This window comes from Streptomyces sp. CAU 1734 (assembly GCF_039888735.1).
GTDB lineage: Bacteria > Actinomycetota > Actinomycetes > Streptomycetales > Streptomycetaceae > Streptomyces.
On sequence record NZ_JBDQQP010000003.1, the window covers coordinates 403701 to 461371 of the forward strand.

A 57671-nucleotide genomic window follows, 5' to 3' on the forward strand; every position below is an offset into this window, starting at 1 on the left:
GCTGCTCTACACCGACGGCCTGGTCGAGCAGCCCGGCTCCGACCTGGACGAGGGCATGCAGCTGCTCACCGGACTGGTGGAGCACGGACCGCGCGATCTGGGCCGCCTCGCCGACCACCTCTGCGATGTGGTGGACGAGCGCGGCGGCGAGGACGATGTCGCGGTGCTGCTGCTCCGCCGCTGGGGCGCCTTCATCCCGCAGACCGGCGGCCGGCTCCAGCAGGAGGTGGCCCAGAACGACCCGGAGGCGCTGCGCTCCGCCCGGCACATGGTCCGTTCGGCGGTACGCGCCTGGGGCGCGGGGCAGCGGGCCGACGAGATCGAGCTCGCCGCCGACGAGCTGATCACCAACGCGCTGATGCACACGGAGGGCGGCGCGATCGTGACGGCCCGGGTGCTCACCGGCCCCGAGCGGCGGCTGCGGGTCGAGGTTGAGGACGGCTCCAGCGCACTGCCCCGGCGGCGGGAGGCGGGCGAATCCGGGGTCTCGGGCCGCGGGCTGCTCCTGGTGGACCTGCTCGCCGACACCTGGGGCGTGGAGGCGCGCGGCAGCGGCAAATGTGTCTGGTGCGAGTTCCGGGTACCGAACCGGCCAGGTGCGTGAAAGACATGCGATGTTAACTATCCGTGCACTATCACCACTTGACCGTAACCGAACGTAGGCGATTGACTGATGGTGCTTCTGTCCCGCCGCCCGGCCGTTCCGGCCCCGCCGGCCGCCCCTCCCCGGCGCCACCCGAGAAGCGAGACCGCGCCACCCGAGACCGCGCCACCCGAGACCGTTCAGACCGAAACCATGCAGACCGAAACCATGCAGGCCGAAACCGTGCAGACCCGGATCGTGAGGACCGAGATCGTGAGCCCACCGTGAGCACTGAGCTTCTCGCCCCCCTCGACCTGGCCTTCTGGCATCTGGAGTCCACCGGGCACCCCATGCACCTCGGCGCCCTCGCCCACTTCGCCCCCGCCCCGGACGGCACGGGGCACGACGACATCCCCGGCCTGCTGGCCGCCCGGGCGGGCGCCATCCGGCGGCTGCGGATGCGCGTGCGGGACGTACTGCTGCCGGTCGGCGGGGCCGCCTGGTCCGTCGACAAGGACTTCGACGTCGGCCACCACATCCGGCACATCCGGGGGGTGGGGGGTGCGCTGCCCGCCGCGGACTTCGACCGGGCCGTCGCGGAGATCGCCGGCGAACTCATGGAGCGTCCGATCGAACGCGGCCGTCCGCCCTGGGAGATGTATCTGCTCACCCGGGAGCCCGGCGGCCCCTTCGCCGTCCTGGTCAAGCTCCACCACGCGCTCGCCGACGGGATGCGCGCCGTCGCGATCGGCGCGGGCATCTTCGACGAGGTCGCCGGCCCGCGCGGTCTCCGCGGCCGGCCGGCCCGCCTCGCCCCGGCGGGTATGTCACTCCGCGACCCGCTCGGGCTGCTCGGCTTCGCCCGTGACCGGATCGACGATCTGGGCAGGGCCGTCGGGGTGGGCGCGTCGGTGGTACGGGCGAGCCGGCTCGACCCGTCCGGGCTGCCCGCCCTCACCGCCGCCCCCAGCGGCACCCGCAGAATCGGTACCGCCGCATTCGAACTCGCCGATGTGCACCGGGTGCGCAGGGAGTCCGGCGGCACCGTCAACGACATCCTGCTCGCGGTCGTCGCGGGCGGCCTGCGCCGCTGGGCGGTGGAGCGCGGCGAACCGCTGCCCGCCACCGGGCCGCGCGCCCTGGTCCCCGTCTCCCGCCGCCGCCCCGGCGGCCCGCCCCGCTCGGGCAATGAACTCTCCGCCTATCTGCTGGAGCTGCCGGTCGGCGAACCGGACGCGCGAGCCCGGCTGGCCGCGGTGCGCACCGCGATGGACCGCAACAAGGCGGCGGGACCGCTGCGGGGCGCGGGCGCCCTCGCCGTCCTCGCCGACCAGCTGCCGCCGCTGGCCCACCGCTTCGGCGCCCCGCTGGCCGGGGGCGCCGCCCGGATGCTCTTCGACATCCTGGTCACGAGTGTGCCGCTGCCCCGCTCGGCGCTCTCGCTCGGCGGCTGCCCGCTGCGCGCGATCTGCCCGATGGCCCCGCTGGCGCGCGGCCAGGCCCTCGCGGTGGCCCTCACCACCTACGGCGGACGGGTCCATGTGGGCCTGGTCGCCGACGGAAAGGCGATCCCGGACGTGGACCGCCTGGCCCGGAGCCTCCACGACGAACTGAACGCCCTGACCGGCCCGGCCCCGGAGCGCCCGCCGGGGGAGTGACCCGCCCGGACCGCCGGCCGGTGGCGGCTCCGGCCTGCGGCCGGGCCGGCTCTGCGGCACCCTGGAGACATGCCCGAGCTGCCCGAGGTGGAATCGCTGCGCGAGTTCCTCGACAGCCATCTCACGGGACAGGAAATCGTCCGGGTCCTGCCCCTGGCGGTCAGTGTGCTCAAGACCTGGGCCCCGCCGCTCTCCGCGATCGAGGGCACCTCCGTCACCTCCGTCGGCCGGCACGGCAAATGGCTCGACATCGGCGCGGGCGGTCTCCATCTGGTCATCCACCTCGCCCGCGCCGGCTGGCTCCGCTGGCTGGACGAGATCCCCGCGGCCCCGCCGCGCCCCGGGAAGGGCCCGCTCGCCCTGCGCACCCGCCTCGCCTCCGGCAGCGGCTTCGACCTCACCGAGGCCGGGACCGCCAAAAGACTCGCCGTCCATCTCGTCCGCGACCCCGCCGAGGTCCCCGCGATCTCCCGTCTCGGCCCCGACCCGCTGGCCGCGGAGTTCGACCGGGACGCCCTCGCCGCGCTGCTCGCCGGGGAACGGCGCCGGATCAAGGGCGCGCTCCGGGACCAGAGCCTGATCGCCGGCATCGGCAACGCGTACAGCGACGAGATCCTGCATGCCGCGAGGATGTCCCCGTTCAAGCCCGTGGGGCACCTCGGCGACGACGAGATCACCACCCTGTACGAGGTGCTGCGCACCACACTCGGCGCCGCCGTGGAACGCTCCCGGGGGGTGGCGGCGGGCCGGCTGAAGGCCGAGAAGAAGAGCGGCCTGCGGGTCCACGGCCGTACCGGGGAGCCCTGTCCGGTCTGCGGCGACACCATTCGCGAGGTCTCCTTCAGCGACTCCTCGCTCCAGTACTGCCCCACCTGCCAGACCGGCGGCAAACCGCTCGCCGACCGCCGGATGTCCCGGCTGCTGAAGTAACCCGCCCCGGCACCGGCGGTGCCGCCCCCCTGCGGGGACCGCCGCGGCCTGCGGGCAGTCTCCCGCGGATCCCGCGGTTCTCGCCGGCCTCGCGTGCCCTGGCACGCACGCTTGCCGCGTTGCCGCGTTGCCGTCGGCCGCCGGTGCTCCGCGCGGACTCCGTCGTCCGCCGTGCGACCGCGCATTCCCCCGCTCACCACCCCGGCCCGATCCGTGAGAGACGGCCTAGACTCCGCACCATGCTGCGCGCACTGGCTGTCGACGACGAGAAGCCGGCTCTCGGGGAACTCCTCTATCTGCTGCGCTCGGACCCCAGGATCACCAGCGCGGAGGGCGCCGGCGACGCCACCGGCGCCCTCCGCCGGATCAGTCGGGCGCTGGACGCGGGAGCCGACGGCGACGACGGCATCGATGTCGTCTTCCTCGACATCCACATGGCCGGACTGACCGGGCTCGACGTGGCGCGGCTGCTCGCCCGGTTCGCCCACCCGCCGCTGATAGTCTTCGTCACCGCCCATGAGGGCTTCGCCGTGCAGGCGTTCGACCTCAAGGCCGTCGACTACGTCCTCAAACCCGTCCGCCGGGAACGCCTCGCCGAGGCCGTGCGCCGGGTCCGCGACCAGGTGCGGGCGGCCCGCGAACCGAGGCCGGCGGACGACCGCCCCGGAGCGGTCGCCGGCGGGTACGACGGGCTGCCGCGGCCACCGGTCCGGAGCGGCTCCGAGCAGATCCCCGTGGAACTCGGCGGTGTCACCCGCTTCGTGTCCGTCGACGACATCGCCCATGTCGAGGCCCAGGGCGACTACGCGCGGCTGCACACCGCGGACGGCAGCCACCTCGTCCGCATCCCGCTCTCCACCCTGGAGGAGCGCTGGGCGGCCCGCGGATTCGTCCGTATCCACCGCAGCCACCTCGTCTCCCTCGCCCGGATCGACGAACTCCGGCTGGACGCGGGGACCACCACCGTGCGGGTCGGCGACGCCGAACTCGCCGTCAGCCGGCGCCATGCCCGGCAGCTCCGAGAGCTCCTGCTGCGGCGCGCCGGAGGCTGACCGGGCGGCCGGGAGTACTCCCGCCCGCTCGCGTTCCGCCCGCTCCACGAGATCCGGGAATCGGCACGGGGACCGCTGGGCCCGCGCGCCGAGGCCGCACTCGGCATCGCGTTCCGCGGGGCCGAGGAGTCCTGTGCCGAGCTGGAGACGGCCCTGAGCGACTGCCCCGGGCCCGGCGGGCATCCGCACCGGCCGCACCCGCGCATCACCGCCGTACCGCCGGAGTCCGGAAACCCACCGCCGGCCATCGCTCCTGGTTAGACTCCACCATTCCCGAGAGGTTCACCGACAGACGCGGGGGCGGACGACGATGCCAGGCGACCAGCGACCCCGCCGCGAGGTGGTCACCGGAGTGCCCCGCAGCGCCCGGCGGGCACCCGGCCACGCCCCCGCCCGGTCCGAGATCACCGAACAGACCACACTCGGCGCCACCTATGTACGCTCTCTGATGCGCAGTCAGCTGCGGGCCGCGGTCTCCGCGCTCGGCGCTCTCGCGCTCCTGGTGGGCGTGTTGCCGCTGGCCTTCGTCGCGGGCGGCCCGCTCACCCCCGACCTCGTGGTCTGGGCGGTGCTCGGCGTCGCGGTGTACCCGGTGATGTGGCTGATCGCCCGCTGGTACGTGCGCCGGGCCGAACGCAATGAGCGGGACTTCCTCAGGCTCGTCGAAGGGCGCTGACCGGTGCCGTACCACCGGGTCCGCCGCTCCGGCGCGCCGCGCCCGGCGGGCGGTGCCGGCCGGTGAGCCGGGCCCACGCCGTGGCCGCGGTGACCGCCGTCGTCCTCGCCACCGTCCTCATCGGCGGCCTCGGGCTGCGGATATCCCGTACCACCTCCGACTTCTATGTCGCCTCCCGCACCGTCAAACCGGGCCTCAACGCGGCCGCCATCAGCGGTGAGTACCTCTCCGCCGCCTCCTTCCTCGGCATCGCCGGACTTGTTCTGCTCCAGGGCCCGGACATGCTCTGGTACCCCGTCGGCTACACGGCCGGGTATCTGGTGCTGCTGGTGCTGGTCGCCGCCCCGCTGCGCCGCTCGGGGGCGTACACCCTCTCCGACTTCGCCGAGGCACGGCTGGAATCCGTCACCGTGCGCCGCATCTCCACCCTCTTCGTCGTCGGCATAGGGTGGCTCTACCTCCTGCCCCAGCTCCAGGGCGCGGGACTGACCCTGGAGATACTCACCGGCGCCCCCGGCTGGGTCGGGGGAGTGGTGGTCGCCGTGGTGGTCGCGGGAGCGGTCGCCGCGGGCGGGATGCGGAGCATCACCTTCGTCCAGGCGTTCCAGTACTGGCTCAAACTCACCGCGCTCCTGGTCCCCGCGGTCTTCCTCATCGCCGCCTGGACCGGCGACGGCGCCCCGCGTGCCCGCTTCGACGCGCCCGGCGCGCTGCGGGACCACACCGTCGTACGGATCGAGGACACCGTACGGATCGAACTGGATCGACCGCTCACCCTCACCGTCACCGGCACGGTCGACGGCACCGTCCGCCACCGGGACCGGATCACCCTCGGCGCGGGTGAGCACCGCATCGAAGCGGGCACCGCTCTCGGTTTGCCCGAGGGGGCCGAGGTGCCCGCCGGGGCCGGCTCCGGCGACGACCCGGCCGGCTGGTCCCAGCCCCTCTCCGGCGGCCGGGACGGCACCGGTCTGTACGCCACCTACGGACTCATCCTCGCCACCTTCCTCGGCACGATGGGTCTTCCGCACGTCGCCGTCCGCTTCTACACCAGTCCGCACGGCCGGGCCGCCCGCCGCACCACCCTGATCGTTCTCGGACTGGTCGGCGTCTTCTATCTGCTGCCGTCCGTCTACGGCGCGCTGGGCCGGATCTACGCACCCGAACTGGCCCTCACCGGCGAGGCGGACGCGGCTGTGCTCGTCCTCCCCGAACGGGTCATCGGGGGTGTCGCGGGCGATCTGCTCGGCGCGCTCCTGGCCGGCGGGGCGTTCGCCGCCTTTCTCTCCACCGCCTCCGGGCTGACCATGTCCGTCGCCGGTGTCATCACCCAGGACCTGCTGCCCTCGCTCGGAGTGCGCGGCTTCCGGTTCGCCACCGCGGTCGCGATGGCCGTACCGCTCGGCCTCAGTGTGGTCGCCACCGATGTGCCGGTCGCCGACGCGGTGGGGCTGGCGTTCGCCGTCGCCGCCTCGTCCTTCTGCCCGCTGCTGGTCCTCGGCATCTGGTGGCGGCGGCTCACCCCGCCCGGCGCCGCCGCGGGGCTGCTCACCGGCGGCGGCTGCGCCCTCACCGCGGTGATGGCCACCCGGGCCGGAGCGGCCCCCGAGGGGTGGGCGCACACGCTGATGGCCTGGCCCGCCGTCTGGTCGGTGCCGCTCGGCTTTCTCACCATGGTGGTGGTCTCGCTGGCCACCCCCCGTCACATACCGCCCGGGGCCGCCGCCATCCTCGCCCGGCTCCATCTCCCGGAGGATCTCGTGGGGCCCGGCCGGCCGGGAGAAGCGGAAGGAGCGGACCGATGAGCGGTACGGAGCCGGCGGTGCTCATCGCGGCGGCGCTGGCGCTGCTGGCCGCCGGGATGGCCCTCGGCCGGCTGGCCGAACGCCGGGCCTCCAGGCCGGATCTCGACCTCGGCACCCCGGTCGAGCGGGCGACCTTCCACACCCTGCACACCGCCTCCCTCGCGGCGCCCCCGCTGCGGGCCGGGCTCACCGAGGACACCGCGCGCAAGGCCGCCAGGCGGCTGCGCTCCCTGCTCGGCACCGAGGCCCTCTGCCTCACCGACCGGGAGTCCGTTCTGGCCTGGGACGGACCCGGGCTCGACCATCACCGGCCGCGGGTGATGCTCCGGGTCGCCGAGATGCTGGACTCCGGGCGCAGCCAGAGCGTCGAGACCCACTGCGAGCGGCTGGACTGCCCGCTGCGGTGGGCCGTGATCGCCCCGCTGACCGGTGAGGAGGGGGTGCTGGGGGCGCTGGTCGCCTACGGTTCACGGGAGTCGGCGGTGCTGGTGCGGGCGGCGACCGAGGTCGCGCGCTGGGTCTCGGTCCAGCTGGAGCTGGCGGAGCTCGACCGGTCCCGCACCCGGCTCATCGAGGCGGAGATCCGGGCGCTGCGGGCGCAGATATCACCGCACTTCATCTACAACTCGCTGGCGTCGATCGCCTCGTTCGTCCGCACCGATCCGGAGCGGGCGCGGGAGCTGCTGCTGGAGTTCGCCGACTTCACCCGGTACTCCTTCCGCAGGCACGGCGAGTTCACCACCCTCGCCGATGAACTGCGCTCGATCGAGCAGTATCTGGCGCTCGCCGGGGCGCGCTTCGGCGACCGGCTGAAGGTGACCCTCCGGATCGCCCCGGAGGTGCTGCCGGTGGCACTGCCCTTCCTCTGCCTCCAGCCGCTGGTGGAGAACGCGGTCAAGCACGGTCTGGAGGACTCGCCGGACCAGTGCCGTGTCACCATCGCCGCGCGGGACGCCGGGGCCGAGGCCGTGGTGACCATCGAGGACGACGGGGTGGGGATGGATCCGGCGGAGCTGCGCCGGATCCTGGCGGGGGAGCGGAGCGGCTCGGCGGGCATCGGGCTCTCCAATGTGGACGACCGGCTGCGCCAGGTGTACGGGGACGACCACGGCCTGGTGATCGAGACGGCGGTCGGCGCGGGGATGAAGATCACCGTCCGGATTCCCAAGTACCGGGCGGGGGTGCACTCCTCACCGGGCCGCCGCGACCCCGGCCCGCGCTGACCCCGCCGCCCCGGCCCGCGCTCACCCGGCCCCGTTCCCCGCCTCCGCCGTCGCGGCGCCGTCCGTCAGAAGAGATGGATCGCGAGATGGCTCAGCGGCAGCCCCAGCCGCCAGGCCGGTGTCCAGCTCTGCTCGCACTCGTCCACGAGCGGGGTCGGCGGACCGGCCTGATGCCAGGGCTCGGGCTCCCCGAGGTCGGGGGCGAGGAGTTCGGTCTGCCGCAGCCACCGCCAGGACTTGCGGGCGAGCGCCAGATCCGGATCGGTCCCGCCGCCGAGGCCGCGTTCGTGTTCCTCGCGTGCGGCCATCCGCTCCTGGACCCACTCGGACCAGGGATGGCCGTAGGCGGTGAGACTCAGCCACTCCTCGATTCCGGACATCGCCTCGACACCGCCGAGTTCCGCCGAGCCGTCGCAGAGATGGATGGTCAGGGCGAGGGTCTCCCGGCCCGCCCGGTACTCCAGTGAGCCGCACTCCACGAGAGCGCCGGTGCGGAGCATCTCGTCCGCCACATATTCGGCGCAGAGCCATGCCATGGGGATCGCCGGCGCGCCTCCGCTGGTGCCGTTCGTACTCTCGGGGTGCACCCTTGCCACCTTCTTCCGGACGACGTCATATGCCGACTCGGAGACGAGCCTCCACCGTTTGACACGCTTCGCGGCGCATCTTTACTCAACTTCACCGTGACGTTTCGCATATCGCACGACTCTCGCCGTGGCCCCAGGGGGAGAGGAGGATCGGTGGGATTGCGGGGGCTCGCGGGACGGTGCGGAGTCCCGGCTCCGCGCATGAGGGAGCCGCCCGCTCGTGGGGAGCGGACGGCTCGGAGGGGCGGAGCCGGGCTCATGCCCGGCTCCGCCGGTGTGCCCCGCGCGGCCCGGTGTAGCCGGGGAGGCAGCGGGCGAGGGCGCGCAGGGCGTAGTGGGTCCGCGACTTGACCGTCCCCGGCGGGATGCCGAGGGATTCGGCGGCCTCGTTCACGCTCAGCCCCTGGAAGTAGATCCGCCCGAGCACCGCCCGGTGCTCGGGGCTGAGCGATCCGACCGCCGCGCGGACGTCGAGGGCGGTCACGGCGGATTCGGTGATGTCCAGCGGGTCGGCGGTGCCGGCGAGTACCCCGTCGCCGATCTCGGTGGGGCGGGCCAGCCGTGAGCGGCGGGCGTCGATCGCGAGCCGCCGGCCCACGGTGAAGAGCCAGGGCCGCATCGACTCGTACGGACCGCGGAACGCCTCCGGATGCTGCCAGGCGCGTACCAGCGTCTCCTGGAGCAGATCCTCGGCACGCTGCCGGTCCCCGTAGGTCAGCCCCTGGAGGAACGTCAGCAGCGCGCGGCCGTGCTCGCGCTGGAGTTCCACGATGGCCCGCTCGTCGGTGGTCGCGGAAGCCGTCACGGTCGCCGTCGCCATTGCCGACACCCTTTCGCCCGGTGGTCGCTGTCACGTGGCTCGCTTGTGTGTGGCGTATCCGAACGCATCCCGGGCCCCGGGGACAGCAGGCCCCGGCCGGTCTTCGGCGAGCGGTCGCACGGAGCGGCGAATGGTGCGGTGAGCGGGCGGCCGGATCCGGACGGCGGGGGAGCCGGGGCGGCGAACGGCGCAATACGGATGGAAAGGGTCCGTTTCGGTGACCTCCTGGCGCGGCTGCTTGACGGGCACTCATGGCGACCTGTCCAGTCGGATTGTCATATTTAAGGTAATTGTCCTGGTTGGAGTCGCCCATGCCCCGGAGCCCGCGGCGGGCAGCCGCCGTTACCGCCGTACTCCTGGGGGCCGCCGCGGCGGCCTGCGCCGGTCCGCCCCCGGCCGGGGACCGGCCGGTCCCCGGCCCGGCGGGCTCCTCCCCCGCCGCGGCCGGCCCGCCGGCGCTGGTGCTCGCTCCCGCCGCCCCCGTCGCGCCGCCCGCGGGGCGCCCGGCGGCGAAGCGCGCCTTCACCCTGGTCGCCAGCGGCGACGTGCTCCCGCACGACTCCGTCATCCGCCGGGCGCGGCTGGACTCGGAGGACGGCGGATACGACTTCGCCCCGATGCTCGCCGGGGTCCGGCCCGTGGTCTCCGCAGCCGATCTGGCCATCTGCCACATGGAGACCGTCTACGGCGCGGACGGCGACTACCGCGGCTACCCCGCCTTCACCTCCCCGCCGCAGGTCGCCCGGGGACTCGCCGACACCGGGTACGACTCCTGCTCCACCGCCTCCAACCACTCCCTCGACGACGGCGCCGAGGGCATCCGGCGCACCCTGGACGCCCTCGACGCGGCGGGCGTCGGGCACACGGGATCGGCCCGCACGGAGTCCGAGGCCCGCACTCCCGCCTGGCTCGCGGCGCGCGGCGCGCGAGTCGCCCAGCTCGCCTACACCTACGGCACCAACGGCTATCCGCTCCCCGAAGGGCAGCCCTGGGCGGTCGCCCCGATGGAGCGGGACCGGATCCTCGCCGACGCCCGCGCCGCCCGGCGGGCGGGCGCCGATGTGGTCGTCGTCAGCCTGCACTGGGGCACCGAATGGCAGACCGAACCCGACGAGATCCAGCGCGAGCTGGCCCGCGGCCTCACCGCCGCCGGCCCGGCGGACCGGCCCGACATCGATCTGATCATCGGCACCCATGCGCATGTCCCCCAGGCGTACGAGAAGGTCAACGGAACCTGGGTGGTCTACGGCATGGGCGACCAGATCGCCGGCCCGATGTTCAACCACTCGGGCGGCTTCGACGCCCGCGGCAACCAGGGCTCCATCGCCCGCTTCACCTTCGCCCCGCCCCTCCCGCCGCTCCGGCCGGACGCGCGATGGGAGGTGCGCAGGGCGGAGTTCATCCCGCAGCTGATGGACATCGGGGCCGGACGCGTGATCAATGTCGCGGACGCGCTGGACCGGGGCGCGGACCGGGACGACTACCGGGAGGCCCTGGAATCGGTCCGTACGGCGGTGCTGAGCAGGGGAGCGTCGGCGGACGGCCTGACGATGTCCAGCCGCTGAGCCGCTGAGCCGCTGAGCCGCTGAGCCGCTGAGCCGCTGAGCCGGTGTCCGCTCGCGCGCCGGAGCGCCCGCGAACAGTCGCGACGGCAGGACCGGCCGCCCCGTGTCGGGTACACATGTGCCTTTGGGGCCGAACCGGCCCCGGAACGCCCCGCACACCACCGCCCCGACCGGAGTCACGATGACCGACCACGACGACACACACATCTGCGACCCCGGTGCCACCACCTACCACTGCCCCACCAGCGGCGAAACGGAATCCACCTGCCACGGCGGCTTCGACACCTGCTGCGACCGCCCCGACCTCCACCGGCCCACCGCCGACGCCCCGCCCGCCTGACCGCACGCCCCCGTCGGCACCGCGTCCGGTCCGGGGGCGGCTGCCGCCTGTCGTATTCCGTCGCCGGCCGGCCGAGGGCTGGCCCGAGCCCGCCGCCGGTCGCCGGAGTGCTGAACGCCGGGGCGGGGTTCGACGGCTCACGCGGGGAGGGTGACTGCCGGCTCGCGCGCCGCCGTCGGCACTGCTCGCGCTCCGGGGGTGGCGGGCTGTCGTATTCCGTCGCCGGCCGGACCAGGGTTGGCCCGAGTCCGTCGCCCGTCGCCCATCGCCCGTCGCCGGTCCCCGGAGCTCTGAGCTCCGGGGCGGCGTTGGACGGCCCGCGCGGGAAGGGTGGCCGCCCACCGGCTGCCGGGAAGGCCCTGGTCACGGGAGCCCGTCACGAGGACAGCCGCCCCCCCGGAGGGGATTTCGCACGATTGCTCCCATCGGGTGCATTCGTCCGCCGAGGCGTGTTGATCATGAGTCCGGCGCGGGCGGCGTGCGAGCAGTTGGTCATGAAGAAGGATCAGACACCGCAGGACCGTCGGTCGGTGCTCCGGATCGCCGCGTACCTCGGTGCGGCGGCCACGGCAGGGCTGTTGTTGACCGAGGGCACGGGAAGCCCGCGGCCCGGCCGGCCCGCGGCTCCGCCCGCGCCGGCCGCCGGGCAGAATCCGGCGGGCGGGGCCCCCGGCTCCGCCGCGCGGACCGCGGGGGCGTCGGCGTACCGCCTCCAGCCCATGACGGCGTACCAGCCCATGCGCCGGGCCCTGCCCCCGGTGCGCCGCCGGCCCTTCCACCGGCTCCCCGAAGCCGGGCGGACCATGGTGCTGACCTTCGACGACGGTCCGGACCCCCGCTACACGCCCGCGATTCTGCGCACCCTGCGCGAGTACGAGGTGCGCGCCATGTTCTTCGTCTGCGGCGAGATGGCCACCGAACACCGCGACCTGCTGCGGGAAATGGCCGACGACGGCCATGTGATCGGCAATCACTCCTGGTCCCACCCGCTGATCCCACGGCTCGCGCCCTCCGGAATCCGCAGCGAACTGGGCCGCACCAGCGAGGTCATCGAGCAGGTCACCGGCGCGCCGCCGCTCTGGTACCGGGCCCCCTTCGGGGCCTGGAACAGACACTCCTTCGAAATCGGCGCGGAGCTCGGGATGGAGCCGCTGGCCTGGTCGGTCGACACCCTCGACTGGACAGAGCCGGGCACCGGCACGATCGTCAGCCGGGTGCGGGACGGCGCGGCACCCGGGGTGGTGGTGCTCTCCCACGACGCGGGCGGCGACCGCTCGCAGAGTGTGGCGGCGCTCCGCCACTATCTGCCCGATCTGCTGGCCGACGACTACCGCATCACCGTCCCGCGCCGCTGACCGCACACCCGTGGCCCGGCCGTACCCGTGGCCCGGCCGGGCCCGCGGCGTCCGCGCGGGCCCGGGGGGCCATGTCAGACGGCCGCCCCCGCGCCGGCACCGCCCGCGGGCTCGATGAGATCCCAGCGGTTGCCGTACAGATCCCGGAAGACCGCCACCGTCCCGTAGGGCTCATGGCGGGGCTCCTCCTCGAACACCACCCCGGCCGCCAGCATCCGCGCGTGGTCCCGCCCGAAGTCGTCGGTGTTCAGGAAGTGGCCGACCCGGCCGCCCAGCTGGTCACCCACCCGCGCCTCCTGGGCGGGGCCGTCGGCGCGGGCGAGGAGCAGTGCCGTCTCCCGCGAGCCCCGGGGCGCGACCACCACCCAGCGCGACCCCGCGCCCCTGGCGGTGTCCTCCACGAGGTCGAAGCCGACACGGTTCACATAAAAGTCGATGGCCTCGTCGTAATCACGCACGACGAGGGCCACGAGTCCGAGATGATTCATCCGGCGCATCATGCCGCATCGTCCGCGCGGGCCGGGCGGCACGCCCGCCCCGCCGCCTCAGAGGGTCTTCACCATCCGGGCGAACACCACGACATTGCCGTCGTAGCCGTGCGCCTTCGAGTAGCCGCCGCCGCAGGTGATCACGCGCAGCTCGGCGAAGCCGGTGTCCCCGTAGACCTGGGCCGCCGGGAAGTTCTCCTTGCCGAACACCTCCACCCCGTACACCTCGAAGACCGCCGTCTTCCCGTCGAGCCGGGGCACCTCGATCCGGCGGCCCTTGCGGAGGGAGCCGAGCGCGTAGAACACGGCCGGCCCGGAGAGATTGTCGACATGGCCGACCAGGACCGAGGTGCCGCGCTGACCCGGGGAGATGCCGTTCTGGTACCAGCCGGCGATATTGGGATCCGCCGCGGGCGGCGCCTCGATCCAGCCGTCCGGATCCAGGCCGACATTCATGATCGGGGCGTCCACGTCGATCCCGGGGATGCGCACCCGCTCCGGCGGGGTGGAGTCCAGCGTCCTCGGGGTGCTGAGCGGGGCGAAGCTCTCCCCGGGCCGGACGAGCGCGGCGGCCGAGGCCGGCTGCGGAGGGCCCAGGGCGACATCGACGCCGTTCTTCATCAGGGCGATCCCGGTGAGCATCACCAGGGCGAGGACCCCCCAGGGCGAGGGCTTGCGCCACTGTGAGCCGTTGCACTCCTCGCCGTACCGCTCGCCCATGATTCTCCTTCGCCGTGTTGTCCCGGGGCTTGTGCGCACGCTAAGTGAGCGAGCCGGGGTCGGCGAGGAGGGAAGGGCGAACGGGTGGCGGCGGCCACTCGGGGTGACCCATCCGTGTCATCCGGTCCGACAATCCTGCTGATCGTCTGTGACCTGCGGCTCCATCAGCTCCCGGCGGCGTGTCGCCGGTGTGTCGCGGAGCCGCCCGCTCACTGGGGTGGACCATCGCCGAAATGCGATGAATGGTGCTCCCGGTGAGGGTTCGTCATGGAAGGCGTACTCGTCGAATCCCCCGGAGCGCCGCTTCGGTGCGTCTTCCGCTGGAGGTTCACGATGCGTGCTTCACGCGCTCTCGCAGTGGCCGCTGTCACCTGCGCGGCCGTCGGACTCTCGGCCCCGGTGGCCACCGCGGGCGGCGACAGACAGGACACCGGACCGATCCATGTCTCGGTCCATCCGCACTCCGTCCACCAGGGAGGCACCCTGACGATCACCGTCCACGGGTGCAGCCGCGGGGGCACGGTCACATCCAACGCCTTCCCCAGGACCAGCCTCCACCGGGGTGACAGCCGCGGCGACGACCGGGGCGACGACCGGGGCGATGCCCGCGGGGACGACCGCGGGGACGGACGCGGCGAGAACCGGGAGAACACCTCGACCGCCACCGCGCGGATCCACGACCACGCCTCGCCGGGGCACTACAACCTCGCGGCCCGCTGCAACAACAACCCGGGCATCGCCACCGCGCAGTTCACCGTGGTCTCGGGCCGGGGCGCGCTCGGTGGGCTCGGCGGCTCGATGGGCCCCAGCTCCACCGAGATGGCGGTGGGTGCCGGGCTCGTGGGCACCGCGGCCATCGGCGGCTCGCTCTTCATCGCCCGCCGCCGCCGGACCATCGGCGGCAGGGCCTGACCGGCCGGGACTCCCGCCCGGCCGGAAACGCCCGTCGCCCCGCGTCCCGGAGAGGGACGCGGGGCGACGGGCGTGCACCGCGGGTGCGATGGCGGCGGCGGGGGACCGGTTGCCGGAGAACGGGGACATGTGCGGGGCCGCGGCGCGGGCTCAGTGCCTGCGGTCATCCGCCGGCGTCCGCCTGCGCACCGCGAACGCGGTCGCGGCGGCGGCCGTCACCACCAGCGCGGCGCCTATGGTGATCTCTCCGGCGTTCATCTCGCCCACACTGCCGCCGAGCCCGCCGCGCACCCCCTGCGGGGAAGCCGCGGGACTGCTCACCGCGGCGGTGGCGGCGATGGTGGGCGTGGAGAGGCCGCCGGCGATGTTCAGATTGAACGTCCCCCGCCGGCTTCCGCAGGTGAACTGCACCGAGTACTGCGTACCGGGCCGGGCATCCGCCCGTACGGTGGTCACGGTCGAGGTGCCGGACCGGATGGTCACACCGTTGAAGGCACCGGACGACGCGGTCGCCGTGGTGGCACATCCGCTGGCGGAGAGCGCGACCCGCCCGCCCGGCGCGACCGTGGACGGGCTGGCGGTGAAGAGAACGGCGCCGCTGTCGACGCCGGGGGTACCGGGCGCCGAACCGGTCACCGTGGCGGCGGCCGCGAGGGGGGCGGTCAGGCAGAGGGCGGCGGCGCCCAGCAGAGCGGCGGATGCGGCAGATATCGCACGCATGGTGAATCCTCCGGGTCCCCGAGGAGCAGCCGCGGAACCATTTTCCACAGAAGGAGGAGATTGCCCCTCGACAACCGGAACGCTAAGAGTGCGGTACTCCGTCCGCGATCTCTGTCGGGCGAATGGGTCATCGGTGTAGGCCGGGCGGTGTACGCGACGGCGTGTCGCGCCTCTCCGGCTCCCCGGGCCGCACGCGCCGCCGGCCGGCTCGCGATGCGGCACGGCACCTGCCGCACGCCCCGCCGCCGGGCCCGGGGGAAACCTCACCGGGCCCGGCCCCGCCTCCGCGCGCGGGAGACCCCACCCGCGAAGACCGCGAACCGGGTGAGACCGTCATCGAAGGAATGGAATGACCCTTCACGGGGTCATGGAGGGCCCGGTCCGGCCGATGAGCACGCTCCGCGCCGGCGAATGCCCGGAGAAATGGCCGGTTGTCGCTCCTGCCGGAGAGTGCGGCACCAGGGAAATCGTGCTCAAGCGGTACGTCACCCTCACCCGCCCCGCCGGCATCACGCGGCGGAGCCCCGACCGCCGGCCCCTCCGCGCCCTCGCCGGTGAAAGCGGCCCGGATGCCGTCAACGGACAACACCCGGGCGGCACTTGGTGTTCACCGGAGGCCGGGGAAAGCCGGCCGGAGGGCCCGGGGGGTCGCCGCGAGGCGCCCTCGGCCCCGTCCGGCCCGCCTCACATGCCCCGCGTGACGGCGGACCGGCCGCCCCGCACGGCGGGCCCGGCCGGTATCGGACGGCGGATCGCCGGCGCGATCCTGGCGGCGATCCGTGTGACCAAGAACGGACCGTGAATTTCCGTTTGGACTCGCCCAATTGGCGGGCGATCAGTAGCCTCGGCTCGAACACCGGCCGTGCACATGGCCGGACTTCCCCGCGCGACTTGGTTGGAGACATCGATGGAGCGTCCCGCCTGGGCCCCGCCCGGCATCGATACATCGATGCCGAGCGTGTCCCGCATGCACGACTACTACCTGGGCGGCTCGCACAATTTCGAGATCGACCGGGAAGCCGCGCGCCGGGCCCTGGAATTCCTTCCCGGTCTGCCGAGAATCATGCAGGCGGGCCGGGCGTTCATGCGCCGGGCCGTGCGGTACGCGATCGGCCGGGGCGTCACCCAGTTCCTCGACATCGGCTCCGGAATCCCCACCTTCGGCAGCGTTCACGAAGTCGCGCGCGCGGCACACCCCGGCGCCCGGATCGTCTGCGCCGACCACGACCCGATCGCCGTCGCACACGGACGCTCACTCACCGAGAGCGACCCGCTGACCGCCTTCACCGCCGGGGATCTGCGCAAGCCCCGGCAGATTCTGGACAGCCCGGAGGTGACCGGAGTGCTCGATCTCGAACAGCCGGTGGCGCTCCTGCTGGTCTCTGTGCTCCACTTCACCGAGGACGCGGACGACCCCTATGGCGCGGTCGCCGAAGTGAGCGGTCCGCTCGCGCCGGGCAGTCTGATCGTCATCAACCACATGGCCCATGACGGTCTCCCCGTCTCCGAGGCGGAGGCGGCCCCCGCGATCGACGTCTACCAGGACATCCGCAATCCGCTGATCATGCGTTCACATGCACAGACAGCCAGGTTCTTCGAGGGGTACGAGATGGTCGAGCCCGGACTGGTGTCCCCGCCGCGATGGCGGCCCGACACCCCCGCCGAGCAGGAGGACGCATATGCCTCCACAGGTTTCGCCGGGGTGGGACACAAGGCGTGATGGCGCCCTCGCAAACGGCGGGTTCCGCGGTGGACCCGGACGACCTCGATGACAGACTCCGCCGCTTCGCCACCATCTGGAGCCGCGCCGTCTATCCCGTGACGGCGACCTCGCTCACCAGAGCCGAGGTCGAGGAGCACCTGCTCCCGCTGGCCAGACAGCTCAGCGAATCGCTGCACGCCCGCACCTTCGACCCCCGCACCGCACAGCGGATCGGAGCCGCGCTGATCGACGCGCACTGCACCGACCCCGAGGCGCTCGCCGGCACCCTCGGCGTCATCGACGCCTATCTGGTGCTCTACTGCGGGCCCGGAACCGGCACCGCGCCGGACCGCGCGCCCGAGACGGAAACCGCCGCCGAGGAGAGCCGCGCCCGCTGTGCCCGGCTCCAGCATGCGCTGGCCGCCGGATTCGCCCAGGGCCTGCGCGAACGCACCCTCGCCGAACAGGAAGCCATCGCCCGCTCCTCGCTCCGCGCCCGCTCGGACGCCGTCAGCGCGCTGCACGCCACCGAGGCCCGGCTCCGCGCCGTCTTCGAGGGCGCGGCGATCGGCATCTGGATCGCCGACCTCGAAGGAAACGTCCTGGAGGTCAACGAAACCCTGACCCGGATGTTCGGCGGACTGGAACAGCACGTCCGCAGCAAGAAGGTCTCCGAATGGTCCCACCCCGAGGACCGGCCCCACATCTGGCAGCTCTACCGCGAGCTCATCCGCGGGGAACGCGAGCACTTCCGGGCGGAGAAACCGTTCTTCCGCCAGGACGGCACGGTCCTGTGGACCAACCTCACCGTCTCCCTGCTCCGCGACCCCGAGGGCAGACCCCAGTACCAGCTCGCCCTGCTGGAGGACACCACCGAACGGCGGCTGCTCAATCTGCGGCTGCGGTACGAGGCCACCCATGACGCGCTCACCGGGCTGCCCAACCGGACGCTCTTCTTCGAACGCCTGGAGAAGGCGCTCTCCAGCGGCGACGACTCCCGCTTCGGCCTCTGCTATCTCGACCTCGACGGCTTCAAGGCCATCAACGACAGCCTGGGCCACGCCACCGGTGACCGGCTGCTGGTCGAAGTCGCGGACCGGCTCCAGAGCTGCGCCACCGCGCCCGGCGAGATGGTGGCCCGCCTCGGCGGCGACGAGTTCGTCGCCCTGACCACCGGGCCGGAGACCGAACACGAGGTCGGCGAACTCGCGGCCCGCATCCTCGGCGCGCTCGCCGCGCCGATCCGGGTGGACGGACGCGAATTCTCCGTCCGCGGCTCCATCGGCATCGTCGAGGGCCCCGCCGCCGAACGCACCACCGCGGAGGTGCTGCGCAGCGCCGACATCACCATGTACCGGGCCAAATCGGCCGGCGGCAACCGCTATGAGATCGCCGATCCGGAACTGGACGCCCGCGCGATCACCCGGCACGGTCTCACCACCGCGCTGCCCGCCGCACTGGAACGCGGTGAGTTCTTCATCGAGTACCAGCCCCTGGTGCACATGGACGACGGCAGTGTCCACGGCGCGGAGGCGCTGGTCCGCTGGTCCCATCCGCAGCACGGCGTCCTCGGGCCGGACCAGTTCATCCCCCTCGCCGAGCACACCGGCCTGATCGTCCCGCTCGGCCGCTGGGTGCTCCAGGAAGCCGTCCGCCAGGCCCGGTTCTGGCAGGAGCACCACGCGGACGGCGGCCCCCTGCGGATCAATGTGAACCTCTCGCCCACCCAGCTCCACCACCCCGGCCTGGTCCGGGACACGGTCGCGGTCCTGGAGCGCTCCGGCCTGGAACCGGGCGCGCTCTGCCTCGAGGTCACCGAATCGGCGCTGATCGGCGCGGACGAGGGACTGCTCAGACCGCTGCGGCAACTCGCCGACCTGGGCGTCGACATCGCCCTCGACGACTTCGGCACCGGGTACTCCAACCTGGCGAACCTGCGCCGGCTGCCGGTCAGCGTCCTCAAACTGGACCGCTCCTTCACCAAGGGCATGCAGCATCTGCCGGTGGACCCGGTCGACCTGAAGATCGTGGAGGGAATCGTTTCGCTGGCGCACAGCCTGGAGCTGGCGGTCACCGTCGAGGGAGTGGAGACGGGAGCGCAGGCGGATCAGCTCCGTGAGCTGGGCTGTGACACGGCTCAGGGCTGGTACTACGCCCGCCCGGGGCCGCCGGATCAGCTCCACGCGCTCTCCCTGGCGGACGCGGTCTGAGCGCCTGCCGGGGGTGCGTTGTCCGGGGCTCCGCCCTGGGCCCGGCGCGTCTGCCTCCGGCGGGGCTCTTGTTGGTGCGGGTTGCCCGTTTGCTCGGGCGGGGGTCTTGTTGGTGCGGGTTGGGTGCCGCTCCGGTTCGGTACTGGGGCTGCATGATTTACGGCGCGGTGACCCGGTCTTGTTTTGATCACCCGGGTTTGCGCCACAAATCACGCTTGATGCCCCAGTACCGCTCCTGCGCGTCCCCCCTTCCGCGAGTAAGCCCAGTGCGTGATGACAGTGCTCTGCCCGTCCGCGCGTTCCGAGACGGTTTCACAAGGCGGGGAGCCCGGGTCCGGAAGGTCACCCGGGGGTGGGTGGGTGATGGGCGTCAGAGTGGGCGGGTGCTTCTGGGCGGGCGCTCCCGAACCAAAAACAAGCGGTTCCGGGCCCGGGGGCCGTTTATCGGGCGATGCTCGTGGAGGGGGTGTGCAGGGTCGTCCCCGGAAGAGCCGGCGGCAATACCCGGGTACGCGAGACAAGCGGGCCGGTTTCCGCCGGCTCTGAGGAGTCGAGCCCGGAGGACCCCCGGGCCGCCATGGAACAAGGCGCCCCGCTCCGTACCAACAGCACCAAAACCAAGCCCCGCCGGCGTTTGAGGCGCCGGGCTCGGGGCGGAGCCCCGGAAAAGCACCCGCACCACGGGCGACCCGAACAACACAAGGCGGACGCGACACGGCACCTCACGCCAGCCCGCACCCGCGAACGAGGGCGAGCAAATTCAGCCTCGCCGGCGTTTGAGGCGCCGGGCCCGGGGCGGAGCCCCGGGAAAGCACCCGCACCACGGGCACGGGCGCACAGGACTGGGCCCCGCCGGAGGTGAAGGGTCAGGATCGTGAGCCCAGCAGCACGCGCTGGAACTCCCGCGCCGCCCGCGGCGGCGCCACGTCACTGCGGTGCGCCAGCGCAATCGTCCGTGCCAGCCCCGGCGGCGCGAGCGGTGTCACCCGGAATCCCGGCCCCGCACGCCCCGCGACCATGCTGGGGACCACCGCCATGCCCAGGCCCGCCCGTACGAATCCGAGCACCGCGTCCATCTCGCCGCCCTCCACCGTGAACGCCGGCTCGAAGCCCGCCGCCCGGCACGCCGCCACCGTCAGCTCACGCAGGTCGTAACCGTGGCGGAACATCACCAGCGGCTGATCCCGGAGATCGGCGATCCGCAGCGGCCCGCGCGGCGCCCGGGACGAGGCGGCGGAGACCACCACCAGGTCCTCCCGCAGCAGCTCCACCGTGGTCAGCGCGGGCGACCCGGGAGGCAGCGGGAGCACCACCAGCGCCAGATCGAGCGCGCCGCGCGCCAGCTCGCGGACGAGGTCGTGGGATCCGCCCTCCTCGATCAGGAGCCGGATGCCGGGATGGCGGTCGTGGAAGACCCGCAGCACCTCGGGCAGCAGTCCGGTGCACAGGCTCGGTGTCGCCCCCAGCCGTACCCGGCCCCGGCGCAGCTGGACCAGCTCCTGCACCTCGTGCCGGGCCGTGTCCGCGTCGGCCAGGATGCGGCGGGCGAGCGGCAGCAGGGCCTCACCGGCGTCGGTGAGGGTGATATTGCCCCGTGCCCGGCTGAAGAGCTCCGCCCCGAGCTCCGTCTCCAGCGCGCGGATCTGCTGTGAGAGCGAGGGCTGGGAGACATGCACCTGCTCGGCGGCATGGGTGAAGTGCCTGGCCTCGGCGACCGCCACGAAGTAGAGAAGCTGCTGGAACTGCATGGTGCCACGATAGGCCATGCCTATCGAGATGAGCGGAATCATGTCTTGGACCTCTTGACGGTTCCGGCTCTACCGTTCCCCCATGGCTCTGGCATCGCGGACCGAACAGCGGCGGCCGGGGGATCGGCAATCCCCGCCCGCGCGCTCCTTCTGGGGATCCACCCTGGGCAAGAAGACCGTCATGGCCGTCAGCGGCCTGATCATGCTCGGCTATCTCGCCGCCCATGTGCTGGGCAATCTGAAGGTCTTCTCCGGACCGCGCGAGTTCAATGAGTACGCCCACTGGCTGCGCACCGTGGGCGCACCCGTGCTCCACGAGGAGTGGGCGCTCTGGCTCGTCCGTATCGTGCTGCTCGCCGCCGTCGTGGCGCACGCGGTCTCCGCGTACCAGCTGAGCCGGCGCGACATCAGGGCCAGGCCCACCGCCTATGTCCACAAGCGGAAGCGCGCGAGCTATGCCACCCGCACCATGCGGTGGGGCGGTGTCATCCTCGGTCTCTTCATCGTGTGGCACATCCTCGATCTGACGACCCTGACCGTCAACGAGAACGCCCAGCCGGGCCGCCCGTACGAGAACCTCGTGGCCACCTTCTCCACCTGGTACGGCAATGTCATCTACCTCACCGCCATGGTCGCCCTCGGTCTGCACATCCGGCACGGCTTCTGGAGCGCCGCCCAGACCCTCGGCGCCGGAAACGCCCGCCGCGACCGTGCCCTCAAGGCCGCCGCCAACGGCTGCGCGGTGCTGCTGACCGCCGGTTTCATCGCCGTACCCGTCGCCGTCATGACCGGAGTCGTGAGCTGAGATGACCTATTCGCAGTACGAGACCGGCAACCCGATCGCCGACACCCGGGCCCCCGAGGGGCCGATCGCCGAGCGGTGGGACCGCCGCCGATTCGGGGCGAAGCTGGTGAATCCGGCCAACCGCCGCAAGTACACCGTGATCGTCGTCGGCACCGGACTGGCGGGCGGCGCCGCCGGGGCGACCCTGGGCGAGCAGGGCTACCACGTGGAGCAGTTCTGCTACCAGGACTCCCCGCGCCGGGCCCACTCCATCGCCGCCCAGGGCGGCATCAACGCGGCGAAGAACTACCGCAACGACGGCGACTCGGTCCACCGCCTCTTCTACGACACCGTCAAGGGCGGCGACTTCCGGGCCCGCGAGTCCAATGTGCACCGGCTCGCCCAGATCTCCGTGGAGATCATCGACCAGTGCGTGGCCCAGGGGGTTCCCTTCGCCCGGGAGTACGGCGGGCTCCTCGACACCCGTTCCTTCGGCGGGGTCCAGGTCTCCCGCACCTTCTACGCCCGGGGCCAGACCGGCCAGCAGCTTCTCCTGGGGGCGTACCAGGCGCTCTCCCGGCAGGTGGCCGCCGGCAATGTCACGCTGCACCCGCGCACCGAGATGCTCGATCTGATCGTGGTCAAGGGCCGGGTGCGGGGCATCGTCGCCCGCGATCTGGTCACCGGGGAGATCACTCCTCACTTCGCCGACGCGGTGGTCCTGGCCACCGGCGGATACGGCAATGTCTTCTACCTCTCCACCAACGCCATGAACTCCAACGCCACCGCCGTCTGGCGGGCCCACCGCCGCGGGGCGCTGTTCGCCAACCCCTGCTTCACCCAGATCCACCCCACCTGCATCCCGCGCACCGGCGACCACCAGTCCAAGCTGACGCTGATGAGCGAGTCGCTGCGCAACGACGGCCGTATCTGGGTCCCCAGGGCCCATGGCGACCAGCGCCCCGCCAACGAGATCCCGGAGGAGGAGCGGGACTACTACCTGGAGCGCGTCTACCCCTCCTTCGGCAATCTCGTCCCGCGCGACATCGCCTCCCGCGCCGCCAAGAACGTCTGTGACGAGGGGCGCGGTGTGGGCCCCGGCGGGCAGGGCGTCTATCTGGACTTCGCCGACGCCATCCGGCGGATGGGCCGTGCGAAGGTCGAGGAGAAGTACGGGAACCTCTTCGAGATGTACGAGCGGATCACCGCCGAGAATCCCTACGAGGTGCCGATGCGGATCTACCCCGCCGTGCACTACACGATGGGCGGCCTCTGGGTGGACTACGACCTCTCCACCACCGTCCCCGGACTCTTCGCGATCGGCGAGGCCAACTTCTCCGACCACGGGGCGAACCGGCTGGGCGCGTCCGCGCTGATGCAGGGTCTGGGCGACGGCTACTTCGTCCTGCCGTCCACGATCAGCGACTATCTCGCCGAGAATCCGCCGGGCCGTCCGCTGCACATCACCCACCCCGCGGTCACCGAGGTGATCGCCGAGACCGAGGACCGGCTCCGGCTGCTGCTCGCGGTCGGCGGCGACCGCACCCCCGACTCCTTCCACCGCGAGCTCGGCGAGCTGATGTGGGAGTACTGCGGAATGGCCCGCACGGAGGAGGGGCTGCGGAAGGCGCTGGAGGAGATACCCCGGATCCGCGAGGAGTTCTGGCGCCGGATCAAGGTGCCGGGCACGGGCGAGGAGTTCAACCAGTCGCTGGAGAAGGCCAACCGGATCGTCGACTATCTGGAACTGGCCGAGCTGATGTGTCTGGACGCGCTCCACCGGCGCGAGTCCTGCGGCGGCCACTTCCGGGAGGAGTCCCAGACCCCCGACGGGGAGGCGGCCCGCCGCGACGAGGAGTTCGGCTACGCCGCGGCCTGGGAGTTCCGGGGCACCGGGGCCGCACCCGTCCTCCACAAGGAGGAGCTTGTCTTCGAGTACGTCCACCCCACTCAGCGGAGTTACGCATGAGGCTCACCCTGCGCGTCTGGCGGCAGCGCCGGCCCGGCGACCCCGGTGCCATGGCCACCTATGAGGTCGACGGCATCTCCGCCGACATGTCCTTCCTGGAGATGCTCGACACCCTCAATGAGGAACTCATCCTGCGCGGTGAGGATCCGGTCGCCTTCGACCACGACTGCCGCGAGGGCATCTGCGGTGCCTGCAGTCTGGTCATCAACGGCGACGCGCACGGCCCGGAGCGGACCACCACCTGCCAGCTGCACATGCGCTCCTTCGCCGACGGCGACACGATCGACATCGAGCCCTGGCGGGCCGCCGCCTTCCCGGTGGTCAAGGATCTCGTCGTCGACCGGTCGGCCTTCGACCGGATCATCCAGTCCGGCGGCTATGTCAGCGTCCCGACCGGTGCCGCGCCCGAGGCCCACGCCACCCCGGTGCCCAAGCCCGACGCCGACTTCGCCTTCGAACACGCCGAGTGCATCGGCTGCGGGGCCTGTGTCGCCGCCTGCCCCAACGGCTCGGCGATGCTCTTCACCTCGGCGAAGATCAACCACCTCAATGTGCTGCCGCAGGGGGCGCCCGAGCGCGAGACCCGGGTGCTGGACATGGTGGCGGCGATGGACGAGGAGGGGTTCGGCGGCTGCACTCTGACCGGCGAGTGCGCCACCGCCTGCCCCAAGGGCATTCCGCTGCCGTCGATCGCGGCGATGAACAAGGAGTGGCTGCGGGCGAACCGCAAGGTCAAGCGGTAGCCGCGAGGGCGGTGGAGGGGCCGGGCGCGGAAGTGCGCCCGGCCCCTTCCGTATGCCCGCGTGCCGTCGCCCGACCGGAAATGTGGCAAGTGATGGGCAGAGTTCCGGACATTGTGGCCATGTGAGGGCGGGCACAGAGCTGTTCCCGGCTCCGCAAGATCTTCATGAGAACGACATACTCGGCGCGGAATATTTGCTTCCCCGGGGTGGGGTCACCGGCCGCAAAGCAAGATCAAAAAAGCGGTGCCGTGGGCGCGTGTTCGAGACATGTCCGTATAGCGGTCAACCGGAGTTCACCCCTCTTCTCCCTGCCGTCACACGGCGTGTACTCATGATCACGGCGGCCCGAGCTGACCTGCGGGCCGCCTCCACCACTCATCAGGGGGTTCATCAGTCATGTCCCGACTCTCCCGCCGCCGGGCCCTGGGCACCGCCGCAGGCGTGGCCGCAGGCATCGCGGTCGTCGGCGCCGCATCCGCGGGCGCGGTACAGCGGACGCCGGGCGGCTCCCCGGCCGAAAACACCTCGCACGGCCAGGACCCGGCGGCTCCCGCGCCCTTCGACGAGGTCCACCAGGGCCGCCGCATCCAGGGCGAACCCGTCGCCCACGCCCACGGGGGGCACCACGCCGGCCACGGCGACTACCGGGTGCTGATAGACGGCAGGGAACTGCATGTGATGCGGAACGCGGACGGCACCTGGATCAGCGTCGTCAACCACTACGAGACCTTCGCGACCCCGCGGGCGGTGGCCCGTGCCGCCGTCGCCGAACTCCAGGGCGCCGCCCTTGTCCCCCTCGACCTCGGCTGATCCGGGAGCCATCGCGATGACCGTACGCAAGAACCAGGCGAACCTCACCAGCGCCGAGAAGCAGGCATTCGTCAACGCCGTACTGACCCTCAAGAGCACCGGGCGGTACGACCCCTATGTCACCACCCACAACGCGTTCATCATGAGCGACACCGACAGCGGCGACCGGGTGGGCCACCGTTCGCCGTCCTTCCTGCCCTGGCACCGTCAGTACCTCATACAGTTCGAGCGCGACCTCCAGTCGGTCGATCCGTCCGTCTCGATTCCCTACTGGGACTGGACCGCCGACCGCACCGCCGGATCCTCGCTCTGGGCCCCCAACTTCCTCGGCGGCACCGGGCGCAGCCGTGACGGCCAGGTGACCGACGGGCCGTTCGCCTTCTCCACGGGGAACTGGACGCTCAATGTCCGCACGGACAGCCGCACCTTTCTGCGCCGGGCCCTGGGCGGGGGCGGGCGTCCGCTGCCGACCCGGGCCGAGGCCGATTCCGTACTCGCCCTGGCCGCCTATGACGCCGCGCCCTGGAACAGCGGCTCCGAAGGATTCCGCAACCATCTGGAGGGCTGGCGCGGTGTCAATCTGCACAACCGGGTCCATGTCTGGGTCGGCGGCCAGATGGCCACCGGTGTCTCCCCGAACGACCCGGTCTTCTGGATGCACCACGCCTTCGTGGACAAGCTCTGGGCCGACTGGCAGGCGCTGCACCCCTCCTCGCCGTACCTCCCGGCGGCGGGCACGGCCAATGTGGTCGATCTCAACGACACGATGCGCCCCTGGAACAATGTGACCCCGGCCGCCCTGCTGGATCACACCCCGCACTACACCTACGCGTAGTGCCACACCCCGGACCGGCACCCCGCCGCACGACCGGGCGGGCGCACTCGCGCACCGCTTCGAGTGTGTCGTGGGTGTCGGTCCACCACCGTGACCGCACCGGCATGGGACGCTCGGCCCGTGTGGCGGGGGAGCCCGCCGCGCATCCGGCACCCCGGCCGTGTCCCGTGCCCGTGCGGCACCCCGCCCGGCCGGGGCCGCGGACGGGGTGCCGCACATCCCGCCCGGAATCCGCGCGGGAGGCACGGTGGATGTCAGCACGTTCTACGCACTCTTCTCGGCGACCTGTTTCACCCTGGTCGGCCTCTGGTGGAACGTGGTGCAGGGGCACGCGGAGTGGCTGCGGGTACCCGCGATGCGCCGCATCGTGGGCGGCATCTATCTCTCCTTCCTGCTGCCCGCCCTGATGGGTCTCTTCGCCCAGGTGGGCGGCCTGGAGACACCGGAGATCTGGCGGATCAGCTTTGTGCTGGTCTCCGTCGCCGGCTGTCTGTCCACGGTCCGGCTGCTCGGGCGCGGCTCCCGGGACCCGGCCGCGGCCCGGCTGACCCTGCCCCAGTTCGCGGCGGCCGTCGTCTATGTCCTGATCGCCGTCGTGGGGGTGGCACCCGAACTGGCCGGGCACATCGGTCTGCGGCCCATCCAGGCCGAGGCGATCCTGCTGAGCCTGCTGGTGCTCATCGGGCACGGGCTGGTCTGGCGGTTCATGGCGGGGGAGGGCCGTCCCGGCGCGGAGGCCGACACCGCCGCTCCGTGAGCCGGCGGGGTGTGACCCCGGCGGGTGCCCGCCGTACGCCGCCGGGCTCACACTCCGCCGGCCGCCGGCCCGCGCCCGCCGCGCAGCACGGCCGCCAGATACCCCGCCGTCGGGCCGGCCCCGGCCGCCGCCACCTCGCGCGGGGTGCCCTCCGCCACGATCCTGCCGCCCGCGTCGCCCCCGCCGGGGCCCAGATCGATCACCCGGTCCGCGCTCGCGACGACCTCCATGTCGTGTTCCACGACCACCACCGAGTGCCCCGCGTCCACCAGACCGTTGAGCTGGCGCATCAGCACCTCCACATCGGCGGGATGGAGCCCGGTGGTCGGCTCGTCCAGGACATAGAGCGTGTGGGCGCGGCGCGGCCGCTGCAGTTCGCCGGCCAGCTTGATGCGCTGGGCCTCCCCGCCCGACAGCTCGGTGGCCGGCCGGCCGAGCTGAAGATGACCGAGCCCCACCTCGGCCAGCGCGCCCAGGCTGCGCTCCGCCGCCGGAATCCCGGCGAAGAACTCCGCCGCCGACTCCACCGTCAGATCCAGCACCTCCGCGATGTTCCGCCCCCGGTAACGGATCTCCAGCGTCGCCGGGTTGTAGCGGGCGCCCCCGCATTCGGGGCACGGTGTGTACGTACTCGGCAGAAAGAGCAGCTCCACCGAGACGAACCCCTCGCCCTGGCAGGTCTCGCACCGGCCGCCCCGTACATTGAACGAGAACCGGCCCGCCGTGTATCCCCGCTCCCTCGCCTCACCGGTGGCCGCGAAGAGCTTCCGCACCACGTCGAAGAGCCCCGTATAGGTGGCGATATTGGAACGGGGAGTGCGGCCGATGGGCCGCTGATCCACCGTCACCATCCGTTCCGCGCCCGGTGATCCCTCCGTGATGGCCCCCACGAGGGTTGACTTTCCCGACCCCGACACCCCGGTGACCGCCGTCAGCACCCCCAGCGGCAGCCGTGCCGTCACACCGCGCAGATTGTGGCGGGTGACCGGCCCGATCTCCAGCACCCCCGAGGGCTCGCGGACCGGCCGCGCGGGTGCCGGGGCGCGGTCGAAGAGAAAGCGGCGCGTCGCCGACTCCGCCACCCCGGCCAGCCCGGCGACGGGACCGCTGTGCACCACCCGGCCGCCGTGCTCACCGGCGCCCGGCCCCACATCGACCAGCCACTCCGCACTCCGCATCACCTCCAGATGGTGCTCCACCACGAACACCGAATTGCCCGCCGCCCTGAGCCGGCCGAGCACCGTCAGCAGTGCCTCGGTGTCCGCCGGGTGCAGCCCGGCGGACGGTTCGTCCAGCACGTACACCACACCGAAGAGCCCGGACCGCAGCTGGGTGGCGAGCCGCAGCCGCTGCAACTCGCCGCTGGAGAGGGTGGGGGTGGTCCGGTCGAGGCTGAGATAGCCGAGTCCCAGTTCGGTGACGGTGCCGATGCGGGCCAGCAGGTCGGCGGTGAGCACCCGCGCGGTCTCCCCGCCGTCCGTGTCGCCGCCGTCCGTGTCACCGGGAGCGGCGTCATCCGCCGGTCCGGCACCGGAGAGCAGCCGGGCCAGTGAGGTGAGCGGCAGCGCCGCCAGCTCCGCGATGGTCCGTCCCGCGAAGGTGACGGCCAGCGCCTCCGGCCGCAGTCTGCCGCCCCCGCAGGCCGGGCAGGGCGCACCGGCCAGGAAGCTCTCGGCCCGCGCGCGCAGTGCCGGGCTCCGGGAGTCGGCGAAGGTGTGCAGCACATAGTGCCGGGCGCTCATATAGGTGCCCTGATAGGGGCGCTGGATCCGGTCCGCGTCCCGTACCGGGTGCACCGTGACCACCGGCCGCTCCTTGGTGAAGAGGATCCACTCCCGGTCCGCGGGCGCCAGCTCGCGCCACGGCCGGTCGATGTCGTAGCCGAGGGCGTCCAGCACATCCCGGAGGTTCTTGCCCTGCCAGGCCCCCGGCCAGGCGGCGATGGCCCCCTCCCGCACCGACAGCGAGGGATCCGGAACCAGCAGCTCCTCGCTCGTGCGGTGCACCAGTCCCAGCCCGTGGCACTCCGGGCAGGCCCCGGCGGCCGTATTGGGGGAGAAGGCGTCCGAGTCCAGCCGCTCCGCGCCCGGCGGATACTCCCCGGCCCGGGAGAAGAGCATCCGCAGCGAGTTGGAGAGCGTGGTGACCGTGCCGACCGATGAGCGCGAGGTGGGGGCGGAGCGGCGCTGCTCCAGTGAGACGGCGGGCGGCAGCCCGGAGATCTCCCGCACCCTGGGTGCGCCCACCTGGCGGATCAGCCGCCGGGCGTAGGGCGCGACGGATTCGAAGTACCGGCGCTGCGCCTCGGCGTAGATGGTGCCGAAGGCGAGTGAGGACTTTCCCGACCCCGAGACACCGGTGAAGACGACCAGCCGGTCGCGCGGGATGTCCACGTCGACATCGCGGAGATTGTGCTCCCGGGCACCCCGGACGCGGACATGCGGGTCAGGCGGATTGTGCATAACGGACAATTCTAGGCGCTGTTCTCCTCCGGCGGACGGTGGGGGTCATGCCGCTACGCCAAGCGGGCATGCATGGATGATTCCGGTGAAGTGGACTTCGCGGACACGGCCTAGGCTGGTGGTGTGACACGAGGCAAAAGGCCATTGGCCATATTCGACCTTGACGGAACACTCGCGGACACCGCACACCGGCAGCGCTTTCTCGACCGGCGGCCACGCGACTGGAATGCTTTCTTCGCCGCGGCTCCGCAGGACCCGCCGCTCCCGCCGGGGGTCGCCCTGTGCCGTGAATCCGCGGTGGAGTGCGACATCGTCTATCTGACCGGCAGACCCGAGCGTTGCCGAAACGACACCCTCGCATGGCTGGCGGATCAGGAGCTGCCGGAGGGCGAACTCCTCATGCGCCGCAATGACGACCGGCGCCCCGCCCGGGTCACCAAATTGGCGGTCCTGCGCCGGCTGAGCCGGACCCGCGGCATCCGGATGCTGGTCGACGACGACGAACTGGTCTGCGCCGAGGCCGAGCGGGCCGGCTTCCGCGTGGTGCGGGCGCACTGGGGAGCCGAGGCCGTCGGTGCGGCGATGCGGGACGCGCAGGAGCGCGAGGGCCGGACCTGACCTGCGGACATCCCCCGGCCCTCGCGGCCGCGGAGGCGGGGGCGTCCCCGCGCGGGGTGACGTCCGCCACCCCCGTACCGCCTCTTCCCGCCCGCCGGTCGCGGACCCCGCCCGGTCGCGGGTCAGTCCTCGTCGTCCAGCCGGAAGCCCACCTTCAGCCCCACCTGGTAGTGCTCGATCCGCCCGTCGGCGATCCGGCCGCGCACCTGGGTCACCTCGAACCAGTCCAGTCCGCGCAGAGTTCGGCCCGCTCTGCTGATCCCGTTCCGAATGGCTTGATCCACTCCATCGGGAGATGTGCCGACAATCTCAGTGACTCGATAAGTGTGATTGGTCATGCCGTCGTACTCCTCTCGCTACACTCTCTCCACACGCTCTCCACCGTGCACCACCATGAGGCGGTGCGCGAGGCGTCGGTATAGGGCTTGACCGGCACTTTGGTACATACCAAAATCCAGCCACACCCGTGCGAGCCTGGAGCGCGCTTCCCCCCATCGGGTTCACGTTTCCACGCCCTCGAAGGTGAACGCTGTGAAAATCCGCCCTCTCCCACCATCCATCGCGCTGGCGTGTGTCGCCGCGCTCACCACCGGATGTGGGCTCGTTCCCGGCACCGGGTCCGAAACGCGCACCGTGCAGATCTGGCTGATGAAGGACAGCGTCTCCGACGAGTTCCTCGACCGCTTCACCGCGGAGTACGAGAAGGAACATCCGGCGGTCGAGCTGGAGATCAGCTTCCAGGAGTGGACCGGTATCGGGAAGAAGGTGAACGCCGCGCTCGATGGGAAGAACACCCCCGACATCATCGAGGTCGGCAACACCCAGGTCAGCCAGTACGCCGAGAGCGACGGACTGATGGACCTCACCCTGGAATCCGTGCGGGACCTGGGCAGCGACGAGTGGCTGGAGGGCCTCAAGGCCCCCGGCAACATCAACGGCTCGCAGTACGGCATACCCTGGTACGCCGCCAACCGGGTCGTCATCTACAACAAGGACATCTTCGCCGACGCGGGCATCACCAAGCTGCCGAAGACCCGCGCGCAGTGGCTGGAGATGACCGAGGAGCTCAACACCGGCGGCACCCAGGGCATCTATCTGCCCGGCCAGGACTGGTACACCCTGGCGGGCTTCGTCTGGGAGGACGGCGGCGATCTCGCCGTCGAGCGCGCCGGCAGCTGGGAGGGCATGCTCCACACCAAGGAGGCCCTGCGCGGTATGGACTACTACAAGAAGCTCCAGGCGCTGGGCAAGGGCCCCAAGGACGCGGACGAGCGGACCCCGCCGCAGACCGGTGAGTTCGCCAAGGGCAATGTCGCCCAGCTGATCGACATTCCCGCCGCCGCGGGCGTCATCGAGAAGGCCAACCCGCAGCTCAAGGGCAAGCTCGGCTACTTCTCCGTCCCCGGCAAGACCGCCGCCAAGCCCAGTGCCGTCTTCACCGGCGGCTCCGACCTGATCATCCCGGAGAAGGCGAAGCGGCGCAGCGACGCGGTCGAGGTCGTCAAGGCGCTGGCCAGCGAGCGCTGGCAGACCGACCTCGCCAAGACGATGAGCTATGTGCCCAACAAGGAGTCACTGGCCGCCGTCATCCAGGGCCAGGAGGCCACGGCCGCCATGGCGGCCGGCGCCGTCGCCAAGGGCAGTCAGGCATCGCCCAACTCCCCCCAGTGGGCCAATGTCGAGGTCGACAACCCGATCAAGCCCTTCATGAGCAAGGTGCTCCAGGGCGGCGACCCCGCGCGCGCGGCGCGGGAGGCGTCCGACCGGATCACCACCCTGCTGTCGCCGGGCTGACCGGAGACCGGGCCGCGCCGAGTGCGGGCCGGGCCGCCGTCTCTGTGCGGGAGACGGCGACTCCGGTCCGGCATTCGGGGCATCCGGGACATTGAAGGGTCACCGCCGAGTGACCCGGGCGCTGTGCACGCCCGGGTCGCCGGTCACGGGCCGGGGCTGTGCGGGCCCCGGCCCTTCCCTCTGCCCCGGCCCTTCTCCTCGCCCCGGCCCCCCTCTTCGCCTCCGCCCTTCCCTCCCTGTCCCGGCTTCCCCCCCCGTCCCGGCGGCGCTCAGCCGGTGACGGTCGCCAGGGACAGGGCGAACCGTCCCGCCCGGTCCGTCCACCACTCGGCGGGTGTCAGACCGGCGTCCGTCAGCTCGGCGTACACGCCCTCGCGGCGGAATTTCGCCGACACCTCCGTCCGCAGCTCCTCGCCCTCATCGAAGGGCACCACCAGATCCAGTTCGGGAATCTTCACGGTCACCGCGGTACGCGCGCGCAGCCGCATCTCGATCCACTCCCGCTCCCGGTCCCAGAGCGCCACATGGTCGAAGTCGCCGGGATCCACATCGGCGTCCAGCTCCCGGGCCAGAACATTGAGTACATTCCGGTTGAATTCCGCCGTTACTCCGGCCGCGTCGTCATACGCCCGTACGAGTACGTCCTCCTCCTTCACCAGATCGGTGCCCAGCAGCAGCGCGTCCCCGGGCTCCAGCAGCCCCCTGACCGCGTGCAGGAAACGGGTGCGTTCCGCGGGCAGCAGATTGCCGACGGTCCCGCCGAGGAAGGCGACCAGCCGGGGCCCCGGAGTCTCCGGCAGGGTGATCTCCCGGGTGAAATCGGCGATCAGGGCATGGATCCGGAGCGCCGGGTACTCGGTGAGCAGCGCCTCGGCGGCACCCGTCAGCGCGCTCTCGCTCACATCCACCGGGACATAGCTCTCCAGCGTGGACCGGTCGTCCAGCGCGCGGAGCAGATGCCGGGTCTTCTCCGAGGAGCCCGAGCCCAGCTCCACGAGCGTGCGGGCCCCGGTCGCGGCGGCGATCTCCGCAGCGCGGTCGATCAGGATCTCCCGTTCGGCCCGGGTCGGGTAGTACTCCGGCAGCCGGGTGATCTCCTCGAAGAGCTCGCTGCCCCGGGCGTCGTAGAACCACTTGGGCGGGAGTTCCTTGGGGGTACGGGTCAGTCCGTGGAGCACATCGGCGCGCAGGGCGGCGCCGGTGGCGTCCTCGGGCAGGGTGCGGGTCAGTCGGAACGGGCTCACAGAGGTGGCTCCTTGAGCGGGGACAGGAGAACATCGGCACGGCCGGCGACCAGCAGAGTGCGGTCGGGGACCTCGCGCCAGCGCGGATCGTCGTCATACGGCTCGGAGGCCACGACGACCCCGCGGCCGTACGGGACGGCGGACCCGGAGGCGGACAGGGCAGTGTCAGAGGCGGTGACAGCGGTGACAGCGGTGGCCGGCCGGTGCTCCGGGACGGTCTCCGGAACCGCGTCCGAGAGATACCAGAGGGAGTCGCCCCAGGCCGTGGCGGCGATCGTGGCCCCGTCGGTGAGAAGGAAATTCAGCCGGGCGCCCGGCGCCGCCTCCGCCACCTCGCGCACCGTGTCCGCCAGCGCCTGCCCCGGCTCGTCACCGGCTTTCAGCCGGTACGCCACCAGCGCCCAGAGCAGCGCGCTGTCACAGCGCGCCTCCAGGGCGAGGAGTTCCGCCGGGGGCAGGGTCGCCGCCGCCGGGGTCAGCGACCCCGGCCAGCCCGGGACCGAGCCGTTGTGGCTGAACAGCCAGGGCCCGGCGGCGAACGGCGCCGCCGCGGCCTCCCCGTCCGCCCCCGGCTCGGTCGCGTCGCGCACCGCGGCCAGCAGCGCGCCGCTGCGGACCACTCGGGCGAGATCGGCGAAGGAGAGATCGCCCCAGATGGGGACCGCGCGCCGGTAGCGCGCGGGAAGGGGATCGCCGTCCGCGTACCAGCCGACCCCGAAACCGTCCGCGTTGACGGTCCCGTACCGCTGCCGGCGCGGCGCCCAGGACTGCCGCAGCAGCGCGTGAGCCGGCGCGGTGAGCAGTTCGCCCAGCGCGAGGGGCGGGCCGAGATAGGCGAGATGCCGGCACATCAGCCGCCCCCTTCGCCCGGAGCGGCGTCCCGCGCGGTGCGGAACCCGGCGAAGATCTGCCGGCGCACCGGCAGGTCCCAGTTGCGGAAGGTGCCCCGGCAGGCCACCTCGTCCACCCCGAAGGAACCACCGCGCAGCACCTTGTGGTCGCTGCCGAAGAAGACCTCGGAGTACTCCCGGTAGGGGAAGGCCGCGAAGCCCGGATAGGGCAGGAAATCACTCGCGGTCCACTCCCACACATCACCGATCAGCTGCCGGATGCCGAGCGGCGAGGCACCCTCGCGGTAACTCCCCGCCGGGGCCGGGCGCAGATGACGCTGCCCCAGATTGGCCCGTCCGGGCGTCGGATCGCCGTCGCCCCAGGGGAAGCGGCGCGAGCGGCCGGTCGCCGGATCGTGCCGGGCGGCCTTCTCCCACTCCGCCTCGGTCGGCAGCCGCCGCCCCGCCCAGCGGGCGTACGCGTCGGCCTCGTACCAGCTCACATGCAGTACGGGCTCGTCCAAGGGCACCGGTTCGGTCACCCCGAACCGGCGGCGCAGCCACTGGCCGCCCTCCTGCCGCCAGAAGAGCGGGGCGCCGATCTCATGCCGGCGGATCTGCTCGAAGCCCTCGCCGGCCCACCAGCGGGGGTCGCGGTATCCGCCGTCCTCGATGAAGGCCAGATACGCGCCGCAGGTCACCGGCACGGTGTCGAGACGGAAGGCCGGCACCTCCCGCCGGTGCGCGGGCCGCTCATTGTCCAGCGCCCAGGGTTCGGCCGAGGTGCCCATGGTGAACGCCCCGCCCGGCACCAGCACCTCGGGCGGCAGCTTCTCCCCGGCGCCGTCGGCGGGCGGGGCGGGAGCGGTCAGCGCGGCGGGTCCCTTCCGCAGCTGATGGGTGATGAGCATGGTCTCGTCGTGCTGCTGTTCATGCTGGGCGATCATCCCGAAGGCGAACGCGGAGTCGGTCAGCGGGCCGCCGCCCTCGAAGGCGGCGCGGTCGAGAATGTCCAGCACCCGGCCGCGCACCTCATGGGCGTACAGCCGGGCCTCGGCCGGCGGGAGCAGCGGCAGCGCCGGCCGCGCCGCGCGGGGATGCTCGAAGGCGTCGTACACCGAGTCGATCTCGGGGCGCAGCGCCGGCCGGCCGCCGACCGTGCGCAGCAGCCACTGCTCCTCCTGATTGCCGATATGGGCGAGATCCCAGACCAGCGGGGACATCAGCGGGGAGTGCTGGGCGGTCAGATCCCGGTCGTCGACACAGTCGGTGAGGACCGCGGTACGGGCCCGTGCCGTGGTCAGGGCGTCGAGTGCGCGCTGCCGCAGCTCCGCGGGCGCGGGCTCCCCGGCCGGGTGGCCGCCGGTCCCGGCCTTCCCGGCCGCGGGGGTTTCGCCTGACGGGGTATCGGCGGTGCCGGGGCCGTCCGCCATGGAGTCGTCGGTCATGCGCAGGACTCCTTCCCGAGCGCGCCCGGATTCCGTCCGAGCGCGGGGATGAGCAGATCGTCGGCGGGGCATCGCCCCGGCAGGACATGGCGTTCGTGGAAGCCGGCGACCGCGGCGCACAGGGCGTCCGACGCGCCGACCCGGGGCAGTGCCTCCAGCGCCGCGGTGAAGCAGCCGATCGCGGCGGCATGCAGCTCCGGATCGGCGAGTCCCAGCCGGGCGGCGGCGAGCCAGAGCGGATTGCGCGGCGCGGGATCCGGACCCGCGTACTCCGCCAGCGGCTTGACCAGCCGGTACACCGTCTCGGTCGCCTCGGGGTCGTCGAACAGCGCGGCCGTCACCGCCAGCGGCACCATCCAGCCGTCGTCCCCGGGCTGCGCGTCGATCATGCGCAGTTCGAGATGGCCGCGCGGCCGTACCGGCGGGAAGAGCGTGGTCAGATGGTGGTCGAGATCCCGCCGGGTCGGCGGCCGGGGACCGCCGGAGCGCATCCACTGGCGGAAGGTGAGCCCGTCCGGGCTCTCCCACGGACCCTGCTCCGTGCGGATGAACATCACCGGGGCGTCCAGCGCGTGGGCGGCCCAGGCCGCTCTCGGCTCGCGGTCCAGCGGCGGTGCGATCGGCCGTACCCGGTCCAGTTGCGCCCAGACGGCCTGCCGGGTCGACCGCCAGCCCGTCCAGCGCCCCTCCCGCGCCGGCGAATTGGCGAACGCGGCGGTGAGCACCGCACCCAGCAGATGCGCCAGCCGCCAGCGCCGGCCCGCGCCGAGCGGCCCGGGCTCCCGCTCGCCCGCGTCCAGACAGACCTGGATCGACGCGGAGCTGCACATCATGACCCGCCCGGCCGGACCGGTACGGTCCAGATACGCCTCCATGGCGTCATAGCGGGGTTCGCGGAGCATGCGGCGCGGGGGCTGCCAGGGATCGATGCCGAATCCGCTGAGGGTCAGACCCGAGGGAGTGAGCGCGGCGCGCACGGTGTCCAGATCGGCGGCGACGGAGTTCACGCACTCCATCAGCGAGGCGGCGGGAGCGGAACTCAGCTCCAGCTGGCCACCCGGTTCAAAGGTCAGTGCCGAGGTCAGCGGCAGTTCGCGCACCTGATCGTGGGCGGCTTCGAGACGGTCGGCCGGGACGGGCCGACGGGGGTCGTGCCGTTCATGAACGAGCCATTCCAACTCCACGCCGACCGTGGTGGGCGGGCCGTTCTTGAAGCAGATACATCGCAGCAGATCCTCCGCTTCCGCTTCCGCTATGGGCCGGCCGTGGCCGTCCGTTTCGGGTGGACGCATGTTCGACATCCCTTCCGCATGGCTGTGCGAAGCACTCCGTCAACCTAAAGCCACGCGCGCCGGTCCGCACAAGGGCGCCCCTTCGCTCCGCCGGCCCCGCCGGATGCCCCGGCGGTGTTCTCCGCCGCAGCTCGCGGACGGTATCGGCGCTGGGCTGACCGGCGCGGAATCCGATGCGCGACGCCGGACCGGCGGGCGGCCGGGGACGTCGTCCGGGGGCGGTCAGACCCAGCCGTAACGCTCCCGGAGCCGCTGGACCACCCGGTCGAAGCGCGCCCGGTCCAGCGCACACGCCTCCCGGCGCACCCCGCCGCCGTGCACGCGCAGCACCCGGTCGAGATCCACCCAGGACTCGCGCCGCTCCCGGTCCCACGGCCCCACCCCGATCGGCACCCATTCACGGTCCCGGTCGTGCCGTTTGCTGGAGAGCTGTACGGCCAGCAGAGTGCCCCCGGCCTCCCGGGCGACCACCAGCACCGGCCGGTCCTTGCCCCGCCCGTCGTTCTCCTCGAACGGCACCCAGGTCCAGACGATCTCGCCGGGATCCGGGGCACCGTCGCGGTCCGGTGCGTACGAGGTGCGGACCCGTCCCACCCGGGACGGATCGGCCTCGGTGGTGGCCGTGGCACCGCCCCGGCCGGGCGCGGCGGGCCCGCGCGCCGTCGTGGCCCGGGGCACGGTGGTCGCGGGGCGGCCGGACCCGACGCCGAGGAGGTCGAGAAGGCGGGAGAGGAACGTCATCGCCTCACGGTAACGGCGTTTCAGCCCACGGGCCCCACCGGATCCGCGGGCCCCGCCGCGTCGATCGCACCAGCCGTGTCGATCGCACCAGCCGTGTCCGCCGGGCCCGGCGATCCCGTGCCGCCGCCGGTCCCGGGGTGTATCCACCCCTCCAGCGACGCCATGAATCCGTCGAAGTCGTCGCGGTGGACGCAGTGCCCGGTGCCCGCGACCGTGCGCACCTCGAATCCGCGGCCGCGCAGCAGCGCGGCGCGTTCGGCGGGGACCAGCGTGCTGGGATCGGCGAGGGGCACCAGCGAGGGGACCACCGGCGCGGCCGGCAGCAGATCCCGGCCGGTGAGCTCCGCCAGCCCGTACGCCGTCGACTCGTCCCAGAGTTCGAGGGCGGCCATCTCGGCATCGAGATCCTCGTCGGTCCACCGCGGATTCACCGACCGGACCATGGCCCGGGTCAGCTGCTTGGCCCTGGTGAAGCGTTCGGGCCGGAAGCCGTCCGGACCCTGGGCCAGACGCCAGGCCGGGTCCACATAGACCGCCCGCGCGGGCGCCAGCTCACGCACCGCGAGCGAGAGCACCAGCCCGCCCAGCGAGTGCCCCATCGCCAGCTCCGCACCGGCGGGGAGTGTCTCCACGACATCCCGGGCATGGTCCCGCGCGGTGTACGAACTCGCCCGGCCGCTCACCCCGTGGCCGCGCAGATCGACCGCCAGGACCCGGTATCCCCGCTCCGCGAGTGCCGGACCCACCCGCCGCCAGGTGCGGTGATCGGCCATGATCCCGTGAATGAGCAGGGCGAGGCGGTCACCCTCGCCCCATGTGGTGGTGTGCAGCCGCACGTCGGCACCCTTCCGCTGGAACGCTCTGCCGGCTCCAGCATGCCGTGCGGAAGATCGCGGGAACAGGGGCATCCGAATCCGGCCAACCAGCGGACGGCGCCCGCGCGCGTTCTGGAAGGATTCCCAGGGCGATGAGCCAGTCAACCAATCAACCCGCCGAACGCTCCGTCCCCACCAGCGCCGATGTCGCCCGGTTGGCCGGGGTCTCGCGGGCCACCGTCTCGTACGTCCTCAACAACACCTCGTCCGTGCGCATCAGCGAGCCCACCCGCCGGCGGGTGCGCGAGGCGGCCGAGGAGTTGGGCTACGTACCCCACGCGGCGGCCCGCAGCCTGCGCGCCGGACACACCAGGATGGTGCTGCTGCCCGCCGTCACCTTCCCGGTCGGGCCCCTCCACCACCAGTTCTTCAAGGAACTCCAGTGGGCGCTGCGCCGGCTCGACTACACCGTGGTGCAGTACGGCAGCCTCGGCCTCGACGGCGACGAGGCGGTCCGGGCATGGGCCGAACTGCGCCCCGTGGCGGTCGTGTCGCTCGGTGAGGTCGGCCTCACCCCGTCCGGAGTCGCCATGCTCAAGCGCTCCGGGGCCAGGGCGGTCATCACCCTCGCCCCCCGGCGGGTGGAGGGCGCCCACTCACTCGTCATGGACCAGAGCGCGGTCGGCGGCTGCGCGGTCACCCATCTGGTGCAGCGCGGACGCAGATCGATCGGTGTGGTGATGCCCCGCGAACCGGGTATGGAGCTCTTCGCCGAGCCCCGGATCGAGGGTGCCCGCCGGGTCGCCGCGGCGACCGGGGCGCGGATCGAGCCGCTGCCGCTCTCCTACGACGTGGAATCGGCGACCGCGCTCGCCCGCGGCTGGCGCCGGCGCGGGCTGGACGCCGTCTACGCGTACAACGACGATTACGCCATGCTGCTGATGCGGGCCCTCCAGGACGAGGGGATCGGCATCCCGGACGAAACCGCGGTGATGGGCGCCGACGACCTGCTGCTGGGCCGGCTGCTGCGGCCCCGGCTGAGTACGGTGCACATCGACATGGTCACCGGCAGGCTTCTGGCCGAACTGGTCGACCGGGTGGTCCGTGACCCCGCGGAGGCGCCGGAACTCCGCGACCTCATGGGAGCCAGGGCGGTGCACCGCGACTCCAGCTGAGGTGCCGGACGCCGGGCGGCGGGATCACGCCGGGATACGGTGGCGGAGCACGCCGGGATGCGGTGGCGTCCGCCCATGCCTACCGTCGCTCACATGAGTGCAAGAACCCCGCGGCGTTTCGAGATCCTGCTGGTGCCCGAGCACGTGGCGGGCCGGGAGGGCGCCGCCCCGGCCGCGGAGGCCATCCGCTCCGCCGTGGTGGAGGCGACCGGCGAGACCGGGGCCAGCGGCTATCCGCGCTATGCGGGCCACGGTCTGGTGGCCGATATCGACCCCGTGACCCGCACCGTGGAGGCGCTGCTGGTCGACGGGGCCGAACTCGACTACGGCCTCTCGGCACGCGTGGTGGACGCCCCTCTCGGCTGACGCCCGCCCGCGCCCGCTCGGGCCGCTCAGCCCTGCTGGGGCGCCTCGCCGTTCCCGGCGGCGGCCTCGGCGGCCTTGATCGACGCCCGTACCTCGTCCATGTCCAGCCCCCGGGCCTGGCCGATCACATCCTCCAGCACCGCCTCCGGCAGCGCCCCCGGCTGGGCGAACACCGCGACGTTCTCGCGGACGATCATCAGCGTCGGAATGGACTGGATCTCGAAGGCGGCGGCCAGCTCCTGCTGGGCCTCGGTGTCGACCTTCGCGAAGACCAGGTCGGGATGGCGCTCGGCGGCACCCTCGTACACAGGTGCGAACTGCCGGCACGGGCCGCACCAAGAAGCCCAGAAGTCGATCAGAACGAAGTCGTTCTCGGAAACGACCTGATCGAAGTTCTCCTTGGTGAGCTCAACAGTGCTCATGACGTGTTACCTCTCGAAGACTGTCCGGTGGACTCGCCCCCCACAACGGTGCCGGGGACGGTGCTATTCCTGCCCCTGCCCATGTGGCCGGAGCGCACACCCGGGACCAGACTGTCCCCATGACCGATGCAGTGGAGTTCGATGTTGTGGTGGTGGGCGCCGGCCCCACCGGGGAGAACGTGGCGGACCGGGTCCGGGCCGCCGGTCTGAGCGTGGCCGTGGTCGAGAGCGAACTGGTCGGCGGCGAGTGTTCGTACTGGGCCTGCATGCCCAGCAAGGCGCTGCTGCGCCCGGTGATCGCCCGCACCGACGCCCGCCACACCCCCGGCCTGAGCCGCGCCGCCGAGGCCCCGCTCGACGCGGCGGCCGTGCTGGCCCACCGGGACGAGTACACCTCCCACTGGAAGGACGATGGCCAGGTCACCTGGCTCGACTCCACCGGCGCGCGGCTCTACCGGGGCCGGGGCAGCCTGCACGGCCCGAAGAAGGTCGTCGTGGACGGCCCCGAGGGCGAGCACCACATCCTGACCGCCCGGCACGCGGTGGCCGTCTGCACCGGCAGCCGCGCCGTCCTGCCCGAGGTGCCCGGACTGCGCGGCGCCAGGGCGTGGACCAGCCGGGAGGCCACCAGCGCGCGCACGGTCCCGGCACGGCTGGCCGTGGTCGGCGGGGGAGTGGTCGGCGTCGAGATGGCCACGGCCTGGCAGGGCCTCGGCTCGCAGGTCACCCTGGTGGTCCGGGGTGAGGGCCTGCTCCCCCGGATGGAACCCTTCGTCGGCGAACAGATCGCGGACACCCTGACCGAGTCGGGTACCCGTGTCCTGCTGAACACCGAGGTCACCGCCGTGGAGCGCACCGACGGCCACGGCCCCGTCACCCTGGTCCTGGACAACGGCGAACGCATCGAGGCCGACGAACTCCTCTACGCCACCGGCCGGGCCCCGCGCACCGAGGGCATCGGCCTGGAGACGGTGGGCCTGGAGCCCGGCTCGTGGCTCCGGGTCGACGACAGCTGCCGGGTGGAGGGCAGCGACTGGCTGTACGGCGTCGGCGACGTCAACCACCGCGCTCTCCTCACGCACCAGGGCAAATACCAGGCCCGCATCGCGGCGGCGGCCATCACGGCCCGCGCCCAGGGAGTCCCCCTGCTGGAAACCGACCCCTGGGGCGCCCACACGGCCACCGCGGACCGCGCCGCCGTCCCCCAGGTGATCTTCACCAACCCCGAGGCGGCGGCCGTCGGCCTCTCCCTCGCCGAAGCCGAGTCCACCGGCCGGCGCGTCCGCGCCGTCGACTACGACCTCGCCTCGGTCGCCGGCGCCGGCCTCTACACCGACGGCTACCGGGGCCGGGCCCGCATGATCGTCGACCTCGACCGCGAGGTGCTGCTGGGCGCCACCTTCATCGGGCCGGGGGTGGGCGAACTCCTCCACTCGGCGACGGTGGCGGTGGTCGGCGAGGTGCCGATCGAGCGGCTGTGGCACGCGGTTCCGGCGTATCCGACGATCAGTGAGGTGTGGTTGCGGCTGCTGGAGACGTACCGGGGGTAGGAACCGCCGTCAAAGCCCTACAGAGAGGGCAGCGAGGAGTGGGGAGCGCGCGGCGGCCGGCGCGGGTCGGGCCCCTGCGGGCGGTGGTGTTCGACATCCAGGCCGCAAGTCCGAGCCGGCGCCCGGCATCCGGGTGGGGAGACGCGGACGTGCCGGTGGCGTTCAACGGGACGGTCGAGGACTTCAAGTGGCTCGACGCGGAAAGCTCGCGGGCGACGCTCCCCGTTGTCGAAGGTGTCCTGCGGACGGATGCTCTGTGCCTGACACAGGCGGTGTCGCCGTGGCTGGACTCCTGCCGATCCGAATCCCCTCGATGCCTTGTGTGGCCTGGGCGGCCGAGCCGCCCATGCCCCGCCTCGTATCGGCCGCCGGACGGCCTCGGTCACCGTTCGGCTCAGCCGCCGCCGGGGGACCGGTCCTCCGGGGCGGTGACAACCCTGACCGGGAGGTCCGTGTCCTCCTGGATGACACCGACGATCAGAGTGCGGGGTGTCCTGTCGAGGCGGACTCCAGGTGACAGGTCCGGCGGGCGGGCCCGTCGTGCGGGTGGGCGTACTCCACTCCGGATCTCGGAGGTCCTGGCTCGGCGACCGCCCGGCCGACGGCCCGGTATGTGGCCGCGGGTGCCGGTGGTGCACGTGTGGTCGCTCGGTGCCGGCCAGGACGCGGTGTGTGCCAGAAGGGTCTCCGGCCGCGGTGTGGCTTCGGACGGCCGGGGAAGAGGGGTTCTCCGGCTGGATCGCTTTGCCGGTACTTGACTTACCCGGTGCCGTTCCCGAATCTATGGCTCTCACGACACGCCCCTAGAGCCGGAGGGCCCCATGGCGGGCACCACCCCGATGGACGACGTGCCCTGGTTCGATGTCGCCGACCCGGGCTTCTCGATCACCTCCGCCGCGGTGCACCAGGCGCGCGAGAAGTCCTGGTACGCCCGGACCGGTTACGGACTGGCCGTGCTGCGCCACGCGGAGATGGAGGCACTGCTCAAGCACCCTCTCCTCCGTCAGGGCAGCGTGGCCTGGCCCGCGCACAACGGCGTGACCGAGGGCCCCTTCGCCGACTGGTGGGCGAGCTGGATCCTCAACAAGGAGGGCGAGGAACACCGCAGACTTCGGCGGCTGATGAACCCGGCCTTCTCCGCCCGGCTCACCACCGCCCTGTTACCCCGATTCCGGTCCCTCGCCACCGAGCTCACCGACACCTTCGCCGGGAGCGGCTCATGCGAGTTCGTCTCGGATTTCGCCGAGCCCTACGCGGCCCGGGTGATCACCACTCTGTTCGGCCTCCCGGAGTCGGAGTGGCCCACCATCGCGCGTGCGTCCGCCGTTCTGGGACTGGCCCTGGGGGTGACCATCCGTCAGGATCTCGACCGGATCGAACACGCCCTCGCCGCGCTCCACGCCTACGCCGACGAAATCATCGCCGACCGCCGGCGCCGGGAACGCGACGACTTCGTCTCCCACCTGGTCCGCGTCAGCCGGGACAGCGACCGGCTCGACGGCGGCGAACTGCGCGACGGACTGGTCCTGCTGATCTTCGGGGGCTTCGACACCACCCGCAACCAGCTCGGTCTGGCCCTTCAGTCCTTCATCCGCCACCCCGACCAGTGGCGACTCCTCGCCGAGCGGCCCGAACTGGCCGCGCGAGCGGTGGAGGAAGTGATGCGTGTCAATCCGACCGTCCGCTGGGTCACCCGCGAGGCCCTTGAGGACTTCACCTTCCAGGGTGTGGACATCTCCGCCGGGACCACCATCCATCTGTGGAACGAGTCCGCCGGTACCGACCCCCGCGTCCACGGTCCGTACTCCTTCGACATCACCGCCGAGCGCGCACCGCACTTCGGTTTCGGCGGCGGGGTCCACCACTGCCTCGGTCACTTCGTCGCCCGCGGTGACATGGCCGAGGCCCTGCCGGTGCTCGCCCGGCGCCTGCGCGATCCCCGGATCGCCGAAGGCGCCGAATGGCTTCCCGACTCCGGCAACACCGGTTCCGTACGGCTTCCCCTCACCTTCACCCCCACGTCCTGACCGGGTCCGCTCTCCCCGCGCGCCGTCCGGCGGAACCGGACCGGGGCGGCGGGGCGCAACCCGTGCCGGCCGCTCTTCCCGCCACCTCCGCCGTTTCTGTTCTCCCCGTCCTGGCCGTACGACCACTCCGAGGTGTCCGCATGACCGCCCCAAGCCCGAACACCACCGCGCTCGACACCCATCGTGAGCGGAACACCGACCATGACGCGGTGGACGCCGTGCGCAAACGGATCACCGAGGCCGGTGTCGAGTATCTCTATTATCAGTCCGTGACGCTCGGCGGCCGGGCCGTCGGCAAGGTGGTACCCGCCGTACACCTGCTCCGCAATCTGGAGCGCGGGGTTCAGATGCACCGTGCCGTCGTCGCCGACTTCCAGACCGACCGGAGCGGCACCCTCCTCGGCGGTGGCGCACGGGCGTCCGAGTTCACCGCCCTGCCCGATCTCGACACCTTCGCGGTACTGCCCTGGGACACCAGTGTCGGCCGGTTCTTCTGCCGTCTCTATGAGCCCGCGCACCATCCCGAGCGCGGTGGCGAGCCCTTCGCCGCAGATGTGCGCGGCAACCTCATCCGGCGGCACCGGGAGTTCACCGAGAACACCGGACTCGTTCTCCGCTCGGGCTGCGAGCCCGAGACGACGTGGACGGGGCCCGGCCTGGAAGCGTCCCACCGCCCCGATGCCAGTCCGGCGTACCGGGTCGAAATGCTGGAGCGCAACAGGCCCGTCTACCAGAAAGTGATCACCTATGGCAGGGCGCTCGGACTCGACATGATCGAGGGCGACTACGAGGACCCCGGTCAGCTCGAACTGAACTGGATGTACGACCGGGCCGAGCTGACCGCCGACCGGCTCATCACCTTCCGGCAGATCTGCCGGCAGGTCGCCCGCGAGCTGGGCATCACCGCCAGTTTCATGCCCAAGCCCGCCATCGGGGTGATGGGCAACGGCTGTCATCACAACCTCAGCCTGTGGCGCGGCACGGAGAACGTGCTGGCGGAGTCCGGCCGCCGCGAACTGCATCTCTCCGAGACCGGACGGCATGCCCTCGGCGGCATCCTGGCGCATGCCGCGGGCACCATGGCCGTCATGGGATCCACCGTCAACTCCTACAAGCGCTACTGGGACGCGGGTCTCTTCGCCCCCGGGGACATCGACTGGGGCATGGACGACAAGACCTGCACCGTACGCCTGTCCGCCAACGGACGGCTGGAGTTCAAACTCCCTGATGCCATGGTCAACCCCTATCTCTCCCACGCCGCCCTGCTCGCCGTCATCGCCGACGGCCTGGAGAACCGGATCGACCCCGGGCCGCCGCAGTCCACCGCCGAGGAACCCGGGCTCCGGTTTCCCGGACTGCCGATGAACCTCGGTGAAGCCCTGACGGCCTTCGCCGGTGACGCTGTGGTCAGAGGCGGGCTGACCGAGGAGATCGCCGCTCTCCATCTCGCCTGCAAGTCGGACGAGTGGGCCCGTTTCTGCGCCGCCGTCACCGACTGGGAGCACATGATGTACGCGGAGGACACACCGTGACCGGTGCCGCCACGGCCGCCCTCCGCGCGGGCGGCGCCGCCGGCGGATGCGGTGGTCGGGGTACCGGGTGCTCGTGACCGGGGCGCGTACTCCGGCTCGCCGAGATTGCACTGAGGACGGCGACAGGTGGCGACAGGCGAAGGGCTCGAATCCTGCGTCGAACTCACGGGACGACGAGGTGCGCGGAAACGTGCTGGCCCTGGTGTGCCCTTTACGGCGGTTACTGGAGACGTACAGGCAGGGGCAAGGCGTGTCGTAAATGGATATTTTGGCAATTTATTGGACGAGTTAAGCCATTATGGGTAATCGGCCGCAGTGGGTGGCATTGTGCTCCGAGCATAGTTGCGCAGGCCACGCCGACCTTCCCGTTGCGGACCGATGCCAGAGTGCCGACCACGATCCACAGTCGGTCAGGCCGCATCGGGGTCGGGGTGCGTGCTTCGGACATGACAGCCGCACGACTGCCATGTCCGTAACCACTCGCCGCCGTTCAGCAATCAAGGCCATAACCGAGGAGCGGCAGCCCGAGCGTGGTCACTGGCAGACCTCGTCGACGAACGCCGCGTTCCCGTAGCGCAGCCCGCGCACCCGCAGCCGCATGGTGCCAGGCAGAACGGCCCGGTCGGCGTCTTGCGGACAACGACTCCTGTTCGCACGGACTCCGCCACCGGGAGACTCTTGAACCACAGCACCTGTTCCTTCATTCGTCGCTGTCCCCGCGCGCATATTCGCCCCGCACACCGTCGCCGTCCCGCGCCATTCACTGCGCGCCGATCCGGGCCGACTGGGCCACATGTCCGTCACACCGGACAGAGCTGGCGGTCGAGCCGGCTGATCAGCTCAGCCCGGTGGGACCGCAGCCCATGCGGGGCACACACCTCGGCGATACGGTGAGCCTCGATCAAAGGGCCCAGCTCCGGCGGGGGTTCGACCACTCCGGAGAAGAGCGGGGCGGGCCAGACACCGACCGAGTCATGGGTGTCAGCGGCACCCGGCAGCGCCTGCGGCTCGGGCGGGATATGCCCGGCCTGACCGTGCACCATACGGGCTGTGAGGATGGCTGCCTCCCAGACACGCATGCTCTCCAGACGTACATGCGAGGCCAATTCGTCCCGCAGCGCGCACAGATCGCTCCATGACCGCTCGTGGTCCTTCAGGGCGCTCCCGGCCCGGCGCACCAGAACAGCGTAGGCCAGCCGGGACCGGCGCAGCGCGCGGCGGGCCTCGGCGGCACTGTCCGCGTACGGGTTGTGGGCGATGACCTTGATCGCCACGGCGGTGAGCGCCAGGACCAGCATGAGCAGCGCGACCCAGCCGGGTTCGTACCGGGAACCCTCGACCTCCGAGGTGTCCAGTCCGGTGTCCCTGGCTCGCAGCAGGGCCCATACCGCCACGGTGAGCAGTACGGCGGCAAGATAGAGGGTGGGCGCGACGAGCGAGATGGAGAGTGCGAGTCCGAGGCGTCGCTCACGCAGCGTGCGCAGCCACTCCCGCAGCCGGTGCAGGGGTGCCGCGACCGCGTGTCCGGAGAGCACCAGAGCGAGGGCCAGCACTGCCCCTGGCAGGAAGGAGACGATCTGGTCGACCGGCGAGACAGTCTCCTCGCTGCTGGTCAGATAGCGGAAGACCTGCATGAAGTACCACGCGTCGAACAAGGCCATGGCTGCGATCACCGGCCAGCGCATGAGGCGTATCCACAGTTCGCGACGGCGCCGGTCGTGCGCCCCGTCCTCGGCGTGCCGTGCCTCGATCTTCTCCTGGGCGGTCCGCGCCGCCCGCAGGGAAGCGGTGGCCTCGAAGCGCGCCAGGGACTGGACGGCCTGCTCAGCCCTCGCATGGGTGCCGATCGTGCGAGCCCTGGCACCGGCCAGCTGATCACGGTTCCGGCCGACGAGTTCGGCGACTTCGCGTGCGGCGCGCAGCAGCATCCGCATTTCGCCGTTGTCCAAGTGCTCCGGGTCGCGCCCCGGGCTGTGCTCAGCGCTGTTCACCAGGTCCCGGATATCGCATCCGCAGCCGTGGTGGCAGGGGTCTCCCCGGTGGTTCAGGGGCATGGTCTACATCCTTCTCTGAAGTTCCGCACAGGTGGTGGCAGCTCAAGCGGTCAGCGGCGACGCAGGGTCACGTTGATCTCCACGCGCCGGTTGCAGGCCATCGCCGAGTGCTGCGGCAGGCCGTCGAGGTACTCCGGGTGGCACTTGGGGCGTTCGTCGGAGTAGCCGCGAGCACTGGCGACCGTGATCCCCCGGTCCTGCAGCGCCAGCCGGACGGCTTGGGCACGGGCCAGGGAGAGCCGCTCGCCCTGTTCCTCGCTTCCGCGCGAGTCGGTGTGCCCGAGCACCGCGACGGACAGCGCGCCCAGCTCCCGGATCCGGCGCGCGGATCGGTCCAGTGCCTCCCGTGCCGTCGGCGACAGTTCCGCACGGTCGGTGGCGAAGAGGACAGATCCCGGCAGGGTGAGCGTGATGATCCGCCCGGCAGGCCGCTCGGAGACCGCCGGGAATGTCACCGCAGGTTCACCGACACCGATGGAGCCACCCCGCTGTGCCGCCGGCTGTGTGCGGGCCGTGGCCGTCACATCGCAGGACGAGGCCCCGGTTGCCCGGCACAGCCGCTCCCACAGCTCGGTCAGCCATGCTGTCTGGGGCGACGACGGTGCCGCGCCCCGGGCGGAGCGGCCCAGGCCGACCATGCTCACCTCGGCGCCTGTCAAATTGGGCAGTTCCCCCGCTCCGCGGCAGTTCCGCACCACGGCCTCGATCTCGTCTCCGCCATCGAAGCCCGCGGAGCGCAGATCCGCGCAGCCCGTGTTGGTCAGACCGTCGGTCGCCACGACGATTGTGCGTTTTCCGCCCGGACCGAGCCGCTCACCGGCTGCGGCCAGCGCGCCGAGAAGATCGGTGCGGCTGGTGCCCGGCGCCCTCGCGGACAGCTTTCGCAGCCGGTCCTCCAGACAGCCGCGACGGGCGCTGCGACGGTCCTTCTTGAGGGTGTCGTTGCCCTTTACCGGCGGGACCGACACGCGGTCCACATTCCAGTCAACGGTGGCGCGGGTTCCGCCGAAGGCGGCCACGGACAGTTCTGCGCCCTCCAGTTTCGGCAGGGCGGCAGCCCGCTGGGACAGCACCGTCGCCGCCCAGTCCGGCACCAGGGTGTCCGGCTCGGTGTCCCGGTCCGGCCGGGTGGACGGGCTGGCGTCGACGAGCAGAGCAATACGGGGACGGTCCTGACCAGCCGGGGGTGTGTCCCCGGGGAGGTCGAGCCAGCCGCAAGGCCGGGTCTCAGGTGCCTTGAAGGCACTGCAGCCGCTGCCCGCCGTGAGGGCGATCAGGGCCAGGGCGAAGGCGGCTATCCGCTGTGCGGGTGCTCGGGTCACGAGGGACAGGGGGTTCACGAAGCTCTCCAAGAAGGGTGGAAACCACATTTCTGACTGTTCTCACGTTGGTCCGTACGCATTACTGGGACTCCGACCAACTCGGTGCCAGGAGGACTTCCATGACCAGCGCCGCCACTGCAGCCAACGGCCCCGAGTCCTGTGTCACGGCAGTCGCCGTGGCGGACGGGACGCAGGACGCGGGTCTTCGGTCAGGGCTCGCCGTCTACACCTCGCTCCAGGCATCGGCCCAGTTCGCCGATGCCAAGGCGGGCATACTCGGCGCGGTTCAGGCGGGTCTGATGGCTGCCGCCCTGCCTCAAGGCAGTGCCGTTCGGGACGCATGGGAGCGAGGCGGGCCTCTCGCCTGGTGCGCGGTGGGCCTGCTCCTGTTGCAGGTGACAGCCTTCCTGCCCGCCGTCCACTGCGTCATCCAGGCGCTGCGTCCCCGATTGGGTCCCCCGCCGGCTCCGAACAGATTCAGCCTGCCGTTGCTGGCGACGGCCGATGGCAGCGTTCCACCGGCCGACGAGGACAGTGAGCGCAAGGAGATTTGGCAGCTCATCCCGATCCTGGCCCAGGTGGCCATGGCCAAGAACCGCCATATCGCGCGGGGCGTCGGCTGGACCGGGTTGATGGCCGTGGCCGCCGGTCTCTCCCTCGCGGCCCGTCCACTGCTGCCGTGATGTGTGCCAGCGGCTTCATCGGTGCGAGGTCGGTCGGGGAGTTGGTCAGTCCCGGGCCGGGGGCAGCGGACCGGGCTGTACGCCTTCCGGCTCCGGCTTCCCGGGGAGCGGTAGCCCGAACACCCTCATCGCATGTCCGAGATTCCTCTCATTCGTAGCGACGAAGTCGAAGAGGTCGTGCGCCTGATATCGGCTCGCCTGGCTGTCCACAAGCTTGACGAAGTCCTCCACTTGGCGGCGCCGTTGCTGGAACATCTCGCCCACCTCACTGGCGGCCCTGTCCGGCTGCTCCGCCAGCAACACTGCCCAGGGGGTCAACCAGGACAGGGTGTCCTCATCCTGAGGAGCATTCACCAGACCTTCGGCGAGAAAATCCCGCCACTCCTCCGCAGTCCGGCTCAGCAGCCGCACCTGGAGAGCGGACTTCGCGTAGCGGTGCTCGATGGCATGGAGTTCCCGGGCAGCTGCGCGCTGCCATTCCAACACTTCCGGTGCCGGCTGAAGGCGGGCGACCGAGCGACAACTCACCAAACCGTTCGCAAAACACATCTCCGTGCTCAGAGACTTGTTCACAGCGAGCTCCGCCGCCTCCACACGGAACGGCGCGAATTCACGCGCCACTTCACGGACCAGCCCCTCGAGAAGCAGCGGCATCGTGGACTCGTACTCATCGATCGCGAGATTCAGTGTCTCCCCGTCGAACCGGCCCTCGGCACACCAGTCGCAGCGGATACTGACCTGGAAGTCGTAGCCATCACCCTTGGACGGTGTCGTGAAGGACACCAGAGAGCCACGGTGCACGACCATCCTCTCCGGAACGTTCACCGGAAGGCCGGGAAAAGGTGGGGACGAGTCCGGCCGGCCGCCGAAGAGCCGGCGCAGTCTCGAGAACAGCCCGCGGTGTGATGCGCTGGTCATCGCTTCTCCTCTGTGTCGAACGCGTCGTTCACGAAGGCCTCGATCTCCACGGCCGCGTCGTCCTCAGCTAGCTGATGGCTGCCGGTACGGAGCCCCGCTGCCTCAGCTGTGCCGAACTGGTGGCACCAGAGGCGAAGATGGAACCGGAGCTGCTCGCGCAGATCGGCGCCCTTCTCGCCCGGCTCCGGCACCTCGGCGGCGAATTCGGCCACCAGTTCACGGAGCGGTGATCCGGAGTCCCCGGATGGTCCCGTGGGTTCCTCGTCACGGGCCTGTTCGACCCACCGCTTCAGCGCGTTCCAGCCGCACCGACGGTTTCCCTTGCTCTTGCTGAGCAGCACCTGACGTACCAGCAGCATCAGCAGACCCCGAGTTCCCGGGTCCCGCAGAAACCCGGTGACAGCACCCTCGCCACGGATCCGGCTGAGCCGCAGCAGGCATTTCGCGGCGTCGTCCCGCAGCCAGTGCCGAGGCGATCCCGACCAGGCCGTCAGCCGTTCCAGCACGTCGACGTGCGACCCGGCGGCATAGATCTCCCGTACAGCGGCCCACACACTCTTCATCCCGGACTGGGCGATCAGTTCCAGCCCGTCCAGGGCCTCGGCGGGGTACATTGCCCCGATCCGGGTGCCGTACGCGGCCTGGGCACAGGGCTGGAACTCGCGCTGTTGGGACCAGCGGCGCAACAGTTGCCGAACCTGAGGGGCGAGCAGAGGGTCGGCGACGGCCCGCTCCAGGGCCCAGGCGGCGGCGAAGTGCCGGCGTGCGGCGTGATCTCCCTTGTCGGACGCCCAGCGCACGAGCAGTTCCTCGTACACATACGACCAGTCGAAGGCGGCCAGCAGGCCGACCGTCTGAGCGGCCGACACCCGGATGTCCTCCTCATCCTTGTCGACCAGCCCATCCAGCCACTCCAGCAACGGCCCCCGGGCTCCGCTGTGGTCGTGCCAGAGCACTTCCATGACAGCCTCGCCGAGGCCCCTGGGACGGAGCCGCACCCGGCAGCCTGGATAGCGTTCGTCGACCGGGCTCCCCTTGCGGTCAACGAACTCCATCTCCTGTCCGGCCAGCCAGTCCCTGACGCTCTCCACGAACAGTGGCATCTCGGGAGCCAGACTGGGCGAGCGGACTCCGTGCAGCAGTTCCGCCAACCGGTGGGACTCGCGGCTCACCCTGCTGAGTGCCATCCCGTCGAGAACGACTCCGGCCATGAGAAACGCGCGGGACCACAGGGAGACGTCCGTCCTTCGGTCCTCACCGTTCGCGGCCCGGGGCTGTGCTTTGAGCAGTTCCACCGCCCTGCTCCGCAGCGCGGTGGCGAGACCGGACACGATGACGTCGATGTCGTCCCCGCGGTGCACCCGCCCCGCGAGCCCGTCCGCGAGCAGACCGATCTCGTGCAGGGAGCGGTGGCCGCGCAGATCCTCGGTGAGGCCTTCGTGTTCCAGCAGCTTCCGGCATTCCTCGGGGCGGTCGAACAGGAGGGCCGTCAGATGTCGCTCGAACACCTTGAACCGTACCGATTCCCCGCCCTCGTGTTCGATGACGTGGTCCTCAAGACCTGCCGACGGAGCCTGGTCATCGAGAATGATCACTAACGGGGAGCGCACGTATGTCTCCCCGTGCACGCGCACATGGGTTGCTCCGCGCAGAAGGTTGAGCAGCTGGGCACGGAGCTGGGACGCCCATCGCATGCCGTCGCTCTCGATCACATGGCCCTTGCCCGGCTGGAGCCCTCCGTCCTCCTTGAGCAGCCGCCGGAGGCCCGCCTCCGCGTCCAGGACGACAACACCCTCCTTCGCGATGTCCCGCAGGGCGAGCCGCGCCAGGGTGAAGCGGCCGGACCCAGGAGCTCCGCGGAGCACCGCGACTCTGTGTTTCTTGAGGTGCTCGACGAGGGTCTGATGGGTGCCGGGTCGCACATAGCGATCAGTCAGTGTGTCGAACTCCTCCTCCGACACCAGCCCGTCGGCTGGGTCGACGGCCGGCCCCCCGCTCCCGTAGTAGGTCGTCTTGTAGATGGTTCCGGCGGAATCGCCACTGCCGAAGGCGACAGACCGGCCCTTGATCGGACCCTGGACAAAGGTGCTGGGCAGTCCCTGTTGCCGCAGCCGCCTGATGAGATCGGCCTGGTCGTCGTCGGCGTCCAAGCGGGCGAAGGCGGCCTCGCCCTCGTCGGGAGGCGGGGTCAATGGGGGTTCGGCCGGGTCGTTGCCCAGGAGGGTGGTCGGCTCGCTCACGATTTCTCCCTCGTCCCGGTCAGTGCTTCTTGTTGATACGGCGGGCGGCGTCACCGCTGCCGAAGTGGAAGACCCCGTTCTTGTTCCGCTTCACCACATGAGTGGGGGCGGGAGCGGCCACCCGTGCCCCGGGCTCGGACGAGGACTCCTTGACGAGCGGCTCCAGCTCTTTCGGGGTGTGCTCCGGTACATGGATCCAGCCGTAGCCGCTGAACTCCTTCTGGCTCACGTGCACGCGCAGATACCGCAGGGGGTCCAGGCTCTGGGCCTCGCCCCGGAGCCTGACGACGTCCTGGTAGACGCGGTCGGACACGATCAAGGCCAGATCGGTCGACTCCACCCCTGCGAGCACCCGCTTGAGTTGTGGCGCATTGAGATACCGGGCCACCGAGACCGGAGCTGGACCGCTGTATCCGAGGGCGGCGGCCCGGGCCACACCGAAGTCGATGGCCAGCCGGAGCCTCATACGCTCGCTCTCACCGGTGTTCGCGTTGCGTTCGCCGAGTTTGACCGCCAGATTTCGCACGAACCCCCCCAACACCACGAGCTCCGGCGTCTCCAGTGGCAGTACGGCGAACTCTTGGTCGCCCTGCGGCTGCCGCTGCCAGTGGCTGCGGTCCAGTCCACTGAGCATCGCCGCCTCCTCCAGCACGCACACCAGGTCGGCCTGGACAGCCTCCTGACCGGGGGTGTCGAGCCGGCTGTACTGCTCGACATCTGCGGCCATGCACAGATGCCGCGTGATTGTGTCGTCGGTGTGGGCGGCGGAAGGGAACTGCTCCGTCATCGGGACCACCTGTCCGGTGTAGAGGTGTGCTGTAGGGCGGCAACTCTGCCGCCGGATCCGCAGTACACCGAGCAGGTCGTAGAAATACGGATTCCTGGGCCCCGTCACGGGGAGCGGCTACGGACAGTCCGCTTCCAGCCGGGCGGCCGCCCGGAGTCCGTCCAGATCGAGGACTGTGGTGCGTCGGTACCCCGTCGTGACAAGTCCGTCCCTGCGCAGCTCGGCCAGGGCCTTGTGGATCGTCACCTCGGCGGAGCCGGTGAGGGCGGCCATTTCCGGCTGGGTGAGATTGACTCCGATGACCAGCCCGCGCGGTACCCGATGCCCGTACGAGATGGCCAGTTGCGCGAGCACCCGGGCGAGCCTCACCTTGACCGGGTAGGCCCCGAACTCCACCCGGCGCTGGTTCGCCCAGCGCAGTCTGCGGACGACGATTCGGTTGACCGCGCGTGCCGCCTCGGGGTGCGTGTTCAGGAAGAGCCGGAGATCGGACTCACGCACGATGCCGGCCACGATCTCCCCGCACGCGGTGACTGTCGCCGACCTCGGGGCGCCGTCGTCCATGGCGGCCATCTCTCCGACGATGTCCCCGCCGACCCTGATGGCGAGCAATGACTCGCGGCCGTTCTCCAAACTGGCGGTCACCTTGACGAACCCCGAACGCAGGAGCACCACATGATTGGAACGGTCTCCCTCACGGATCAAGGTCTCTCCCGGCACATACCGGCACCGGGTCCCCAGCCCCAGCAGTCCGAGTCGTACGGGCTCCGATAAGCCGCCCAGGAAACTGAGGGCCGGCCACCGCTCCTGATCCTCGGCCTCGATCTTCCGTTTCAAGGACACTCCTCACTCCTCTGCCGCAGGTCCGTCTATGCCTCATCGTTCGGAACTTCGTCATCAGACAAGCAGGTGCCCGCGCTCACCGGCAGAGTGTGGGCATCGGGGAGTTACCGCGCTGAGGGCACAGCACGGCGCACAACGGCCGTCCGAGCGCCCCGGACGCCGGCGTACCGATGGTCCTGGACCGCCAAGGGGCAAACTCAAGGGTGGCAACGGAACGCCCTGGTGGCCGCAGAGCCACTCGGGATCCTCCCTGGACACGGACGGTGATGCCCCCGGCTTACGTGATCGGCGGCAGCCCGGGGCCGCGACGTGGTCCGGCCAGTCCGCGGCCGTTCAGCGTGGACGTGCCACAAGGAAATGGTGTTCTGAGAGTTCGGTTACGGTGTGTCCGTTGCGGCGGTTGCCGGAGTCGTCTCGAGGTTGGGAATTGCAGTCAGAGCCCAGGAATGGAAGTCACGGCGGTCTTGTTGGTCGACGTGCCAATGGAGTCCGGCGCGAACTGGTATGCCGCTCTCGGCGTTGGTCTCGACGACGAGGAGGCGGGAACTGCGACGATCGGTCCGGTGATGGTGGAGTCCGATGAACTCGCCTCCGCGGAGCCCGGTACAGAAGCCGACCAGAGACCAGGCCCAGAGCATTCTGGACGGAATTCCGCCGCATGGCGCACCGTGTGATCTGGCCCGTCGGAGGATCTCCGCTTCGGAGAGGCTGGGTGGTGCGCGGCCATCCGTCGGCGGTTGCCGCCGTGCGGCCGGCGGCGCCCGCGTTGCCCAGGGGGGATGACGAGAGGGCTTTCCGCCGCGGGGTCCGTGATGATAGGGCAGGCGAGCCCGCCGGAGAGTTCGTCGACCGGCCGGGCCGAGAGCGGGGTGATGTCCGTCGCCTCCATGATCCGCACCACCGCGGCCTTGTCCTGCGCCCACCACTGTGTGATCAGCCGCTGGTGGGGTGACGGCCGCAGGCTATGAGGCGGGCGACGGTGATCCCGTGCGGGGTAACCGAGGTCTGCGGAGGCAGGCCGAGCACCCGGGCCACTTCCTTGTACCGGTACGAGGTTATGGCCTTTCCTTCCGACCCGGCCCGGTGGTGGGTTTGAGTGGTCTGGGCATGCCCCTGAGGAGATGGACGTGCCGCAGACACTGGGACCGACGATGACAGGCGACGATGGTGTGTGCGTCGATGCGGAGCGACCAGCGGGAGGCTCGGGAGAGGAGGTCCGTTCTGCCGAAGTCGACGGCTTGGCCACTCACAGTCCGCTCGCCTTCTTGCGGCGGCGTGGGAGCAGGATGAACACGAGGATTCCGATGATCGCGGTCACGATACCGACCTGGAGTTCCTGGGGGTAAGGAAGATTCAGCCGACCGCGTCGGAGACGATCAGCAGGCTCGGCGTGCGGACGATGGTGTAGAGGGTGATCCAGCGCTGGTCGGGTTCGATGAACCAGCGGACGAGACCGACACCATCAGGTCGACGGAGCCGATGGGCCCGGCCGTGCCAGTGGCCACTCCGGCGAGCAGGGTGACGACGACAACCACCACGATCTGGGTGCGGCTTATGCCCGCGTCCAGGGTCCGGGCGAGATCGTCGCCGAGTGCGATGGCGTTCAGAGAGCGGGTCGCGAGGAGGGCCAGCACCGGCTCCGTCGCGATGAAGGTGAGCACGGCCGGAAGATGTCCCAGTCGCGATCGGCGAGCGAGTCCACCACCCAGTCGCTCATCGCGTCGAAGACCTCGGGATTCAGCAGGGCGGCGGCGGAGGAACCGAGTATGCCAGTCGCGAAGAGTCACCGCCACAAACCCGCATTAATGCGGGATTCTTGAGCAACTCGGACTCTTGTGAGCACAGTTGGCGTGTCCCGCAACCAACGAATGCTGGAAGGTATCGAGTTCTCGTGAATGAATACTTCTCTCCCCGGCTGCTGGACACCGTCCCGCAGCGCCGGCTCTGCCTGGCGGCGGATATGGAGCAGTACAGCTGCCTCGACACCCGGGCTCAGTCAGCCGCTCAGTATGACCTGATCGGGCTGCTGGACGAAGCGGCGTCGCTGACCGGATTGAACCGCGCGGCTTGGGCTCGCCAGCCGCAAGGCGACATGGAGTTCTCCGTTCTTCCAGAAGCCACACCGGAAGCCACCGTGCTGGGGCCCTTTGTGCAGAACCTCAACACCCGCCTCGGATCCCTCAACGCCCGTGCGGCCGCTCCGCGCGTGAGGCTGAGGCTGGCCATCGGCACAGGTGTGGCCGCTGACGCCGCTCTCGGGTACGCCGGGCCCGCCCCGGTCGCCGTGGCGCGCTATGTGAACGCGCCCCAGCTGAAGGCCGTGCTGGCCGCTCTCACCTCGGCCGATCTCGCTGTCATTGTGTCGGACAGCCCGTACCAGGACGTTGTGCGGTTCGGTCACACCGGCCTCGACCCGGCGCAGTACGTTCGTGCCCACGTGCGGGTGAAGGAGTTCGGAGGCTACGGCTGGATCTGTGTGCCGGGCCACGGGCCGGACGACGTGCGGCCGGCCGTGAAGAACACACGAGAGCCACTGTCGTCGCGGGGCGGCCGTACCAGTCGGACGACGCTCTCCCAGCACGTTCACCAGGGTGTTGCCGTGGGCCGGGATGTCACTGGAGGCCTTGATGTCGGGCTGCCCGAGATCCCCCCGTCGGTCAGCCCTGGGCGCGCCTGATGACGGCCCCGTGCAAGGCCGCGCTCCGGCTCGAAGGAGGCACCTCGCAGTGGGCGGACTACGGGGTGAACGTTGGCCACGACGTTCACGGCGGCATTCACATCCACCCGCCCGCTACCGCACAGGGGCCGCTCTGGCTCCAGCCCGAGGCAACACGCTTCATCTCGCTGACGTGTCACGCTGCTGTGAGGTCAGCACTGACTGCCCTTCCGGGCGCCTGCGAGCGAGCTGCTGCGGCGCTGTCATCTGCCGCCCTGATGGATCCGGAATGGAGAAGCGATGACCAGGTCTGACGCGAGCGGTGTGTTCGCCCTGATCGAAGGAGCCCTTCAAGCGGTACCCGACTCCGTGCGGCGGCCTCTCACGGTGACTGTCGAGCATCTTCCGGTAGAGCTGTCCCCGGAGGAATGCAGGGAGGTTCTGTATGGAGCGCGACGTGACGAGGTGCTGCGGACGGCGATCTGGCGGCAGGCGGTCACTGAGGTTCGGCGGGAGCCAAAGAGTGGCGACGACACGGGACGGTTGCTCGTCGTCTGGCTGACGATTCCCGGCTTGTACCGGAACTTGCACCGGATCCTGCGCCAACTGAGGTTCGAGCGAGCCGACCTTGAGGCGGAGGCTGTCCTGGCCGTACTCACCACCCTCGAAACGGCGGATCCGGACCACCCGGACACGGGCGGCCGAATGATCAAGGCGGCGGTGAACCGCATGTGGGCCCATGCCCGCCGCGTCACGCGTGAAGTTCCTCTCGTGGACACCGCCCGCTTCACCGAGGCCCGCAACGCCACAGCTCTGCCGCACGAACAACCGCAACTGACCGAGGAATGGGAAGTGCACAT

51 protein-coding genes (2 of these 51 cut by a window edge) are annotated in these 57671 nt (G+C 71.3%); 29 read left to right on the plus strand and 22 right to left on the minus strand.

Features of this window, described 5'->3' with window-relative positions; genetic code table 11:
- From AAFN69_RS07870 to AAFN69_RS07900, 7 genes are all read left to right on the plus strand, one after another.
- Positions 1–604, plus strand: partial view of a SpoIIE family protein phosphatase gene (locus AAFN69_RS07870; protein WP_347727595.1) — the 3' end only. It extends 1472 nt beyond the left edge of the window; only the last 604 of its 2076 coding nucleotides appear in the window; the start codon falls outside the window, past its left edge; it ends in the stop codon at positions 602–604.
- A gap of 263 nt (positions 605–867) precedes the next feature.
- The gene (locus tag AAFN69_RS07875; RefSeq protein ID WP_347727596.1) at positions 868–2241 is read left to right on the plus strand and encodes a wax ester/triacylglycerol synthase family O-acyltransferase; all 1374 of its coding nucleotides are present in this window, start codon (positions 868–870) and stop codon (positions 2239–2241) included.
- 69 nt (positions 2242–2310) lie between these two features.
- Positions 2311–3171, plus strand: a complete 861-nt coding sequence (locus AAFN69_RS07880) for a DNA-formamidopyrimidine glycosylase family protein (protein ID WP_347727597.1) — start codon at positions 2311–2313, stop codon at positions 3169–3171.
- A gap of 239 nt (positions 3172–3410) precedes the next feature.
- A complete protein-coding gene (locus AAFN69_RS07885; RefSeq protein ID WP_347727598.1) occupies positions 3411–4223 on the plus strand; it encodes a response regulator transcription factor in 813 nt (270 codons plus the stop codon).
- A gap of 310 nt (positions 4224–4533) precedes the next feature.
- On the plus strand, positions 4534–4899 hold the full coding sequence (locus AAFN69_RS07890) for a hypothetical protein (RefSeq protein WP_347727599.1): 366 nt from the start codon (positions 4534–4536) through the stop codon (positions 4897–4899).
- A gap of 62 nt (positions 4900–4961) precedes the next feature.
- On the plus strand, positions 4962–6704 hold the full coding sequence (locus AAFN69_RS07895; RefSeq protein WP_347727600.1) for a cation acetate symporter: 1743 nt from the start codon (positions 4962–4964) through the stop codon (positions 6702–6704).
- Entirely contained in the window at positions 6701–7927 is a 1227-nt protein-coding gene (locus AAFN69_RS07900; protein ID WP_347727601.1) for a histidine kinase, read from the plus strand. The genes AAFN69_RS07895 and AAFN69_RS07900 overlap by 4 nt, the downstream gene beginning before the upstream one ends.
- 65 nt (positions 7928–7992) lie before the next feature.
- Here AAFN69_RS07900 and AAFN69_RS07905 read toward each other — a convergent pair whose 3' ends face one another.
- Positions 7993–8514, minus strand: a complete 522-nt coding sequence (locus AAFN69_RS07905; protein WP_347727602.1) for a hypothetical protein — start codon at positions 8512–8514, stop codon at positions 7993–7995.
- A 256-nt stretch (positions 8515–8770) separates the two neighbouring features.
- Positions 8771–9334 (minus strand): sigma-70 family RNA polymerase sigma factor, encoded by a 564-nt coding sequence (locus AAFN69_RS07910; RefSeq protein WP_347727603.1) that lies wholly within the window; start codon positions 9332–9334, stop codon positions 8771–8773.
- A gap of 311 nt (positions 9335–9645) precedes the next feature.
- Here AAFN69_RS07910 and AAFN69_RS07915 point away from each other — a divergent pair, with 311 nt between their 5' ends.
- From AAFN69_RS07915 to AAFN69_RS07925, 3 genes are all read left to right on the plus strand, one after another.
- Positions 9646–10899 (plus strand): CapA family protein, encoded by a 1254-nt coding sequence (locus tag AAFN69_RS07915; RefSeq protein WP_347727604.1) that lies wholly within the window; start codon positions 9646–9648, stop codon positions 10897–10899.
- 181 nt (positions 10900–11080) lie between these two features.
- On the plus strand, positions 11081–11239 hold the full coding sequence (locus AAFN69_RS07920; protein WP_347727605.1) for a hypothetical protein: 159 nt from the start codon (positions 11081–11083) through the stop codon (positions 11237–11239).
- A 494-nt stretch (positions 11240–11733) separates the two neighbouring features.
- Positions 11734–12594, plus strand: a complete 861-nt coding sequence (locus AAFN69_RS07925; RefSeq protein ID WP_347727606.1) for a polysaccharide deacetylase family protein — start codon at positions 11734–11736, stop codon at positions 12592–12594.
- 74 nt (positions 12595–12668) lie between these two features.
- Here the strand turns inward: AAFN69_RS07925 and AAFN69_RS07930 are convergent, their stop codons facing one another.
- The gene (locus AAFN69_RS07930) at positions 12669–13082 is read right to left on the minus strand and encodes a VOC family protein (protein WP_347727607.1); all 414 of its coding nucleotides are present in this window, start codon (positions 13080–13082) and stop codon (positions 12669–12671) included.
- A 57-nt stretch (positions 13083–13139) separates the two neighbouring features.
- The gene (locus AAFN69_RS07935) at positions 13140–13802 is read right to left on the minus strand and encodes a class F sortase (protein WP_347727608.1); all 663 of its coding nucleotides are present in this window, start codon (positions 13800–13802) and stop codon (positions 13140–13142) included.
- 333 nt (positions 13803–14135) lie between these two features.
- On the opposite strand from AAFN69_RS07935, the gene AAFN69_RS07940 reads away from it, so the two are divergent.
- On the plus strand, positions 14136–14714 hold the full coding sequence (locus tag AAFN69_RS07940) for a hypothetical protein (RefSeq protein ID WP_347727609.1): 579 nt from the start codon (positions 14136–14138) through the stop codon (positions 14712–14714).
- A gap of 150 nt (positions 14715–14864) precedes the next feature.
- On the opposite strand, the gene AAFN69_RS07945 is transcribed toward AAFN69_RS07940, so the two are convergent.
- Positions 14865–15434: a hypothetical protein gene (locus AAFN69_RS07945; RefSeq protein WP_347727610.1), complete on the minus strand. Its 570-nt coding sequence runs from the start codon at positions 15432–15434 to the stop codon at positions 14865–14867.
- Between the two features lie 907 nt (positions 15435–16341).
- Between AAFN69_RS07945 and AAFN69_RS07950 the strand changes: the two genes are divergently transcribed.
- Together AAFN69_RS07950 and AAFN69_RS07955 are read left to right on the plus strand one after the other, a co-directional pair.
- A complete protein-coding gene (locus tag AAFN69_RS07950; RefSeq protein ID WP_347727611.1) occupies positions 16342–17154 on the plus strand; it encodes an SAM-dependent methyltransferase in 813 nt (270 codons plus the stop codon).
- Positions 17151–19346 (plus strand): EAL domain-containing protein, encoded by a 2196-nt coding sequence (locus tag AAFN69_RS07955; RefSeq protein WP_347727612.1) that lies wholly within the window; start codon positions 17151–17153, stop codon positions 19344–19346. The genes AAFN69_RS07950 and AAFN69_RS07955 overlap by 4 nt, the downstream gene beginning before the upstream one ends.
- Positions 19347–20212: 866 nt before the next feature.
- Here the strand turns inward: AAFN69_RS07955 and AAFN69_RS07960 are convergent.
- Complete coding sequence (locus AAFN69_RS07960; protein WP_347727613.1) at positions 20213–21094, minus strand: LysR substrate-binding domain-containing protein; 882 nt, start codon at positions 21092–21094, stop codon at positions 20213–20215.
- Positions 21095–21176: 82 nt separating this feature from the next.
- Here AAFN69_RS07960 and AAFN69_RS07965 point away from each other — a divergent pair, with 82 nt between their 5' ends.
- The 6 genes from AAFN69_RS07965 (at position 21177) to AAFN69_RS07990 (ending at position 26992) form a co-directional block, all read left to right on the plus strand.
- Positions 21177–21899 (plus strand): succinate dehydrogenase, encoded by a 723-nt coding sequence (locus AAFN69_RS07965; protein ID WP_347727614.1) that lies wholly within the window; start codon positions 21177–21179, stop codon positions 21897–21899.
- 1 nt (position 21900) lies between these two features.
- Complete coding sequence (locus tag AAFN69_RS07970; protein WP_347727615.1) at positions 21901–23847, plus strand: fumarate reductase/succinate dehydrogenase flavoprotein subunit; 1947 nt, start codon at positions 21901–21903, stop codon at positions 23845–23847.
- Complete coding sequence (locus AAFN69_RS07975) at positions 23844–24590, plus strand: succinate dehydrogenase/fumarate reductase iron-sulfur subunit (RefSeq protein ID WP_347727616.1); 747 nt, start codon at positions 23844–23846, stop codon at positions 24588–24590. The genes AAFN69_RS07970 and AAFN69_RS07975 overlap by 4 nt, the downstream gene beginning before the upstream one ends.
- Before the next feature lie 396 nt (positions 24591–24986).
- Positions 24987–25400, plus strand: a complete 414-nt coding sequence (locus tag AAFN69_RS07980; protein WP_347727617.1) for a tyrosinase cofactor — start codon at positions 24987–24989, stop codon at positions 25398–25400.
- A 16-nt stretch (positions 25401–25416) separates the two neighbouring features.
- Complete coding sequence (locus AAFN69_RS07985) at positions 25417–26235, plus strand: tyrosinase family protein (protein ID WP_347727618.1); 819 nt, start codon at positions 25417–25419, stop codon at positions 26233–26235.
- Between the two features lie 247 nt (positions 26236–26482).
- The gene (locus tag AAFN69_RS07990) at positions 26483–26992 is read left to right on the plus strand and encodes a hypothetical protein (RefSeq protein WP_347727619.1); all 510 of its coding nucleotides are present in this window, start codon (positions 26483–26485) and stop codon (positions 26990–26992) included.
- A 47-nt stretch (positions 26993–27039) separates the two neighbouring features.
- Here AAFN69_RS07990 and AAFN69_RS07995 read toward each other — a convergent pair whose 3' ends face one another.
- A complete protein-coding gene (locus AAFN69_RS07995; protein WP_347727620.1) occupies positions 27040–29454 on the minus strand; it encodes an excinuclease ABC subunit UvrA in 2415 nt (804 codons plus the stop codon).
- Between the two features lie 123 nt (positions 29455–29577).
- On the opposite strand from AAFN69_RS07995, the gene AAFN69_RS08000 reads away from it, so the two are divergent.
- The gene (locus AAFN69_RS08000) at positions 29578–30072 is read left to right on the plus strand and encodes a hypothetical protein (protein WP_347727621.1); all 495 of its coding nucleotides are present in this window, start codon (positions 29578–29580) and stop codon (positions 30070–30072) included.
- A 122-nt stretch (positions 30073–30194) separates the two neighbouring features.
- Here the strand turns inward: AAFN69_RS08000 and AAFN69_RS08005 are convergent, their stop codons facing one another.
- A complete protein-coding gene (locus AAFN69_RS08005; RefSeq protein WP_347727622.1) occupies positions 30195–30410 on the minus strand; it encodes a dodecin in 216 nt (71 codons plus the stop codon).
- Between the two features lie 193 nt (positions 30411–30603).
- Between AAFN69_RS08005 and AAFN69_RS08010 the strand changes: the two genes are divergently transcribed.
- Positions 30604–31866, plus strand: a complete 1263-nt coding sequence (locus tag AAFN69_RS08010) for an extracellular solute-binding protein (protein ID WP_347727623.1) — start codon at positions 30604–30606, stop codon at positions 31864–31866.
- Between the two features lie 269 nt (positions 31867–32135).
- Here the strand turns inward: AAFN69_RS08010 and egtD are convergent, their stop codons facing one another.
- From egtD to AAFN69_RS08040, 6 genes are all read right to left on the minus strand, one after another.
- On the minus strand, positions 32136–33110 hold the full coding sequence (egtD, locus tag AAFN69_RS08015) for an L-histidine N(alpha)-methyltransferase (RefSeq protein WP_347727624.1): 975 nt from the start codon (positions 33108–33110) through the stop codon (positions 32136–32138).
- Positions 33107–33961, minus strand: a complete 855-nt coding sequence (gene egtC / locus AAFN69_RS08020; RefSeq protein ID WP_347727625.1) for an ergothioneine biosynthesis protein EgtC — start codon at positions 33959–33961, stop codon at positions 33107–33109. The genes egtD and egtC overlap by 4 nt, the downstream gene beginning before the upstream one ends.
- Positions 33961–35388, minus strand: a complete 1428-nt coding sequence (gene egtB, locus AAFN69_RS08025; RefSeq protein ID WP_347727626.1) for an ergothioneine biosynthesis protein EgtB — start codon at positions 35386–35388, stop codon at positions 33961–33963. The genes egtC and egtB overlap by 1 nt, the downstream gene beginning before the upstream one ends.
- Positions 35385–36680 carry an ergothioneine biosynthesis glutamate--cysteine ligase EgtA gene (egtA, locus tag AAFN69_RS08030; protein WP_347727627.1) on the minus strand — a complete coding sequence of 432 codons (1296 nt, stop codon included), beginning with the start codon at positions 36678–36680 and terminating at the stop codon, positions 35385–35387. The genes egtB and egtA overlap by 4 nt, the downstream gene beginning before the upstream one ends.
- Positions 36681–36902: 222 nt before the next feature.
- Positions 36903–37421: a type II toxin-antitoxin system PemK/MazF family toxin gene (locus tag AAFN69_RS08035; protein WP_347727628.1), complete on the minus strand. Its 519-nt coding sequence runs from the start codon at positions 37419–37421 to the stop codon at positions 36903–36905.
- A 20-nt stretch (positions 37422–37441) separates the two neighbouring features.
- Positions 37442–38257, minus strand: a complete 816-nt coding sequence (locus tag AAFN69_RS08040) for an alpha/beta fold hydrolase (RefSeq protein ID WP_347727629.1) — start codon at positions 38255–38257, stop codon at positions 37442–37444.
- A 131-nt stretch (positions 38258–38388) separates the two neighbouring features.
- Here AAFN69_RS08040 and AAFN69_RS08045 point away from each other — a divergent pair, with 131 nt between their 5' ends.
- Both AAFN69_RS08045 and AAFN69_RS08050 read left to right on the plus strand, forming a co-directional pair.
- Complete coding sequence (locus AAFN69_RS08045) at positions 38389–39411, plus strand: LacI family DNA-binding transcriptional regulator (protein ID WP_347727630.1); 1023 nt, start codon at positions 38389–38391, stop codon at positions 39409–39411.
- 93 nt (positions 39412–39504) lie between these two features.
- Entirely contained in the window at positions 39505–39777 is a 273-nt protein-coding gene (locus tag AAFN69_RS08050) for a hypothetical protein (protein WP_347727631.1), read from the plus strand.
- Positions 39778–39803: 26 nt separating this feature from the next.
- Here the strand turns inward: AAFN69_RS08050 and trxA are convergent, their stop codons facing one another.
- Positions 39804–40199: a thioredoxin gene (trxA, locus tag AAFN69_RS08055; RefSeq protein ID WP_347727632.1), complete on the minus strand. Its 396-nt coding sequence runs from the start codon at positions 40197–40199 to the stop codon at positions 39804–39806.
- 119 nt (positions 40200–40318) lie between these two features.
- Here trxA and AAFN69_RS08060 point away from each other — a divergent pair, with 119 nt between their 5' ends.
- The 3 genes from AAFN69_RS08060 (at position 40319) to AAFN69_RS08070 (ending at position 45308) form a co-directional block, all read left to right on the plus strand.
- On the plus strand, positions 40319–41749 hold the full coding sequence (locus AAFN69_RS08060) for an NAD(P)/FAD-dependent oxidoreductase (RefSeq protein ID WP_347727633.1): 1431 nt from the start codon (positions 40319–40321) through the stop codon (positions 41747–41749).
- Between the two features lie 821 nt (positions 41750–42570).
- Positions 42571–43776 (plus strand): cytochrome P450, encoded by a 1206-nt coding sequence (locus tag AAFN69_RS08065; RefSeq protein WP_347727634.1) that lies wholly within the window; start codon positions 42571–42573, stop codon positions 43774–43776.
- 140 nt (positions 43777–43916) lie between these two features.
- Positions 43917–45308 (plus strand): glutamine synthetase, encoded by a 1392-nt coding sequence (locus AAFN69_RS08070; RefSeq protein WP_347727635.1) that lies wholly within the window; start codon positions 43917–43919, stop codon positions 45306–45308.
- Positions 45309–46108: 800 nt separating this feature from the next.
- Here the strand turns inward: AAFN69_RS08070 and AAFN69_RS08075 are convergent.
- On the minus strand, positions 46109–47362 hold the full coding sequence (locus tag AAFN69_RS08075; RefSeq protein WP_347727636.1) for a hypothetical protein: 1254 nt from the start codon (positions 47360–47362) through the stop codon (positions 46109–46111).
- 50 nt (positions 47363–47412) lie between these two features.
- Positions 47413–48684 carry an OmpA family protein gene (locus AAFN69_RS08080; RefSeq protein WP_347727637.1) on the minus strand — a complete coding sequence of 424 codons (1272 nt, stop codon included), beginning with the start codon at positions 48682–48684 and terminating at the stop codon, positions 47413–47415.
- Between the two features lie 119 nt (positions 48685–48803).
- Between AAFN69_RS08080 and AAFN69_RS08085 the strand changes: the two genes are divergently transcribed.
- Positions 48804–49367: a hypothetical protein gene (locus tag AAFN69_RS08085; RefSeq protein WP_347727638.1), complete on the plus strand. Its 564-nt coding sequence runs from the start codon at positions 48804–48806 to the stop codon at positions 49365–49367.
- 45 nt (positions 49368–49412) lie between these two features.
- On the opposite strand, the gene AAFN69_RS08090 is transcribed toward AAFN69_RS08085, so the two are convergent.
- The 5 genes from AAFN69_RS08090 to AAFN69_RS08110 all read right to left on the minus strand — a co-directional run bounded on the left by AAFN69_RS08090 (position 49413) and on the right by AAFN69_RS08110 (position 55816).
- Positions 49413–50285, minus strand: coding sequence for a hypothetical protein (locus tag AAFN69_RS08090; protein ID WP_347727639.1), 873 nt, complete (start codon positions 50283–50285; stop codon positions 49413–49415).
- Complete coding sequence (locus AAFN69_RS08095; RefSeq protein ID WP_347727640.1) at positions 50282–52525, minus strand: hypothetical protein; 2244 nt, start codon at positions 52523–52525, stop codon at positions 50282–50284. The genes AAFN69_RS08090 and AAFN69_RS08095 overlap by 4 nt, the downstream gene beginning before the upstream one ends.
- A gap of 19 nt (positions 52526–52544) precedes the next feature.
- A complete protein-coding gene (locus AAFN69_RS08100) occupies positions 52545–53420 on the minus strand; it encodes a hypothetical protein (protein WP_347727641.1) in 876 nt (291 codons plus the stop codon).
- 9 nt (positions 53421–53429) lie between these two features.
- Positions 53430–54155, minus strand: a complete 726-nt coding sequence (locus AAFN69_RS08105; protein ID WP_347727642.1) for a Crp/Fnr family transcriptional regulator — start codon at positions 54153–54155, stop codon at positions 53430–53432.
- 1376 nt (positions 54156–55531) lie between these two features.
- A complete protein-coding gene (locus AAFN69_RS08110) occupies positions 55532–55816 on the minus strand; it encodes an iron chelate uptake ABC transporter family permease subunit (protein ID WP_347727643.1) in 285 nt (94 codons plus the stop codon).
- A gap of 230 nt (positions 55817–56046) precedes the next feature.
- Here AAFN69_RS08110 and AAFN69_RS08115 point away from each other — a divergent pair, with 230 nt between their 5' ends.
- Both AAFN69_RS08115 and AAFN69_RS08120 read left to right on the plus strand, forming a co-directional pair.
- On the plus strand, positions 56047–56832 hold the full coding sequence (locus tag AAFN69_RS08115; RefSeq protein ID WP_347727644.1) for a hypothetical protein: 786 nt from the start codon (positions 56047–56049) through the stop codon (positions 56830–56832).
- Between the two features lie 279 nt (positions 56833–57111).
- Positions 57112–57671, plus strand: partial view of a hypothetical protein gene (locus AAFN69_RS08120; RefSeq protein ID WP_347727645.1) — the 5' portion only. The gene runs 196 nt beyond the window's last position; 560 of the gene's 756 nt are visible here — the first part of the coding sequence; its start codon is at positions 57112–57114; the stop codon falls past the right edge of the window.

Excerpts from the sequence above, each read along its gene's own strand:
- AAFN69_RS07880 (WP_347727597.1), top strand. The coding sequence starts at position 2,311 with ATGCCCGAGCTGCCCGAGGTGGAATCGCTGCGCGAGTTCCTCGACAGC.
- AAFN69_RS07885 (WP_347727598.1), top strand. The coding sequence starts at position 3,411 with ATGCTGCGCGCACTGGCTGTCGACGACGAGAAGCCGGCTCTCGGGGAA.
- AAFN69_RS07890 (WP_347727599.1), top strand. The coding sequence starts at position 4,534 with ATGCCAGGCGACCAGCGACCCCGCCGCGAGGTGGTCACCGGAGTGCCC.
- AAFN69_RS07900 (WP_347727601.1), top strand. The coding sequence starts at position 6,701 with ATGAGCGGTACGGAGCCGGCGGTGCTCATCGCGGCGGCGCTGGCGCTG.
- AAFN69_RS07910 (WP_347727603.1), bottom strand. The coding sequence starts at position 9,334 with ATGGCGACGGCGACCGTGACGGCTTCCGCGACCACCGACGAGCGGGCC.
- AAFN69_RS07915 (WP_347727604.1), top strand. The coding sequence starts at position 9,646 with ATGCCCCGGAGCCCGCGGCGGGCAGCCGCCGTTACCGCCGTACTCCTG.
- AAFN69_RS07920 (WP_347727605.1), top strand. The coding sequence starts at position 11,081 with ATGACCGACCACGACGACACACACATCTGCGACCCCGGTGCCACCACC.
- AAFN69_RS07925 (WP_347727606.1), top strand. The coding sequence starts at position 11,734 with ATGAAGAAGGATCAGACACCGCAGGACCGTCGGTCGGTGCTCCGGATC.
- AAFN69_RS07930 (WP_347727607.1), bottom strand. The coding sequence starts at position 13,082 with ATGAATCATCTCGGACTCGTGGCCCTCGTCGTGCGTGATTACGACGAG.
- AAFN69_RS07935 (WP_347727608.1), bottom strand. The coding sequence starts at position 13,802 with ATGGGCGAGCGGTACGGCGAGGAGTGCAACGGCTCACAGTGGCGCAAG.
- AAFN69_RS07940 (WP_347727609.1), top strand. The coding sequence starts at position 14,136 with ATGCGTGCTTCACGCGCTCTCGCAGTGGCCGCTGTCACCTGCGCGGCC.
- AAFN69_RS07945 (WP_347727610.1), bottom strand. The coding sequence starts at position 15,434 with ATGCGTGCGATATCTGCCGCATCCGCCGCTCTGCTGGGCGCCGCCGCC.
- AAFN69_RS07950 (WP_347727611.1), top strand. The coding sequence starts at position 16,342 with ATGGAGCGTCCCGCCTGGGCCCCGCCCGGCATCGATACATCGATGCCG.
- AAFN69_RS07960 (WP_347727613.1), bottom strand. The coding sequence starts at position 21,094 with ATGCAGTTCCAGCAGCTTCTCTACTTCGTGGCGGTCGCCGAGGCCAGG.
- AAFN69_RS07965 (WP_347727614.1), top strand. The coding sequence starts at position 21,177 with ATGGCTCTGGCATCGCGGACCGAACAGCGGCGGCCGGGGGATCGGCAA.
- AAFN69_RS07970 (WP_347727615.1), top strand. The coding sequence starts at position 21,901 with ATGACCTATTCGCAGTACGAGACCGGCAACCCGATCGCCGACACCCGG.
- AAFN69_RS07975 (WP_347727616.1), top strand. The coding sequence starts at position 23,844 with ATGAGGCTCACCCTGCGCGTCTGGCGGCAGCGCCGGCCCGGCGACCCC.
- AAFN69_RS07980 (WP_347727617.1), top strand. The coding sequence starts at position 24,987 with ATGTCCCGACTCTCCCGCCGCCGGGCCCTGGGCACCGCCGCAGGCGTG.
- AAFN69_RS07985 (WP_347727618.1), top strand. The coding sequence starts at position 25,417 with ATGACCGTACGCAAGAACCAGGCGAACCTCACCAGCGCCGAGAAGCAG.
- AAFN69_RS07995 (WP_347727620.1), bottom strand. The coding sequence starts at position 29,454 with ATGCACAATCCGCCTGACCCGCATGTCCGCGTCCGGGGTGCCCGGGAG.
- AAFN69_RS08005 (WP_347727622.1), bottom strand. The coding sequence starts at position 30,410 with ATGACCAATCACACTTATCGAGTCACTGAGATTGTCGGCACATCTCCC.
- egtC (WP_347727625.1), bottom strand. The coding sequence starts at position 33,961 with ATGTGCCGGCATCTCGCCTATCTCGGCCCGCCCCTCGCGCTGGGCGAA.
- egtB (WP_347727626.1), bottom strand. The coding sequence starts at position 35,388 with ATGACCGACGACTCCATGGCGGACGGCCCCGGCACCGCCGATACCCCG.
- egtA (WP_347727627.1), bottom strand. The coding sequence starts at position 36,680 with ATGCGTCCACCCGAAACGGACGGCCACGGCCGGCCCATAGCGGAAGCG.
- AAFN69_RS08035 (WP_347727628.1), bottom strand. The coding sequence starts at position 37,421 with ATGACGTTCCTCTCCCGCCTTCTCGACCTCCTCGGCGTCGGGTCCGGC.
- AAFN69_RS08045 (WP_347727630.1), top strand. The coding sequence starts at position 38,389 with ATGAGCCAGTCAACCAATCAACCCGCCGAACGCTCCGTCCCCACCAGC.
- AAFN69_RS08050 (WP_347727631.1), top strand. The coding sequence starts at position 39,505 with ATGAGTGCAAGAACCCCGCGGCGTTTCGAGATCCTGCTGGTGCCCGAG.
- trxA (WP_347727632.1), bottom strand. The coding sequence starts at position 40,199 with ATGAGCACTGTTGAGCTCACCAAGGAGAACTTCGATCAGGTCGTTTCC.
- AAFN69_RS08060 (WP_347727633.1), top strand. The coding sequence starts at position 40,319 with ATGACCGATGCAGTGGAGTTCGATGTTGTGGTGGTGGGCGCCGGCCCC.
- AAFN69_RS08065 (WP_347727634.1), top strand. The coding sequence starts at position 42,571 with ATGGCGGGCACCACCCCGATGGACGACGTGCCCTGGTTCGATGTCGCC.
- AAFN69_RS08070 (WP_347727635.1), top strand. The coding sequence starts at position 43,917 with ATGACCGCCCCAAGCCCGAACACCACCGCGCTCGACACCCATCGTGAG.
- AAFN69_RS08075 (WP_347727636.1), bottom strand. The coding sequence starts at position 47,362 with ATGCCCCTGAACCACCGGGGAGACCCCTGCCACCACGGCTGCGGATGC.
- AAFN69_RS08085 (WP_347727638.1), top strand. The coding sequence starts at position 48,804 with ATGACCAGCGCCGCCACTGCAGCCAACGGCCCCGAGTCCTGTGTCACG.
- AAFN69_RS08090 (WP_347727639.1), bottom strand. The coding sequence starts at position 50,285 with ATGACCAGCGCATCACACCGCGGGCTGTTCTCGAGACTGCGCCGGCTC.